This window comes from Mesobacillus sp. (assembly GCF_047739415.1).
In the GTDB taxonomy this organism is placed as follows: Bacteria; Bacillota; Bacilli; order Bacillales; family Cytobacillaceae; genus Mesobacillus.
Genome location: NZ_JBIQOE010000093.1, coordinates 1 through 45,844, shown reverse-complemented (window position 1 = coordinate 45,844; position 45,844 = coordinate 1). Strand labels below are relative to the sequence as shown.

Below are 45,844 nucleotides of genomic sequence, written 5' to 3'. Positions count from 1 at the left end.
GAATTACCCCAACCGACATAATACTGTTCTATTCAATTTCACATTCAACTTCAGTACCGTCCAGAAAAGTCACAATAATTTTTTCTCCTTTAAATACCGTCATCTTTTCAATTAGCTTAAAGTATAACTCTATATCAAACTCTGTTAATGTTGTAGCTTCCTTAAAAAGCTCAATAAACTGTTCTGTTTTATATTTTTTTAGAAGATTGTCGCTACCTTGCTGTCTCCACTTATTTATAAAGTGATCTTTATTTTCTAGTATGGCGTTAAATACATTTATAAAGGCTTGGTATAAAGTTCTATCATCTATATGCTTATTCTCACAGCTCTTTTCACCTTTAATGGTGTATTTTTTGTTGCATCTCCATATTTTTCTTCGAAGGCTTTCGTCTGTAGAGTTCCAAACCTTTCTGCCAAATGGGCTACCGCAATGGCCACATAAAACTCTTCCTGCAAAAGGATTATCAATCGTCGCATAATCGACTTTTACAATCCCGTGTTTCTCTGCAAAGGATCGCCTTCTCTCCATTTCTAGCTGAACCGCTTCCCACATATCTTTCGGGATAATCGCTGGATGGCTTTCTTCAACATAGTACCTTGGTATTTGGCCGGTATTTTGTACTCTCTTTTTCGTCAGATAATCGACCGTATAAGTCTTCTGAAGGAGAGCATCACCTTTATACTTTTCATTACTAAGCATTTTCCTTATGCTGCCTTCATACCATTTGGCTTTGCCATTCCAGTTTGGAACACCCTCACCTTCAAGCTCTCTTGCTATCCTGTTCGGTCCCTTTCCATCTAAATAGTCTTTATAAATCCTTCTAACTATCTTAGCTTGCTTTTGATTAACGATAAGGTTGCCGTCCTCATCTTTGTCATAACCCAGGAATTTTGTATGATTAACTGCTACTTTTCCCTGTTCAAACCGTCGCCTAATTCCCCATGTCGAGTTTTCCGAAATAGATCTACTCTCATCTTGGGCCAGGCTGGAAAGGATACTTAACAAAACCTCACCCTTGGCATCTAATGTGTTAATGTTTTCTTTTTCAAAAATAATGCCAATTCCTAAATCCTTTAACTGCCTTACAAAATTCAAGCAGTCCAATGTGTTTCTCGCGAACCTTGATATGGATTTCGTGATGATCATGTCAATCTTTCGATTCTTACAATCCTCTATCATTTTGTTAAATTGCTCGCGCTTTTTCGTATTGGTTCCTGAAATCCCTTCATCTGCGTAAATTCCTGCCATTTCATAATCAGGGTGGTTTGAAATGTAGGTTGTATAATAATCAACTTGTGCCTCATAACTTGATAACTGTTCTAATTGGTCGGTTGACACTCGGCAGTAGGCTGCCATTTTCTTTTTCTGGGGTTCGAACTGTTCTGAACTGATCTGGATGTTTGTGCTTGCTGGTATAACGGTAATGTTTTTTGCCATTCTTCAAGACCTCCTGTACAAGCGTTTCTTCTTTTATATTGAGCTCTCCAACAACTTCATCCTCAATCTTCGTTCCTGGACAAGCATTTTTTCCATTCTTAATGTAGTTGCTGCATTGCCAGACTACTTTTCTGCAGGGAAGTTTGCTATTCCAAGTCCTGCGCTTCAATGTCGCCCCACACTTTCCACAGAAAAGCTTTCCTGTTAGCGCATATCTATTTTGATATTTGCTTTTATCTCCTGTATTCCCCTTGGCTTCTGCTCGGGCTTTCATTTCTTTTTGCACCCTTTCCCAAGTTTCATTTGGAATAATCGGTGGGTGATTCTTTTCGATATAAAAACTTTCAACTTTTCCATTATTTCTGACAGTGCCTTGCTTTAAATGATCGGGTGTATAATATTTCTGGAGAATGGCATCCCCCTTGTACTTTTCATTTTTTAGTATGTTTAAGATTGTGCTCTCTTGCCAGTTGCCACCTGCAACGGTTGGTATCCCATCTGCATTTAATTCCTTGGCAATCGTAAATGCTCCTTTGCCCTCCAAGTAGTGATCAAATATCCGTTTGATAATTTCTGCTTCATCCTCATTAATAACTAAATTCCCTTGTTCATCTTTGTCGTAGCCGAGAAACCGATTTGTGTTTATCATCAGTTCGCCTCGTTCAAACTTCTTTTTAATTCTCCATTTCACATTTTCACTAATGTTTTTGCTTTCTTCTTGGGCAAAAGATGAGAGGACGGTAAGCATCAACTCGCCGTCCCCTGACAATGTGTTAATATTCTCTTTTTCAAATCGCACTTCAACACTTAGATCCTTCAGTTCCCTGACCTTTTGAAGTACCACTGTTGTGTTTCTTGCAAATCTTGAAATGGATTTTGTGATAATTAAATCAATCCCACCTTGCTTTGCGAGTTCTATCATTTTTTTAAATTCTGGGCGTTTGTCAGTAGTCCCGCTTATACCGCGATCTGCAAACACCCCCACAAATTCATAGTCCGGGTTTGTTCCAATCAATCTTTCATAATAATTAATCTGGTTTTCTAAAGACTCACCTTGCTTTTCATGATCAGTTGATACCCTAGCATAAGCACATACTCTTTTCTTTGTGTCTTTCACAATGGTTGGTTCTATAATTCTAACTCGCAATGAAGGCCCTCCTTTCTATCAATTTGGTACTACCATATATCACTCTAAAGGCCTTAAAAATCAAGTTAATAGAACCATTATTCGAATTTAATAAAGCCATCAAATCCTGCTGCTTTTAGCTTTTTAAGTATCGCCTCTGCATTGTTTTTCTTAGAAAAGGCACCCACCTGTACTCGATAATACTTATTTGCTTTTGACGGTTTTTCTGTTTTAGTAGATGAATTAATTACCGTTAGAGCATCCTTTTCAATCCAACTCATGATTCCAGCAGATTCTTTGCCATTGTTCTTACCAATGGTTTTTCCAAGTAGAACACAAGGCTTCCCACCTTTAATAACTGGTTTGCCATTTGAAACAATCTGGGTCACTTTATGATATGAACCTGTTTTTACCCAAGATGGAATGGTTGCTCCACCAGGGAAATACTTAGCTGTTGATGATTTTACTTCCACTACATCACCAACCTTAATGCTAGATGATGTTTCTGGATCAGCATTTGTTTCATTTAAAGCTGCTTTCACCGCTGTACGAAAAGTATCCATATTCTCACCATGCTTAGGGAACCAATGCATTACATCAGAATGGTTACTCGCAATCCCCTTCTCGTGTCCTTCTGAATGACAAATGATATCTTGTTCAGTGAGATCATAGGTTTTACACAATTGAACACAAAGTTGAACCGCATTTTGCCATGCTTTTCTAAAGTAGCTCTCATTCTTTTTGACATCATAGCCAACCATCGCAGATCCTCTACCATAAGAAAATCCACCCGGTTCACATATCTCAATCCCAATATGCGTGTTGTTTGCCCTGCCGCCAGAGTGCCATCCTCGATGGTTCCAAGGAAGGTACTGCCAAACTTCTTTATCATCAACAAAGGCATGAACTGCAACTTGCCTACTCGTTTCTCCCGCTTGGTATGATTTATTCCAGCGGTTGAACCAATCTGCAGCCATTACACCTGGTGTTGCAGTAGAATGAATCATAATGCCTTGGGGTGAAATTTTTCGCCCCGCTTTATAACAATCATTTTTAGTCATGAACCTAGTATTTAGTTTCATCTTTACCATCTCCCTTTTTCCCCTTCAGCTGGGCCAATATATCTTTGAGTTTTTCAGGAACAGGTAGCCCAATTCTAGAGGCATTTTCGATAATGCTAATCCCCTCATTTGAAAGATAAAAAAAGATGACCGCTGTGCGTATTGCACTACCGTCACCAATAATTTGGCTATCTATGATATGAGCCACACCTACTAGGAAGAAAATCAGCACTTTCTTAAAGATTCCTTTTGCTCCAATTTCACTAGAAAGGTGTTTCTCTATAATTGCGCTCATAATACCTGTGATATAGTCAATGACTACAAAAGCTATAAGTGCATATAACAAGCCATCAAAACCACCAAGCGCCCACCCTAACCATCCACCTGCTGTTACTACTATCACTTGTAAATACATCCATAATTCTTTCACACTATTTCCCCTCCCCATTAAAAAAACTTGGATACATGTAAGTCACCCAAGTCTGCTTATATTAATCATTTATTTGAGACACCCATTCCTTAATAAAGTTATATTTGTGATAAAATGAAAACGACTTTATATGGTTAGGTGTGAATTTTATTGAATTTGATTGAAAAACTGTACACATTTATTATTTTTACAGCGGTGATCATCGGTATCCTTATCGGCCAAGTTGAAGCAATAAGCACTAATGCAGAAAGCTTCATTGTACCGCTGTTAGTAGCTATGCTTTACATTACTTTCTTACAAATACCTTTCGAAGATATAAAAAAGTCTTTCAAAAATGGGAAATTCACATCAACATCTGTATTAATTAATTTTGTGTGGACCCCTATTTTAGCTTGGCTTTTAGCCTTCGTGTTTTTAGGGAACACACCAGCTTTATATATCGGATTCATTATGCTAATGGTTACACCTTGTACGGACTGGTATTTAATCTTTACTGGAATAGCAAAAGGGAACGTAGCATTATCAACCGCCATTTTACCTTTAAACCTAATTTTGCAGGTTATTTTGTTACCTGTTTATCTTCTTATTTTTGGTGGAACAACAGGAGTCATTGAGCTTTCCTTTTTAGTGGAAAGTGTGCTGCTTGTTCTGTTTATACCATTAGCTTTAACTTTTATTACAAAGTTTTTCTTGAAAAATAAAGAACAGTTCAGAGATAATCTTCTAACTCGATTAAGCGTATTACCTATTATTTTTCTCAGTCTAGCGATTGTTGCTATGTTTGCTTCTCAAGGTCAGTTATTACTTGAGAACCTAGACTTAATGTTGAAAATAACAATTCCAATTCTTTTGTTCTTCATTCTAAATTTCATTGTTGGCCAAAAAGTTGGACAGGTGATGAAGTTTTCTACTGCTGATAGCACAAGTTTAAGCTTAACAACGTTGGCTAGAAATTCACCCATTGCTTTAGCCATCGCAATGACTGCATTTCCCGATCAACCTTTAATCGCCTTAACATTAGTGATAGGTCCGCTATTGGAGTTACCTATCTTAGCAATAATTACGCAGATTTTGATATTTAAAACTAAAAGGTAACTTTCGTAGAAAATAAAAAGAACACATCACAATAACAAATGATGTGTTCTCTCTTATGTCAGTTTTTCAGAGTAACCTTACCCAGCACAACAAGATAATTTCGATACGTCTTTATCAAACGTAAGTGCTGCCAATTTCAAACCTTCTGCCATTGTTAAATATGGGGCAAGGCTATCTTTTAAGTCTTCTACAGTCAACCCAAATTTAACAGCTAGTGTTGCTGCATAGATGACATCCCCAGCATTTTCAGAAACGATATGAACGCCGAGTACTTTCAACGTTTTTGCGTCAGCAACAAGCTTAAAAACTCCCGTTGTTTCCCTATTCACAATCGCTCTTGGAACGGCATCTAAAGGCAATACAGATGTTTTAACTTCATAGCCCTTTTCCTTTGCTTGCGCTTCTGTTAAACCGACTGTAGCAATAGAAGGGTTCGTAAAAGTAACACCTGGTACTACAGATAAATCTAGCTTTTTATTTAATCCCCCAATTGCATGATCTGCAACAATTCCACCTTCATATGCTGCAACATAAACAAATTGAGGGCCTAAGGTTACATCTCCTGCTGCATAAATCTTTTCATTACTAGTCTGAGCAAATTCATTTATTAAGACTTCTTTCCGTTTACCTACTTCAACACCGGCGTCTTTCAAATTGAGCGACTCTGTATTTGGTTTTCTACCAGTTGCAACAAGTAACTGTTCAGACTCAATCACTTTTTTCTTTCCAGCGACCGTGACATGGACCTTCTTAATATCTCCTTCTTGTTCCACATGATCAAAAGTTGCTCCTTTTACAAGGTTAATCCCCTGCTCTAATAATGCTTTTTCTACTGCTTCTGAAATCTCGGGGTCGTATTCTTTTAAAAGACGCTCGCTTCTTTGCATCAGCGTCACTTCCGAACCTAAGTTGTGAAACAATTGACCAAGTTCCATTCCAATATATCCAGATCCAATAACCGTTAACCGTTTAGGAACTTTCTTTAATTCAAGTAATGTAGTGCTTGTTAAATAGTCCACCTTTTCAAGACCTGAAATTGGCGGTAACGATGGGGATGCTCCCGTTGCTATTAAAAAGCGTTTTGCTGATAACTTTTGACCATTTACTTCAAGTGTATTTTCATCAACAAACTTCGCTTCACCCTCAATTAAATCAAACCCGTATTCATCGATTAAATCTACATATTTTTGATTCTTCAGCTCACTAACCAATTCATTCTTTTGTTTAATTAAAGGAGCTAATTCCACTTCTCCTGCAGATGTTTGCAGTCCTGTAAATGGGTTAACTTTTGCCACGTGATTGATTTCCCCCGCTCGAAGGAGGGTTTTTGATGGAACACAACCGATATTTACACATGTTCCTCCAACTGTGCCTCGTTCAATCATTCCAACTCTGGCCCCGTATTCGATTGCTTTAATTGCAGCAGAAAAAGCCGCTCCTCCTGAACCAATAATTAGTAAGTCGTAATCTCCTTCGTTCCCTAATCTTACCTCTTCTTGCGATGAAACTTCCTTTATTTCTCCAGGCTGATATTTTGCTTCATCAACTGCCTTTTTAGCTGTTTCAACATCTACGTTGTCCGGAAGCTCAAATACAGCTTCACCTCGGCGGAAATTTGCCTCAATGTTTTTAGCACCAGCATTTTCTAAAGCAACGGAAACATGTTCTTCACACCCTGTACAAGTCATTCCTTCAATGTTTAATTTGAATTTTTTCACGTCTTAGCCTCCTCCTGTTTTATTTTTCCTCGCTTCTTATTTCATAACCCAGATCTGTGATGACTTTTTTCACTTCTTCTAAACTAATTTTAGATGGATCATAAGTAAGTGTTGTTTTTCCTGTTCCTTCAACCTCAATATGTTGAACACCCTCTTTATTAGAAACGGTGGACCTCACCGTAAAAGCACAGGATGCTCAGGTAAAACCATCTATATGAAATGAGACCGTTTCAAGGGATTCTGATTGGGCTTCTTCCAATGTAACATTGCTTTCATTAGTCGTATTTCCACACCCTGAAATGATTAAGACCCATCCAATAATGAATACATAGATAACTGGTTTCATTGTGCCCTAAAACCCCTGACTAAATAATGTATAGAGAAGTAAAACACCAGAAATAACTGTACTTATCCATAACAATTTTTCTGTTTTCTTTGATCGTTTATTTTGTGTCCATACAAGTATGTGAGCGACAGCTAGCATCATTATTGTGATTATAATAAACCACATTCTATAAGGCGCAAAAGCTACCGCAAGTGTTCCAGCTAAACCACTTAGACCAAGTGGTATTAAAATCGCTAAGCCAATTCAACAAAAACTTGCTAAAAAGGCTGTAAACATAGAAGCAACTGCAACAAATCTCCCTTTCATCCTTACGTCTCCTTTTTTGATTGTTCAAATTTTGAATAAGAATAATAAATTAACCCAAGAAATACAACTAACACTGGGATTAATATATAATCTAGGTACCCTGTCATAGCCCCAAGTCCAACAGCACCTAGTAAAATGACCAATATAGGTGTTGCGCAACACAAAAGCACAATGAGCGTTCCAACTATACCCGCGACAAAGGTCTTTTTATGTTTCACTTTCATCACTTTCCCTTTTTCCATCTATCAGCACTTCAATAATGGGACATGCATGTAACTCTTTTTCATCAGGACAGCACTTTTTTAAATTCTTTAACATCTCTTCTATTCGCTTTAAATCTTCAATTTGTCTTTTTACTTCTATCTCTTTTTTTGAAACAAATTCAAACATATCTCGGCAACGAACTTCATCTTTATCTACAATACCTAGTAGTTTATAAATTTCATTTAATGAGAAACCAAGATCTTGCATTCGTTTAATAAACCCTACTCGTTTCACTTCATCTTCTGAATAAATCCGGTAACCAGCATTTGTTCGAGTGGATTCTTGTAATAAATCTTTCCGTTCATAATATCGAATGGTTTCTTTATTTACACCACATTTCTTTGCAAATTCACCTATCTGGTAGCTCATCTCATTCACCTCACTTAAGATTATAAACCGTGTACCATAGTACACAGTCAAGTACCAGTGTGAACTTTTTCTTTTAAATTTAATACTGCGCATAATACACATAGCCACTAGCCTTTACATAGAAGCCATCTCCAGGAACGTAAATGGCACCGCCAAACGTATCATATGTGGATGTCGTAAATCCCGGTTGTTCGACACCTTCCCATGTGAGCCCATCAACCGATACATAAAGCATACTTTCTTTAAAGATAGCGAACTTTCCCCAGTCTGCCATCCAAATGATATTCTGTGGGTTGGGAATATTATTATCAGCAAGATCTCCCACATGAGTTAAATTAGATTCTGTTAACTCAGTAGCGCTATCATTCATAACACAAAGTTTTACATCATAGATTCCATTCACGTAACGGTACTTCATTACAAATAGCTTATCGTTAACAGACCTAATGAACATATAAGAAGTTTCATTTAAATCTTCAGGAATGGTAGTGGTCCATGAACCTGGTGTCGCTGAACTAGCAACCGCAATCGATTTGTCTCCACCCACTATGCCTACAAAGTTCCCCTTGTGAGTAGTCATGTATTTAAAGAAAGGAACCGATGAACCATCAGAGCCAACTAATGTCCAGGCTGTTCGTTCTAATAGTGAATCAAAACTGTAGTACAAAGGAGATTTATAGTACCACCAGCTGACAACTCCTGAACCTCTTTCCATATCATAAGCGCCCGTTGTCATCGCATTTTGGGCATTTTGACAGTAACCACTATTGTTCCAAGTGATGCCATCAAAAGACGAGATGATGTTGGCATAACCGGTTATCTTAGCTATGAATACACCCCCGCTTGAATAAAGGATTTCAGGTTCACCATAATTCCACCAGGTTACATCTGACAACGTCCATTGACCAGTCGTCTTATTATAATAGGACATGTATGGTGTTTTTGCATGATACACAGCTATCTGAGCGTTGCCATTGTCATAGACATTGATTTGCTTTTCACTGTTATATTGCGTGTAACCAAAGCTGCTGTATGTTTTCTTTGTCCAATTCAAGGTGGGGATAGGAAGAACGAGGCCACCCCTGCCACCAAAGGCAGTCCAGATGGCTAATGTATTATTAAAATTTCGATCGTAGCTCATCCTTATCCCACCACCCTATCAATTGCTGTAATTCTTCCACTGCTATCTGTCGTGTAATTATAGCTTGCTGTTTCTCCATCTACGTAGGTGACATCAAATTTTGCAACATCTACCGTCAATGTAGAAACTTCTTTTAGTAACAATTCCGAGAAAATTTCTTCTAGAGTAATACTTGTAATTCGTCCACTGGTGTCAGTGATGTAGCTGTATTGCGCATGATACTGTTGTGTATCGCCCTTTTCTACTTCATAAGTTACGTTAATAAAACTAGTATCTATCGAAAGGCTTTTAACAATAGTATAAGAAACTCCTAAATCATTTACTTGGGTCTGAAGCCCATCAACTGAACTACCGACCTGTGTTATAGAGGTTTCTACTGAATTCATCGAACTTTTAATTTGATAAAATGTATCCGAAATACTTGGTTTGTACCGCCCTACTTCTACTCGAATGTCATAACGATAGAAAGGGTTATATTCCAAAGATATAATTCTCGTTTTCACATCAATTCCAAGTGGTCTAAACACAATGTGTACATTATCTCCAACTGAAAGGCTTAATAGCTTAAAAAAGGAAATGTGATAGGAAGATGCATTTTCCCTTGAATCATGGGAAACCGATACATCTGTAACGTTTTTGGTGTCCATAACCAACTTGTATTCACTATTTCCTCGATGACTTCTAATGTTAATTTTATAACCATCATATTCGATTTCCCCACCCAAGATGGCTATGTACTGCATAAGAGCAGACCTTCTTGTCACCTCTTGGTTGATTTTCATCGTGCAACTTTGTGTAAACTCTACAATGCCAGCTGAAAAAGGAGTTCCTGATAATAGCTGGGTCAAACCAGCAGCCGGATCTCCTGTAAAATCAAACGTATCAATTTTATAAATATCATCATTTAAGATGTACGATACATGCTCACAAGTTACCGAACAAACCGGTAGACTTCCTTGCAGTGACTTTGTTATTTGTACGATTTCAAAATACTGATCATTTATTTTGGCTAACTGTTTCGTCTTTAAAGCGAGGGCAGATTTGGCAAGCACAGTAAACGATAGTGTAAATTCCCCCTCAATTGTTTCTCGCAAATTGGCGGACATCACTTTTCGAATGGTCTGTATTAACGTGTTTCCTGCAAAAACTTCTATCATGACCCCGCAACTCCTAAATTCCTCACCGTTACAGTATTTTGATTCCACTGTAGCTGAGCTATAATCCGAGTTAAAACTGTTCCATCAATGGTAAGTGGAATCGTAACATCTAATAAAGAGCCATTAGCTCCATTAGCTGAGGCATTGATTTGACTGTTTAAATCCATGTCAAAATCGGTTGGAATAGCTCCTTCCATATCTTTTTCCACACCTCTCATGGCATCGGTGAAACCAACACCAATTCCAGCACCCATGTTTTCACCGATTCCAGCAAATACTTTTGAAGGAGAGTGAATGCCAAGAACACCCTTTACATTGCTCACAATTCCACCAACAAAGTTACTCACTTTATCTCTTATCCACCCAATCATTGAAGAAATTCCATTCCAGAGTCCTCGAACAATATTTACTCCTATTTCACCTATCGAATAGACCGCTTTTCCAAGACCAACTAAAAGTGCAGAAACAATCTGTGGTAATTGAGCCACTAATTGTGGAACAGCTCGAATAAGCCCCGCTGCTAATTGAATAATTAACTTAATCCCCATCTCTACAATCTTAGGTAGGTTCCCTGTGATAAAATTAATGATTGTTGAAATTATGGTTGGAAGGGCTTCTATTAAACTAGGTAATGCATTTAATAACCCGATTGCTAAACCTTCAATAATTTTAAAAGCTGCATCTAATACCATATCGAGATTATCTATGAGTGTTTGAACAATTAAAATCACCGCTTGAACAATCGATGGAATGAGGTTCGGTAATGCTTCACCAATTCCTGTTGCAAGTGTTACGATCATGGTTAAAGCAGCTTCAATCACTGCTGGAAGATTGGCAATAATGCCATCTACCAAAGTTAAAACAAGATATAGTGCTCCTTCTGTAATTTGAGGTAGAGCCTCAATCAAACCCTGAAGGAGAGTGGTTACAATCTGCATGGCTGCATCAATTATGGTCGGCAGATTATCAATTATGGCACCAGCAATAGACATCACAATTTGCAGTCCTAAGGTAACCAATTGAGGCAACTGCTCAGCGATAATTTCTGTGATGCCAGCAACTGTCTCCCCAATAACCTCTGAAATTTTATCGAAATCTCCATCAGCTGCATTAATACCATTAGAAAGATTTGAGAATAGATCCGTGATTCCTGACGACACTTCTCCTACTGCTGGTAAAAAAACACCTTGTAAAGAACGTTTCACACCCTCAATACCATCAGTCAGATTATCGTATTTCACTTCAGTTATTTGGGCCAATGCATCACCGCTGGCTAGTGTACTATCCTTCATATTGGCGAGAACAGGTAGAACATTAGCCTCTAAATCTTCAAATTGAGTACCAAACAGCTGCACACCAACCGTATTTTTTAGCAAGGGATCCTTAATTTCCTGAAGTCTTTGAACAACACTGTAAAAAGCATCATTAGCAACTTCGCCACCCTGAGCAAATTTACTGGTCATCTCTTCAGCATTGAGGCCTAAAGCAGTGAAAGCTTCCATGCTCGTTTTGCTTCCATCTTTTGCACGGATATTGAACTCTTTAACGGCATCTCCGACCTTATCGATACTAAACGCTCCACTTTCTGCACCATTTACTAAACTAGCAATGAACTCATCTGCGCTAAGCCCGAGCGCTGAATATTGAACAGAGTATTCATTAAGCGTATCTAATAGATCACCATTTTTATCGGCTCCATTTTGGGCACCTGTCGCAATGATATTATAGGCTTCCTCTGATGAGATACCGAAGTTTTTCATTAGAGCACTTGCTGCCCTGGCTGACTCCTGCATTTCAAAACCAAAGGTATCCCTTAAAGCAAAACCGGACTCAGTGGCTTTTTCTAATTCTTCACCCATGAGTCCAGTAACCTTTTTAACCTCTGAAATACCTCTAGCAACCTCTTCCAAGTTTTCACCAAAATTATGCTTGTACACGTTTTGAGCAATCTCACCTAACTCTTCAAGTTCAGCTCCTGTAGCCCCGGTTGAAGCAGAGATCTGATTAACCGCCATATTATACTCATCACCAAGCTTGATAAGGCTAGCCCCAGTTGCAACAGCAGCTGTTCCAATAGCGGTTACTGCAGCACCTATCGTCACTCCGATTCCCTTTAGCACACCACCTGCTTTTTCAAAGCGGTTAGCTGCGTCTTCTGTTTGCTTTGCAGCATTCTCAACTTCATTAGCAAACTCTCCTACTTCACCTTCTGCAGCATTAGCACTATCACCCATTTCATCAATCGATTGATTAGTTTTATCTAATTCCCTCTCCATTTTGATTAAGTCGGACTTGGCGTTATTAAGTTGAATTTGCCAGTTTTGAGTTCGCTTATCGGTTTCTCCAAAAGAGTCTGCAGCATTTTTTAGTGCTTTTTCTAAGGTACCGATTTTGTCTTTCTGGGCATCAACCTTCTTGTTTAACACATCACTTCTAGCGGTCAGGGCCTCCATCGATTGGTCCTGCTTATCAAACTGTGAGGTTACTAGATTCATTTCACTGCCTAAAACTTTGAAACTGCGGTTGATATCTCTTAGGGAATTCTTAAATTCCTTTTCACCCTCAACACCGATTTTTAGACCAAAATTATCTGCCACGATTCCACCTCCTTCCCTCAAAACATAAAAAGACACCCATTCGCTGAGTGCCTTCTCCTATATTCCTATTGGTATCACATCGTCAATGGATAAGTCTTTCCTTGGTTTTACTATTCCGTTAAACTGCTTATGGCACTCCCATAAATCCATCAAGTATCCAAGTGGCATCAACCAAACTTCATCTTCCCTACGATTTAATAATGCCGTTCCATAATAAATAAGTCGGATAAACAACTCTTCATCACTTACCCGACTTCTCCGTTTTTTGATGGTTCACTCTCGATATGTCGTTTTGTGCCTTTCATCATGCTAGCCATAATCGCATTCTTATACTCTGCTAATTCAAATGGAGTGGTCAATAGTTCGATTTCTTCTTCCGTCAGCAGGTCTTTCTTAGCGTCTTTATTTCGTAAGTTATGGATCAAAATCGATTGATTCGCTAACAAAGTAATCAGCCAAACTACTTCATCTAAAGCTAGCTCAAAGTCCTTAGTATTCATCAGTTTGTTTCCGAGATTCTCAAGACCGCCATACCGCTTAGCAATTTCTTTTGTAGCCTTCGTGGTCAAAATCAACATATAGTCTTGTCCACCTATTTCTATCACAGCACTTCTTTCATCCGCTGCAGGATCAATCTCCAAAGGTTTAGCTTCTACATTTCCAGTTCCCATTCTCCCTCATCCTCTCCAGCTTAAGATACCGTTACCGTAGCCACAGTCGTTGTTACATCACTAGCACCAGTTGAACTCAACACACAGTAATAATAGTAAGAACCAGCAAGAAGATCTGTTGGAATATCAAAGCTTGCAGACGTTTCACCATTGATAACCGTTCCACCAGTAGTGCTATCCACTGTATTTTCATACCACTGATAGGTTACTGGATAGCTTGTATTAGTATCTGCTACAACGGATAGGCTTCCAGAAATACTACCTTCCGTTACATTTGTTATGTCAGCTGGTTGTGTCGTAATCGTGATTGTCGGTGTTACTGGTGTAAAATCCGGTTCATAAACAGTGCTAAACCAGTTGGTAATAGTATCTTGAGCAACGCCATTGTCTCCCTCAGTAACTTCAGATTTCCAAGGATGTTTACTTTCTGCATCCAGTTTATTTCGTCTAAACACTGTCCCTTCTATGGTGGGACTACTAAAGGTAATCGAATCCCCTTTTGTTGCAAGGCTCGTTGTAGGAATACTAAAAATAACTCGGTATAGCCAAAAGTAGCGGTACTTTCCATTCGATTTTTTCGCACGAAAGCCAATTGCAACCGGATTCCCTCCATCCTCACTTCTTGATACAACCACATTGTTGCTATCAATCTTTGAACCTGTTAAATCCTGCGCCACGATTGAGCCAATATCATCAATTCCAAGGCTTAATGTTCCACTCTTAAATTCCTTTACCACTTCAGATGCGCCATCATCGGCATATAGAATTGCTTCAATGAGCTCAACACTTAATTCAGCTGTCATGGCTTTAGCTAATATTTTAGGTGTTCCATAACTTTCAACACCATTTGCATCTTCGGTGATTTGGGCATAATATAATTGATCAAGTCCTATTGTCGCCAACTAAATCCCCTCCATTTCATATTCTTTCATTACGTCAATAGCGTAATGGTGATATTTTGTATCATTCTCAAAACCGATATATTGTCGATCTGTAATGATTATTTCTGCCGCTAGAAGTGTGTTTGTCAGTTGCTTTTTAAGGGCTGAATAATTTTTCTTAGAAAACAAGGACAGTCTTGCTTCCGCAATAACGGAATGAGCTTGATTATCCGCATAAAATTCTAGCCTATCTGACATAGGTGTTATCACTACATACTCATCAGGTGGTTTTCCTGAGAACACTCCTGTTTCAATTGGGATGCCGATGGGCTCTAGTAGGCTATTTAGTTCTTTTAATAAACTCATAGTTTCCCAATCTCCTTATCCAACGCTTTCTCCATTGCTTCAGTACATGCTTTTCTTGTAGCCGACTTTGTTGGTTTCAGCCAAGGTTTAGGCGGTTGACCTGATTTTCCATACTCCAAAACAGCTGCTTTTAAAGCATTTGATACGCCCTTACTATCTTTAGTAGTTGGAACTCCAACACGGAGAGTCCAGTTACCCTTATGATCCAAAGCAGGCTTTGTTGTTTCTAAGGATTGGACCAGTTCTCCTGTAGATTCAGAAGGTTCCTTTGTCCCTTCTCCAATCCTAGCAGTTAGATTGCTTTTTGCTTTCTTAATAACAGGATCTGCACCAGCTTGTAAAACTCTTGGTGCAATATTGTCAAATTGGTTATTGAGTTTAGATAGCTTTTCTAAAAATTCATCCGGCATTTTAAATGTAGCTCTAGCCATCCTATCACCCCTTTGAACCTGTTACTTTTTCAGCTAATACTTCTATATACATCCCTCTTTCCTTCAGGTCCTCAACACTCAATATGTTGTATTGCTCGTTCTGGCAATCAATCTTCATTTCAGTTGTGACCTGGAAGCTTCGAGGTTTTCTAAAACGAAAAAGCGATGTAGCAGATGAAAAACTTGCTCGATTCTTCCATGCTTCGTTCCCATGTCTATCTTCTTTATAAGCACGTAAGGAAGCTATAACAGTATCTTCTTCAGTCGCAAAACCTTCTCCATCTTTCATAATCCTAGTTTCAACAATGTCTATTAGAGTTCTCATTTTCCCAAAACTCATATGACCACATCCCTGTTTAACCGTAGAAGCATATTCACTACATGCCATACTTGCTGGCTGGCCTCTACTTTATCTGCAAAGAAGCCACCTGTGCTACCGTCCCGACTTTCATAAAAGTGAGACGATAGCATAATGACTGCTTGTTCGGTCGTTGGATGCATGGGATTGCCATCATAATAGCCATCCGACTTCTTTTGATAACTTTCTGCATAAGAAATGGCAGCAGTGATGAAGCCAGAAAGCAGAACATCGTCTTCATTGTGATCCAGAATAAGGTTCTGTTTTACCTTTGATAACAATTCCTCCATCACCGTCTACCCCCTTAGACAGATTTCATCAGTCCTGCTGCTTTCAGTTTTGCTATTAGGTTATTAAAGTCAGTAACAAGACCAGCTACATCTGCAGCAGTACTATCTGCTTGAAGTGCAGCTGGACTTAATGGTGTTCCATCAAAAGCTAATTTACCTTCTGGAGTTATATCTAATTCCCCACCGATAACAGTTCGCTCTCCACCTTGTTCAGTATAATTTTTTACATTACTCATGATCTACCACCTACACTTTCTGTTGAAGTACTTTAATCGCTTCAGGAAGAATTAACTTTCCATCCACCCGTTGTGTTGCCTTAAATCCAACTTGACCCGTTGCAGCATATAATTCATTTAATCGTTGGAAAGAACGTCCTTGACGATCCGCGACCCAGTAGTATCCGAAGTCACCGAATGCAATTGACTTAGTCCCCGCTGCAACAGTTGGCACATAAGCTGAGGTTTTCACTGGCCGATTTAAAATAGTATCAGGTTGCCCTGCTTGGACTGAAGGCTGCCATAAGTATTGACCACTTCCGTCTTTTAACTTTCGAAGTAATTTGACTGTTGCATCATTCATGACGAATACAGCCTTTTTACGGTATGGCGATTTCAATGAATAGAATAAGTCCATAATCTCATCTACTGAAACAGCGGTTGCTGAAGTCGCAGTAACCCCAAGTTCCGCTCCACCCGTTGCATTAAAAATGCCAGTCGGTTTTCCGGTACCATCTCCAACAAAGAAAGCTTCTTCTTCTCTGGCACCAATCCGTCTGGCAAATTCTTTTGCAATATACGATTCAAGGTTAAACACACTGTCATTCAATAATTCTTCCGAAACTTTAATCATGGTGGCGAGCTTATAGGCCCCAATTGAAACCTGACCAAAGCTATCATCTGATTCTGGAATCAACCCTTCTTCATCAACCCATGATGCGGTTCCTTTTGAAGCTACAACCGGAATTTTTCGATCTCCTGATGAGGTTGTAATAACTTTGGCTAATGAGCGGAAGATATTTTCCTCTTCTAGGGATTGAATCAATGTTCTTTCAAACTCATCCGGAGCTAGGTAACCACCTTCTGAATCCGTCCCAACATGGAGTGCATTCTTTACATCATAACTACTTTTGTTTCTCATCACTTTCCAGAACGATTCTCTGTATTCATCAGTAGCTCTTCCTGTTTTTTGTCCTTCAACACCCGTTGGCTTGGATGTAATTGGTTGGTTAACCGGCTTGGATAGTTCTAGGTCAATGGCCTGTTGTCTTTCCAATCGGTCGATTTCCTTACCGAGATTAACAACTTCTGCTTCCATCTTCTCATAGGTAGAAGTATCTTCAGCGGAAAGGATCCCGTCTTCTCCTCTTTTAGAATCAAGAAATGCCTTCGTTTGCTCCCATACTTTTGCTCGTTTTTCACGCAGTTCTAATACTTTACTCATTCAAATCTCCTCCTTAAAATTTCAAGAGGTCTAGCCTCTTGTCCAATATGGTGATGTCTGTTCCTGTTTTCTTTTGTGGCAGTTTGTGTAAAAAGGAATTCACCACCGCCATTTTGTTATAAATAATCCCTTCATCCGAAGAGTCTTTCTCGCTTTCGTTTTGGAACATGATCTCATCAGCAAAACCTAGCTCTACAGCTTTTCTAGAATTAAACCAGCTTTCATCATCCATCATGTGCGAGAGCTTGGTCCTTGAAAGACCCGTCTTCAGTTCATAAGCATTGATAATACTTTCTTTTACCTCACTTAACATCTGGATTGCTTTTTTCATTTCTGCTGTATCTCCAAAAACAATGGTCATCGGATTATGGATCATCATCATGGAGACGGGTGACATATGAACTTCCCCACCTGCCATCGCAATAACTGAGGCAGCACTAGCAGCTATTCCATCAATCTTTACAGTTACATCTCCTTTGTAATCCATAAGCATGTTATAAATTTGACTCGCTGCAAACACATCACCGCCGGGAGAATTAATCCAGATAGTAATATTACCACCATCATTGTTTAGCTCTAACTTAAACTGTTTTGGAGTCACTTCATCACCAAACCATGATTCTTCAGCAATGACACCATCAAGATAAAGTGTCCTGCCATCTTCGTTTTTTACCCAATTCCAAAACTTCTTCACGATTTATCCCTCCTTGTACTTTTCTGTCCAAGCTCCCGCTTTTGACATATCGACAAAGTTTCCGTTAACTAAATATTTATCTCCACCTTGTTCTTCTGGAATCATGTTCATCTCTTCTAGCTCTCGGATATCATTCGCTGACATTACTCCGTTTTGTCGCATGATTTGATAAAACTGTGCTCTTGACCCTGCATCTCCTCGGAGCCTTCCATTCAGATTAAACTTGATAAAGTACTCCTTCTTATCTGTTTCACTTAACAGAGCCTTCTTCATGGACTGTTCAATTCTTGTCACCCAAGGCATGATCGTATTATCGATAAAGCTAATTGATTGATGTTCAATATTACTGAAAGTCGCTTTATCCAAATTAGCTACTAGATGAGGTGGAACCCGAAAGATTCTACAAATCTCTTCTGTTTGAAACTTCCTTGTTTCCAAGAACTGAGCTTGTTCAGGTGGAATGCCAATACTTTGAAATTTCATCCCTTCCTCAAGTACTGCAATTCGATGGGCATTGCCACTTCCTTGGTAGACCGCATTCCAGCTTTCTCGAATTTTCGCAGGATCCTTGACCACACCGGGATGTTCTAAAACACCACCGGGGTTTGCTCCATTAGCGAAGAACCTGGCCCCATATTCCTCGGTTGCAAGCGCCATTCCAATCGCATTTTTAGCCATAGCGATCGGTGAATACCCCACCAGACCATCAAAGCCAAGCCCTGGAATGTGAAGCACTTCCTCACTTCGAAGGATGACTGAACCCGTGTCTTTTCGGTATTCATAATAAAGCTCACCGGTTGAGGTTCTATCTACCGTCATCCGGTCAGGAAGCAAAGGGTAAAGAGAAAGCACATTCCCTCTGCCGTCCCGGATAATCTGCACATACGCATTTCCCCATAATAAAAGATGACTCATCAGTGTTTCTCTAAACACGAACGAAGTCATCTCGGCATTTGGCTCATCATGGAGCTTATAATATAAATTGTTTTCTACTGCTTTTTCTTTTCCATTATCAGTGTATCTGTATAGATGAATTGGGAGACTTGCAATCGTTTCTGCTAGAATTCTCACACAAGCATATACTGCGGTGGTCTGCATTGCAGTTCTTTCATTAACAGATTTCCCGCTAGTTGTACTACCAAAGAAAAAGCTATAGGTGCTTCCTAAAAAACTATTTTTTGGACTAGCTCTAGATTGAAATAGTCTTGACATCAGTGGGATTTTCATGATCTTCACCTCCAAAATTGGGCATAAAAAAAGCACCCACTTTTCAGCAGATGCACGAATTGATTATTTTCTTGTTCATAGAAAAAGGAGCAAACATGTAGTCTTGCTCCTCCCTCAAATAATATATAATATTAAGACACTGCTCCTGTCTTCACAGGTTTTACTATACAACATCGCCAGTTTGAATTAGATACTGAAGAGCTTTAGGTAGCACGCTGTTTTTAACCAACTGTGCATTTTCTCTAAAAAACATCGAGCTCATTTGACGAATATTTTCGTCCACATTATCTGCAATTTTAATTGATTGTCTTTCACATGCATCATTTACAACATTGCATTCAACAAAACGATTCTTTTTGTTTCCATGAATTAACATGAAGTCAAATAAAACCTTACCTTGCCCTATACTCACTACGCTATCCAGCTTCGCCAAATCACTAAGGGAGCTACGATAACTTGTCGCAATCAACAAATACTCATATGGGGCATTATTTAGTTGAATCACATCAAAATTAGTCATAATAACCACCTTCTCCCTTAGTTATTTTATGCTGTAATATACGTATATGTGCGTTCAATCAAATCAATGACTTCGTTTACAATCTGATCTGCTTCTATTTTATCCTCTAAAATACGAGTAGTAAATATTATTTGTTCCGAATGAAATAAAGTATGGCGATTTTTCTTCAAGTAATTATAAACTTCCTCAAGTACTTCTTTGCTTTTATGATTAGATAATCTATCGACAGTGTCTTTCTTTAAAGCGTGTGAATCATTTCTTTTTATATATCTATAATGACTACCATATTGCTCTCCATATTTATGCCCAATTACGATATTCTCTATACTAAATATATGCATTAGATACCCTTCTAAAGCGCGTAGTGCTGGAAAAGCGTAACAAGAATAATCTTCCACTTCCATTCCCGCTTTTCTTAGCCCAATTGCAGGCGAAAGAATCTTAAATAACGTGTCATCAATCTTTCCATATGTGTTTGGCATTAACCTTTGAAGTTCGGTTCGAGTATCTTCGACTTTTACATCCACTTCATGAAAAGAATTATTAGCTTCAACAACGTCATTCATACTGATTTGCGGGCAGTATGATAGAAATGACAATGCTTCGGTATAAAGATAAGCCGGTTTCCCTTGCAAAACAACTTTACCTGTTTCATAAATATTTATGTTTAATCGGTCACCTTTGGTGCTCATAAATTTACACTGTTCATATTTTGGATTTTCATGCTGAACGCGGTCTTTTTCAGTATTTTCTAATCCTTCTAAAAAGTCCACAAGTTTATATGCCCAATCATGATTCACCCTAAACGTATGGGATTTTGAAACACCAGTATCTTTATAATCACTCAACTCAATAATCCGCTCTTTAAGTACGGAGGAAAATTCCGTATTTTTACCAGTTGGACTCATCGTTGTTGTCCCATTATTCTTACAATGAAAGTTTAAAGAGCACGCCTTGTTATTTACTGTGAAATTACACTTATTTACGTTGCCCTTCTCTTCTAGACATATGAAATGAAAATCATCATTCCATTCTTTGTTTCCAGCAGTCTTAATAAGTTCTATTAAATCGGAAGAGTCTACATAAATCCCAATATTTTTTGGTTTTTCGGAAATAATATTTACTGAAGTCTCTTTAGTTTCTGCTTGCATAAAAGCTTCTTTAGCTAATTTATCTGCCAAATCGTTAAACTCATCACCAGAGTGGCTTTTAACCTTAACAAATTTAACATTCACATCATTTTTTATACTTTCAAAATATCGTTTGTAAGCAATAGTACCTGTTTTTTTGGCTTGCCACTCACCTGTACACCATTTTGAAATGCCTTCGTAATCATGATAAATTATCAGGCTCTTTGCTTCGTTTTCAACAGCAAAAGCCATAGCTCTTTCAGAACCCTTAATTTCACCCGCAACATTTCTCATGGAAACTAGGTCAGGGTCACTAAACTTTTCAGCAAAATGTGATTGCTCTCCTTGATAAAAAATAACTGCACCGTAAGAAAACTCAGAGCTCTCTTGATTGAAACTACCATCAACATAAGCTACAACCTCAGCTTCTACTTCTTTTGTACTATCTTTTTGGGGATGGGCAGTTTCTTGTGAACCAGTCAAATAGTCTTCAGCCTGTACTTTACTGGTAAAGCTTTTATATTCTGCACCTGGGTACCCGTGTACATTTTGTTTGCATTCATCCCATGTAGTAAAGATCCCAGTTCTTTTGCCTTGTTTTACTGCATAGTATTTTTTAGCCACATGTATCACCTCTCCTGTAAGTACAAATTTCTTAAAAAGTATATTAATGAAAAAATACGAAAAAGTGCCTTACAGAATGGAGATTTAAGAAAATCTATCTTTAAACAAATAAACAACCAGTTTCTAATCAAAAACTAGTTGCCCAGGCACAAATGAAATAGTAATTTCTGTCTATTAATCTGTCTATGAATCTAAACTTCTATTATTATACGTGATTTAAGGGTAGTTTGCAATGAAAACAAATACAATGTATGATTCTGAGCTCATAGTATCAAAATCCCTCGACCATCATAAACACTATCTCTATTTTCATTCCTAATTGCACGATCCAATGCCATAATCAAAGCAACCGCTCCATCAATGCGTTCTGTACTTTTCTCTTTATCAGGTTTAATGTTCCCTGCTGGGTCGGTTTTGATGAAAATGTTATCCATCATCCATCTTAAAACCGGATTACCACCGTGAACGATTCTTTTCTCAAGCGTAATTTTCATCAATTCTTTCGAGGCAGGCGACATATCCTTGTAACCTTGCCCAAACGGAACAACGGTGAAGCCCATGCCTTCAAGGTTCTGAACCATTTGTACAGCACCCCATCTATCAAAAGCAATTTCTTTAATGTTGTACTTTGTTCCTAGTTCTTCGATGAATGCTTCTATGAATCCATAATGAACGACATTACCCTCTGTTGTTTTGATATAGCCTTGCCGTTCCCAAATATCGTATGGAACATGGTCTCTCCGCACCCTTACTTTCAGGTTGTCATCTGGTATCCAGAAGTAGGGTAAAACAATAAACTTTTCATCATCTGTTCTTGGTGGGAAAACCAATACAAAAGCGGTAATATCAGTTGTGCTAGAAAGGTCCAGCCCTGCAAAACATTCTCTTCCTCGAAGACTATCTAAATCAACCAGATCATCACAAGCATCCCACTTCTCCATTTGCATCCAACGAGTCGATTGCTTCACCCATTGGTTCAATCGCAGCTGCCTGAAGATATTTTCTTCTGCTGGATTTTCTTTCGCACTGATAAATGCATTTTTAACTTTCTCTATGTCAATGGTATGGTCCAATGATGGATTGGCCTTGTACCAGTTCTTTTCATCTGTCCAATCATCGTCATCTTTAATTCCGTATATGACCGGATAAAATGTAGGATCAATTTTTCTTCCTTCCAGAATATCTACTGCTTTTTGATGTACTTCATAGCAGATTGAATTTCGATCTGTACCAGCTGTCGTGATTAAAAAGAACAGTGGCTGAAGCCGGGCATCCCCAGAACCTTTTGTCATTACATCAAATAACTCGCGGTTTGGTTGAGCATGTAATTCATCAAAAACAACGGAATGAACATTCAGACCATGTTTTGTATATGCTTCTGCCGAGAGTACTTGATAAAAACTATTTGTAGGTTTATAAACTAATCTTTTCATTGACATGACTGGCTTAAATCTTTTCTTTAAGGCTGGTGATTGTTCTACCATTTCAACCGCAACATCAAATACAATCGATGCTTGTTGCCTATCAGACGCACACCCATAAACCTCGGCTCCCCACTCGTTATCACCACAAGTCATAAGAAGTGCTACTGCAGCTGCAAGTTCACTTTTCCCATTCTTCTTTGGTATTTCAATATAAGCAGTGTTGTATTGACGATAGCCATTTTCCTTTACCGTGCCGAAAAGATCCCGAATTATTTGGTCCTGCCATGGAAGGAGGTCAAAAGGTACCCCACGCCACTGACCTTTCGTATGTTTTAAACAGTTGATAAAGTTAACAGCGTGTAAGGCTTTTTTCTCGTCATACACCTTAACCACCACCTTTAAAAAGCATAAACTCCATTGGATCATTTGCATCCGTGGGTTTATCAGCCGTAATTCGACTTCTTGATGAAGGGGTTAATCCAAACTGCTCACAGAAACGGTTCATGATTTTTAGATAGCTTTGAGCGATGGAAACCTGTGGCACCTGTTGCCAGTACCCTGAAGGAGTTTTTACAATCGTTCCATGCTTGGAGATAAACTCTTCTGCCTCTTTCCACCTTGCAAAAGCTTGGCAATATCCTGCAAATGCAGCCATGTCTACTTCTGTCAGAATACCTAGCTGTTCCAGTTGCTTAACCATTCTACGCCACTCCTTCTTGGCTTCAGGTTCTAACCAAGTTGGGCATCTCGGTGCCTTCTTTTCAGGTTGGGGCTCTTTCAGATTAAGGTCTCTCTTCCCAGGATTACCTTCTAATTGTTTAATGGCTGTAGGTTTTGGTTTCCTTCCACGTTGAGCCACAGGCGCCACCTCCTTTCCAATTTGGCATAAGAAAAGAGCCTACCTTCTGATAGACTCCGATTGTTTCATTTCTTTTAGTTCTTCCAAAATTCCATCTTGAATTCGCCATCAAATGCTAACCATCGAACTTCTCCATCTTCAAGTTGTAAGACTAGCATGCCCGGTAATAAATGTATTTCATTTTCTTGGTATCCCGCTTCTTTCAATTCTCGCTTTTGCTGAAGTAACAGTTCCATTCCCCTCACCGCATCAACGTTTCCTTGTAACATCTGAACCCTATCTCTAATCATAGAAACAACCTCCCTGTGTTTTTGTATGTCTATACATCACTCTGAACACAGGGATTATCAAGTTAATTGTCGCCCTTAATTCCTTTATAATTGAAATTGCCCTTCTTGATTTCCTCATGGTCAGCTTTTACCGCTTCACCATAGTCATTTCGCTTGGATTCCCTATCCTTACAGCTTAAGCAAATGCAATCGGTATTGTACATGGACATGATCCGTCCGCCTTTCAAACTACCGCCACAGCGGTCACAGTGCCTTTGTGTGAAGAATTTATTCATTCGGTTCAATCACCTTTCTAAAGGCTCCGCTTCCTTCAAGATTTTGCAAGAGTGCTTTTCTCGTGGTTTTGTATTCAGGTCCATTCATTCCGAGTCTTATCAGCCAAGTCCTAAAGGCATATTTCGGATTGTCATCCTGAGCTCGTTTGAAAGTTGCTCGCTTTTGCTTTTTGGCATTTTGGTTGATGAATGCGGCGAGGTCTTGAAAGGCTGCAATTTTCTCTGAATTCAAGTTTTGCGCTGCTAGTTTGATAGTGAAGGTTTCATTTTCAAAATTGAAAGCTAAACCTGGGATCCTCTGAACTCCAAGTTCATCAAGTGTCTTCTTAAACTCCTCAAAGGTACTCGATTCTTTTTCACCCAAAGCCTCTGGTAAGGTTTCATCCATCAGCGGCTCGTTTGTTTCAAACGCCATCATGATCAGGTGCTGTTTGCTATAAAGCATGTTTACTAGATTTCTTAATGTGTTTCCGTTGTGACCCTCAAGCGGGATCGTTACCTCAATCCCATCCAAATCAAGAACCGCTGGCTGTTCCTCACCTGTTTCTTCTTCAGGCTCTGGCGGATTTGTTATCTCTTCAAAGGTTTTCACTTCTCCGGCTGAGTTTGTAATCGCGCCCTGCCTGTCAATGGTGTAAATTTCATCCTCGGTTATAATTTCGTAGGCAAAGGTTGGAACGTTTAGATACTTGGGTTTCACTCCTAAAAATTCTCCTAGCTTTTTTACCATTTCTTTTCGATCCATTTTCACTACCTCCTGTGTTTTGGTGTAGTACATATATCACTCTAAACACAAGGAATAGCAAGTCATTCCTGATCAAAATGCGTATATTTATAGTCCAATAGAAAAAGGCCCCTTATGGCCCCACTCTAGTCGTTTTCAATTGCTGTGTATCTTGGATAACTGTAACCTTCGCTGTTTACTAAAACTGTTTCACCAGTTTCTTTATTGATGACTCTAATGCATCGAGCCTCTCTATCCGTATTCACTCCGCCATCTTCTCGTGTGATCCAAGGTTGGTCGTTAAAGAAGTCTCTTGCAAAGTTATGAAAATCCTTATCCTCTAACTCCACTTCTTTTGTTACGATGTATGTTTGACCTCCCTGTCCTTGCTTAATGGCTGATTCCGTAATTTCCTTAAGCTCCGCTAGATTACTAACTTTCCTTCCAAACAATGCTTTGTGACTCATACCAATTCAACCTCCTATGTTTTGTTAATACATATATCACTTAAAACATAGAAAATAGCAAGTTCATCAAGCACTTTCATTCCCTAAAATAGAAACAGCCGCCTTATCAAAGTGGCGACTGCATTTTTCATATACTATTTTTTTAATCCATACCGGAGCTTCAGGAGCATCATTAAGCCTCCCAAATTCTCCGAACATTAATTTTATCCCTTCATTTCTTGCTTGAACTGCTTCAATAAAGTGGTGAAAGTACCCTAAGTGAATATCATGTTGAGAAACTTTTATCCTCGCCCGATACTTTCCTCTTGGTTGATAAAAGCTTACACCGGTTACACCTGAAGTGTTATTTACTTGCAGGGGTTGATTACATTGATTTTGTTGATGAGTACATATCCTTAGATTGCTACGACAATTATTCAGTGGATTTAAATCAATGTGATCCACTTCAAAGCCTTTAGGTGGGTTAAGGAGAAACTGATGAAGTTGTTGCCCTTTACAATCAGTAACATAGATTTGACTTGATGATTGTGATTTTCTATTTGGGTACCACGTTTTAGACTTAATTTTATGATAATCATTCTTATCAAATAAAAACTCGATTCCACCTGTCATCATACCAACCATCGTTTTTCCATCTTCTAATAGACGAAACTTGTTATCCTTTCGGCAACCACAAGATTTTGTCTTTCCACTTAATAGATTACTGGCACATACATCTCTTTCCCTACCACAAGCACATTTGCACCGGAAATATCGGTATCTGTTTTTCCTTGGAAGTTCGTAAAGAATTGTCCACTTGCCAATTACACTACCTGGTTTAGCATCCACAATCACACCTTCCCCCTAAAAAAAAATTATTCTACCCTTCCCTAACAACTTCTTTCACTAGATCGGAATAAGGAATTTTCATTCCATCCCTTTCAACAAATACTCCTTCATCGGAGCCGGTAAACTCTACATATCTACGTAATGCCACGCTGACATATTTCTCATCCAAATCCATACCAAAACAAATTCTGTCAGTCTGCTCGCATGCAATCATGGTAGACCCAGAACCAAGGAAAGTATCCATAACAATTCCGTTCACTTGGGATGAATTCTTAATTGGATATGCTAATAGTCCGAGAGGCTTTTCTGTTGGATGACTCTCATTCTTTTTCGGTTTATCATAATTCCAAACAGTTGTTTCTGACCGACCTGTGTACCATTTATGTTTACCACCCTTTAGCCATCCGAAAAGAACCGGTTCATGGATCCAGTTATAAGGGCTTCTGCCAAGCACCAATGAATTCTTTTTCCAAATACAAACACCACTTAAATGAAATCCTGCATCTACAAATGCCCTTCTAAAGTTTAGGCCTTCAGTATCTGCATGAAATACATAAATAGAAGCTCCAGCATCCATGTTCTCGGCCATACTTTTAAATGAAGCCAAGATAAAATTATAGAACTCCTCACCTTTGAGATTGTCGTTTTGAATAGTTAACCCCGTTCCACCTGTATAAGAGACACCATATGGCAAATCAGTAACAACCAGATTCACCTTCCTACCAGCTGTAAGTTGGGCTACGTCTTCTGAATTTGTAGCATCACCGCACATTATCCTGTGCCTACCGACAGTCCATATATCACCACGTTTTGCAAATGCCGCTTCTTCCAGTGCCTTGGTTAAGTCAAATTTATCGTCTTCTTGGACGTCCTTATCATGAACATCACTAAATAACTGATCAATTTCTGGTGGCTCAAAACCTGTAAATGAAATATCAAAGTCCGCTGACTGTAAATCCTTAATGAGGTCAGCTAGAAGTTCCTTATTCCATTCCCCACTGATTTTATTCAGAGCAATATTGAGTGCCTTTTCCTTTGTCTTATCAATGGCAATGACTACACAGTCGATTTCTGTATAACCTAAAGTCTTTAAAACTGTAATACGCTGATGCCCACCAATAACCGTCATATCTTTGTTAACGATTATTGGTTCTACATAACCGAATTGCATGATACTGTTTTTAATCTTTTCAAATTCACTATCTCCAGGCTTTAGTTTTTTCCTTGGGTTATAGCTAGCCGGAACTAAATCTTCAATGGGCAGTTTTTTAAATTCCATCTACTTCACTCCAAAATCTAGATTTGATATAACAATCATGGCTGCAGAACTTTCGTTTCTTATTCCCGTAGCAACTGAACTCTTTCTCACAATGCGGACAGGTATAGTTGTAAATAGCTGTTTCATTTTTATTTCGTGCCTGAGGATTTTCTTTCCACCACTTCCGGCGACATTCATCCGAACAGAACTTCCGAGTCCTTCCACGACCTTTTTGGTTAATTGGGTTCCCGCAGCAAGTGCAGAGTAGATGATTGTTCATTTGCTCTTTCACATTTAATGCAACAGCTCTGGAATCACCAGCAAGTCCATTCCTTTTACAAAAACCACGGATGCTATCTCTGGATTTCCCCAAGACAGCTGCAATGGCTTTGTATCCCACTCCTTTAAGCCGAAGATCATATATCGTCTGTTTTTCTACATCATTCATCTCTCACACCCCTTTCTGCGTAACCCGTATTGTAAATAGCAACAAAAAAACGCCTTAATCAGCTATTTTTCAAGTGATTACTGGCGTTTAGCTATTATTTCTAATTTAATTAAAAAAGTTGCTTCAACCCTAGTATCCATAAGGCTTGAGCAGTTTTTGTACTACTTCTTAAATAAAACCTCTTCGCAAATTCAAAAATAGTTGTAACCCTTGCGCCTATTGAGGTTTAATATCTTTTCCAACCTTTGAGGGATACCCCCCTTATTTAATTCCGCGAAAATTCGCGTGAAGGGGGCGCGCGGTCGCCATATAAATGGTTGTAGAGATTTTACCTCCCCTAGGGGGGCGTTAGAAATTGTAAACTGGATACTGATCTTCTGTTCTTGTCTTTCTGTCGTGGCATCTCTTACACAATGGTTGCCAGTTGCTTTCATCCCAGAACAGTCTCTGGTCTCCTCGGTGAGGTTCAATGTGATCTACTACCGTTGCTTGAGTCAGCTTTCCTTTCTGTTCACATCGTTTGCAAAGAGGGTGAGCGTTTAAGAATCGTTTGCTCGCTTTCCTCCAGCGGTTATCATAACCACGATCGGTGGCGTTTGCTCTATCATCTACATGAAGCTTTGCATGAAACTCACAGTACTTGTCGTCCGTTAACAAAGGACAACCGTTATGTTTGCAAGGCTTCTTTGGTTTCGTTGGCATTGCTCTCAACTCCGTTTAATCCAATTAAAAAAGCCCCGAAGGCTCGTCCTCCAAGGGCTGTTGTTTATTCTACTTCTACAGTTTATACTCTAGCACATTTACAGGGTGGCTTATAATGGCTTTTCATGGCCTCTTTTAAATTTAACGATTAAAAAGTTATCCACATAGAAGTGTGAATATTTTGTTAATAAGTAGTATTCTTTACAACAAATGCATAGAAAAACCCTTAAAGGTTCCATCCTTCAAGGGCACTTTGTGTACTCTATCTTTTTCATATGCATTCCACCGATTTGTTTTCTAATCGTCCTGTTGCTTCTTTCAACGCTTTCCGATGCAACCGATAAACCCAACGCACATCATAACCCATGATGACAGCTACTTCTTCCCATGTACTACCGCTAAGATATCGTAGTTCAAGTAGTAAACGGTGTGAGGAATTCTCCATTTCGGATACAAAAGTTGCCAACTCACGTTTTAAATCAATCAATTGATCAACGTCATTATTGATTTCTTCTTCGAGACTCATTAACTTAACAAGAGCAGTTTCCATCGGAGATTGCTGTTTTGTACTTTGAACCTTATCATCCTGAAGGACGGATGTTGTTTTTAACGCAAGGTCTCGTAACATGGAAACCTGTTCTAATTTACTGTTTATTCTTTGGTCAAGCTGAAAAGCCTGGGATAAGTATTCTTTAGCATCCATCATCGATTCCTCCCGTCTTTACGATCCATGTAGCAATCCCCTTTTATATCGATTCATTCTCGCTTTTACCGCTTCAATGAGAGCGGCTTGGCTCACATCTTTATCATCCAACGCTTTCATTACTCGTTCATCAATCGTGTCTTTTGCAATGATGTGATGAACCACGACTGTTTGTTTCTGGCCTTGTCGCCACAATCTTGCATTGGCTTGCTGGTAAAGTTCAAGGCTCCAGGTAAGGCCAAACCAGATGATAATGTTCCCACCAGTTTGAAGGTTCAGTCCATGACCAGCTGATGCTGGATGAGCTAGAAGAACTTGAACTTTCCCTTGATTCCAATCCTTAATATCTTGATCTGTTTGAAGGGGCCTCGGCTTTAGTTTCTTTAAATGATGTAAAAGCCTTTCCTTGTCATGCTGATACCCATAAAACACAAGCACTGGCTTTCCGCCTGCTGATTCAATTAATTCATCCAAGGCTTTTAATTTTTCATTATGAATAGGCTTTACTTCTCCAACTTCATCGTAAACAGCGCCATTAGCCACTTGTAATAACTTATTGGCTAGGACTGCAGCGGATCCAGCTAAGACATCGGATTCTTCAATCGATAAAATCAGTTCCTTTTCTAATCGGTCATATTGCTCTTTCACCTTTTTCGGTAATTCCACTGGTATCACATTGTCGATTCTTTCAGGTAACTCAAGATAATCCTTGGACTTCATACTCACACAGATATCAGAAAGTTTTCCATAGATTGCATCTTCCGCACCTTCTTTTAACTTCCAAGTGTAGACGAGCATTTGATTTCGTTTATCAGGAAGAAAGTATTTCTCTCGGTAACCTGTGACTGTTTTACCCAATCGCTCTCCACCATCGAGTAAATAAATCTGTGGCCACAGATCGATTAATCCATTCGGTGCTGGTGTTCCAGTAAGTCCAACCATCCTTTTAATAAACGGCCTCACCTTTTTTAATGATTTGAACCGCTGGGCCTTTGAAGATTTAAAGCTAGATAACTCATCGATAACGACCATGTCAAACGGCCAATCTGAATCAAGTCGTTCTACAAGCCAAGTAACGTTTTCCCTATTGACGATGTAGATGTCAGCCTTTTTATATAAAGCGGCTACCCTTTGCTTTTCGGTGCCAAGCACTTTTGAAATTCGAAGGTCTTTCAAATGGTCCCACTTTTCTATTTCTTCCTCCCAAGTAGTGCTTGCTACTCGAAGCGGGGCAATGACAAGAACCTTTGCCACATCGAAGTAATCATACATAAGTTCCAAAATCGCCGTTAAAGTTGATACTGATTTTCCCATCCCCATTTCAAGAAAAAGAGCTGACTTCTTTTTGTCGATAATCCACTGGGTCGCATATGCTTGATAATGGTAAGGTTGATATTTCATCAAACCATCTCCTCTAGCATTCGATCAATCGCCTCATAGCTATCAATCATATAAACCTTAAAACCAAGTGCATCTAACTGCTTCTTCCTTTTTCGTTGCAAAGCTCGTAGCTTCTTAGCTGGTGCCTTTAATTCCACAAAAGCAACTTTTGAACCGTTAAAGAGTACCAACCTGTCTGGCACACCTGCAAAACCAGGTGATACAAGCTTTAATGCTAGCCCACCATTTTCCTTCACTTTCTTTTTTAGCCTTTGTTCTACACTTGCTTCATTCATCTATCGGTCACCCCAAAATTTATTGTTTACGTCCAAAACCCTGTATCCACAAGGCTTTAACTCCTCTTCGTAAACAAGTAAACGTAAAATTAGTTAAGCTATCATATAAGCGTATTAGAGGGTGTAGGGTATATATAATATTCTCTATACTCTCTATTTCTTCTTATATAGATATATATGTTTATCATGTTTACAAGGTATATAGAGTAAGAAAGACAAGAGGTTTGATGTAAACAATAAAAGTTTATAAAAGTTTACTTGTTTACAAATTTTCTCTTTTAAATCCTCTTTGTGTCCCATAACTATTATCAAATCGAATGGAACTAACTCTTTTCCAACCAGACGTGTGTTGGATTATCATATTAATTTCCTTCGAATCATATCTGGTCATGATAGATACATCTTTTTGGAATAATTCTTCCCACACCATCTGGGCACAGACCTTATTCAATTTCATTTTTGGATTTGAGTCGTCATCGGGATGGTCCATATGCAAGTAGGTTCTTCTCATACCAATATCGAGTTCATACCAATTTGTAGGAACCTCGGTTTCTAAATACGTTCTAATGCTTTCTGCAATCGGATTTTCTTGTGTATGGGCAGCTTGAAGTTCACGAGCTTTTTCTTCGATGTCTTTGCTTAATGCTAAGGTCTCTCCCTTTTCATACAGGACCTTTGCCTCCGCCCATATTTGGTCTACTTCATCATCTGTTAAACCATTCCACATGTTTTTACTCCCGCCGCCATTAACCGTTATAGGTAGGAAGCGACGATTTCCTGTTGGATCATTTAAAAAGTCATAATCATTGGTTGTTCCAAAGAACACGCACTGCCGTTTGAATGTTTCATTATGCCTTCCATATGCGACACGAAAGGTATCCTCTGACTTTGAAATAAAATGCTTTACTGCCTCCACGTCTACCTTCTTCGTTGCCGTAAGTTCCGCCATTTCCAAAATCCATGCACCTTGAAGTTGTTCATAGGCTTCCTTACCCTTTACAGTAATCAGGGAGTCCGAGTGCCATTCTTTGCCTAAAAGCTTAATAATGTAACTCTTCCCAACACCCTGAGGGCCAACAAGAACCACACAGTAGTCAAACTTCGCACCTGGACGATAGATTCTTGTCACTGCTGCAAGCATAATTTTACGAGTAAACGCTCGGACACAGTCATTGTCATCAGCGCCAAGGTAATCGACCATTAAGGTTTCAATCCGATCTCGACCATCCCATTCAAGTCTGTTTAAATAATCTTTAATAGGATGGAAGGCATGATTGATTGCTACCTCACTCCATGCATCAGCAATAACACCCGCTCCTTTAATACCATAAATTGAATATAGATAATTACGTAGGCTGGCATCGTCCATGTCCGACCAATATTCACCACGTTCGACACTTCGCCAAGGTAGATTCCCTTTGATCACAACTCGATGGACAAAGTCGTTCATAGCGATTCGGTCTTTAAAAGCGGGATCATTTTCAAGTATAAGTATGACATTTGGAGCACTAGAGACGATGTTTCCCTTCTGGTCTCGTGTGAGTTCTACCAGCCACTCCATTTCCCCATCTTCAAAATCTTCTGCTGCAAGACTTAACTGTTCTTTACCTAATGTTAGTTTCACCTGTTTATCTTTTAAGGCTTCTTCCACCATAGCTTTATAGGAAGGCAGCCTGTTGATGGGTGTTCCTTCTTTCACTGTTTCATCTAAGTCACCAAATAAGTGAATACGAACTAAATCAAAAGCATTGCATAATCGCCCACCTATCGGGTCAGTTGAGTGATGAGAATAAGCAAAGTCACCATTTTCATAGATGACTAACCCACCAGCAGTGGAACCAGCTGAATACGTATATCGGTTTGGATCCTCGCAAGGAACGTAAACATCACTTAAATATTTATCAATCACATCGGTGACAGTGTAAGTTCGGCAAAAGGCACCGACCACACCTTCTTTGGTTTTGGGATCACCTTGTTTATCAGCCAACTTCTTTCGCTCATGAACAGTTCTTGAACTTTCTGGCCAATAAGAAGAGTCTTTCCAATCTGGGTATCTAGCAAGAACTGCATCAGCATCAATCCAAGGCTCGTCCAACACTTGAAAGACAAACTCACCATCTGATGATGTCGATGGCCAATACATTAATCGATGCACTTGATAGGTTGTATCATCGAAAAAATCAATCCCAAGATCAGCGGCAATTCTTCTTGCAATCGGCACATATTCATCTGCGGTAACTGGCCTTGATAATGGAATAACAAGCCTTAATCTCGGATTTTTCGAGTGATGTTTGTGGGTAGAATACATGGCGCACCCATAGCCAAACATGGTCTCAACAGATGCCCACAGGTCCCCTTTCACAAAATCTGCATCAAGGGACACGATTTGTCGCCAAACCACACTGTCATGCTTCCTTCTGCCACCCTTTAAGGTTCCACCAACAAATCCACCCACATCTTTTATTTCGTCTTGCTTTGATTTGGAAAGCTTTTTATATTCCTCGTAAGTTTCATGGGTTCGAACCGTGCTGCTTAACTTCTGAACAACCTCAGACCAAAGCAAATCTCTGTTTTTCCAAATTAGTTCTTTTCTGTTTCGTCCCGTTGCAATGGTGAGATTACCATCATGTTTTAGTTTGTGATCTTTTCTTTCACTGGGCTCTTTCACATCTACCAATCCTCCTGCGTATCACCTTACGAATGCCTTTTCTGGCTCCTTCCAAATCACCGGAAAGAGCCTGGCCTTTAAGTGTTTTAATGGTCTGCTTTGGTAGTACATCTCTATACTTTTTTAATTGGGATACAAATTTTACAGTTTCCATGTCAGCCAATCTCGACACGCCCCTGCTATGCAGATTTAGTAGAACGTTCAATTAACGGCACTAATCCTTTTTCTCTCTTAAGTAACTCATAAAGAAACAACCGTCCCTTTTGAGTCCAATAGGTGTGCATTACATTTCTTTCAGCATCAATGGCATGGGTTTTTGATTGCGTGTAGCCCATATCCGCATATTTTTGATAAAGCAGCCATGTTTTTCCCATTTTGAATTGAACGCCTACCTCATGAAGAATGGCATTCAGTTTTCTTGCAGATAGACCGTAATCCTTCGCAATAATGCTTATTGGTACAACCGATTTATTCTGAAGAACCAGATCATAATACGACGCTTTCGGCTGCAACTCACCGATAATTTGTTTCTGTTGGGCATTAGCAAGCTTTAGCTTTTTTGCTTCTTCTTTAGCTTCCTTATATTCCGTAAAAAGCTTAATACCAAGATCCGGGTTTTTAAGAATGTCATCAAGTAATGATTCGGAAGCGTACATTCCGTGTTTTCGGATATCTGGTAGCACTTCATCGAACACCCAATGTTCGAATTGCTCCGCTACCGGAAGTTGCGATTTCACAATCAAACGATAAAGATCACCTTCAGGGATGAAATTCTTCTGAATAACCTTTTTTTCGTTCTGCGGATGAGGTAGGTCGTGTTTCGCTACCCACCGGCAATGGCGTTTGATAGCATCTTTCGTATTGGAATAACCAAGCATCTTTGCACAATCCGTTGCAGGAAAATATACCTTACCATCCAACTCCATTACCTGTAACTTTCCAAAAACCTCATTTGAAACTACCTGTAATTTATTCATTATCAATTTCCTCCTGTTCAATTTAATCTTTCTTGTAATAGAAAGTTTCAAAGCTATCCGCACCTAACGGAAGTCCGGGTGCCCATTCAACTGGTTGTCCCATTAATTCTTCAACATGTTCCAAGGAGCCCGTCCCAATTGGTACATCAAGAACCACTTCATCATGGACATGAAAATTTATATGATATCCCGCTTCATCCAATCGAATCATGGAAACAGCAAGACAATCTCTTGCAATCGCCTGAATAATATTCTCCGTCAACTTCCCTCCATATGTCGGGATCCTTCCCCACTGCTTGGAACCTTGCTCCGTTCCTTCATAAGTTAGTTGTTCTTTACCAAACCGCTCATCAATCCCGATTCTAGGCCTGACATAAGCAAGAGAACGCCCAGATGGTAACTTGATAAATAAAATCCCTTTGGTGTAATGGAAAGTCAGTCCATACTGCATCTTCACTACTGCTTTTTCTTTCACAGCTTTAATAGCTGCCGCTTCAACTCCCCACCAAAGCTTCACGATGTTCGGATTCGCCTCACGCCATGCAGAAACTAACTCTGGAAGTTCATCTTCAGTTAGTCCCATTTCTATAGCTCCCATTTGCATCAATGCCCCTTTAGAGCCACCGTAGCCAAGGGCCAACTCAGCAATTTTCCCTTTCTGCCTAAGCGGGCTACCTTTATCGATGGTTTCAATGGGCACTTTGAACATCTGTGCAGCAGAGGCTTCATAAATTTTTCCGTGGGATTGAAACACATCCATTCGCCAACGCTCTCCTGCCAGCCACGCGATTACTCTCGCTTCAATTGCTGAGAAATCAGCAACAATAAAACGGTGGTCTTTCGATGGAATGAACGCAGTTCGTATTAATTGCGATAAAACGTCAGACACACTTTCAAAAAGAAGTTCTAGGGTTTCATAGTTTCCAGATTTCAATAGATCTCTTGCAACCTGTAAATCATTTAAACTGTTTCTTGGAAGGTTATGAATTTGAACAAGTCTACCCGCCCAACGTCCTGTGCGATTCGCTCCGTAGAATTGGAGTAGTCCTCTAATTCTTTGATCAGGACAAATGGAACGTTCCATGGCTTCATACTTTTTCACTGATGTTTTGGACATTGCTTGTCTTAATTCCAACAGCCGCCTGACTTCCGGGTTTTCCACTTCACCCATTAGAGCTTCCACATCTTTCTTGGTAAGACTATTAACTACTAACCCTTGTTTTAACAACCAACCTTTGAGCTGCGCTGGACTATTCGGATTCTCGATTCCTGTTAAACGCACAGCTTCTTCAAAGAGCTCATCCTGAGATGCCTTATCTGCCTGAATCGCATTAGTGACTAAGTTATCATCAATAAGAACACCTTCATCATTGATTTTTTGGTCCAACTCCCAAAGCTTCTGTTCGACATTGGGAATTGGGAATGAATCTAGCTTCTTCCGAATTTGTCTTTCAACCTCAACGTCCTGCTTACAGTAATCCTTAAAAGTAGCCCATTTATCCAAGTCATGTTCTGGCAGATTACGAGTTCTTCCTCCGTTCACTTTGGTAGGTTTACAAGGAACAGAAAAGTAACGAATTAAGGCTTTCCCTTCCTTCATTTTCTGTTCTTGTAATCTGAGACATTTTGCTACTCCATCAAGGTAACCAGGTAAGCTAAGCATTAAAGCATGAACTGATGAGCACCGCCATTGTTCAGGCGGCATCGGTTGATTAAAATACTTGGCTAAACATGTTCTTTCAAAATTTGCATTATAAGCTGTTTTTATGACTGTTGGATCAAACATTGCTTTCACAATATCATTTGGTATCTTTTCATCAGAAGCTAAGTCAATAATCTGAACATCTTCATCATCTACCGCATAGGCAAAGAGGAGAACTTCAAAATCAGCTGATTCACAGTACGCATAGACCCCTGTTTTAATAAGGTCTATGCTACTGTATGTTTCTATATCAACGGCTAATAGTTTCATAGATATCAACCTAAAATATCATCATCTTCACTATCATCAGAAAAGTCAGCTTCAGCACTACTACGTCCGCCAAGCGGCTCTCCATCATCTGTCTTCATAATGTTTTGAAGCCCTGCAGCAATCCCGCGATTTCCATTTACATTGAAGCCATAAAAGGTTAAACTTACTCGTCCATAGCAGCCGGAATAAAACTCACTTTGGTCCATGATTGGATTTAACTCAGCATCGACAATCCCTGGTTTTATCTTGCTGTTGGCATTAATGAAATAGGAATCTGCATAAGCCTCGTCATCTTCACGATCCACATCACCATCACGCAGAGGTGTCTTTAGATTTGAAGGCACCTTACCACCAAACTTGTCCTTATTTTCTTGAGTGGCTTTTTGAATCGCATCTTTTACTTTCTTAATTGTTGCCTTATCTGATTTTGGGATAATGATACTTACTGAATACTTAAGGTCACTTCCATTAACGCTGACTGCTTGATGTACATTTGCATAACTGAACCGTACTGGGTTATCATTTGTTCCAATCGTAATTTTTACCATGATTTATTTTCCTCCTCGTTATTGAAAATCCACTTCTGGTGAAGCTTTTATTTCCGGTCGCTTGTCCTCTTCTGGCACGAGCTTTACTTTCCCCGGCGCTTTTGTAATGAGAGAGCCAAGCAACTCTTGGAATGTCTTTTTACCAAGTTCTTTTTCCAGTGTTGTAATCGTATTAAGTGATTTCTTATAGATCACATCACTGCCGTATCCTGCAGTAGTAAGTGCTTCAACTATTGCATTTTCATCACTATATTTACGGCTGCCTCTGCCTTCGACCAATTTCATTCCTGGCCACTGCTTGTTTTCATCCATTGCCATGTTTAAAGCATATTCTTGTACATCTTTTGCCCAGCTCATCAGCTGATCCATAGATGTTAAAACTTCTACTACTTCGTCATCCTTCAGTAACGGTGGTTTCTGAAAATCCATACAGGCCAGTTTCAGATTTTCTTCCGCTCTCGCTCTACAGGTCGCTTTCACCTTGCAAAAACGGCAATGCTCGCCGGCCATGAAGTCACCTTCACCCTTAAATGCTAATTCCGCCCTTGGCTTGACTACTGTTTCTGCCCATTCCAATAATTCATCGACTTTCATTTCATCCGTGGAGATATTGTCTAATCTGGGTTGCACAACGGTCATCAGTATTTTCTGAGTATCATAGAGTAGACCAAAGTTGTTTAATGCGCCCAAAGCGTACAGTCGCATTTGTGGATTATCAACTGCTGAAACCTTGACACCTTTCCCACCCTTAAGGTCAATAACTTCTAATCTATCACCATAAATCAAAATAATGTCGCCCGTACCGAAAGCAGCTGGAACCCAAGGACTAAAATCTACTTTTTCCTCAATAAGGATGAGTGGATCCTTGCTAGTTGCCTTAGCCTCATTCATTTTTTCAGTTGCAAAATCAACATAAGTTTGTACAGCTTGTTCGATTTCTTCGTTATAAAATTCATTTTGTTTCATCTGCTTCAGCTTTTTGTTCAACTGAGCTTTTGTTATCTGCTTTAATTTGTATGACAAGTAAAGTTCTGACAGCTCATGCATGAATGTACCTTCTTTAGCAAAAACACTTGTTGTTTCTTCATACTGCTCTGACAGCCGAACACTTGGTGGACAAGCTAACCAGCGACTCGCACCGGAGGCACTTAAACTTGCATGGGCTCTTTCTGAATGGTTCATAGAATAGTAGGAACCTCCTTTTAAAGCTTTTCCGCATCTTCTAATAGTTCAGGATACTTATCCACTGGGATATCACTTAGTTTTTTTGCACCAAATCCCGTAATCAGCTCTTTCACTTGTACCTGTTTTCCATCTTGAGAAAGCGCTGCAAGTTTTGCCCTGACATCCTCCAAAGTAGGTAGCTTAGCTTTCGAAGGTTTTGGTGATTTCTTTGATTCCTTGTTTTCTATCGTTTCCTTTTTCTCAACAGGCGCTCCAGATTCAGATTTGTTACTTTCTAATGCAAATACTAATGTTTCAATACTACCTGCTAGATTTCGTAAGTCAGTCACTACATCAATAGCGAGTTTCGTTTTGCTCATTTGCTTTTTCTCCCTTCTTTTCATTTTGTTCATCAAGTTGGCTTAGCCGATTCGCTAGTCTTTTAGAAACAATGCTGATAGCTGTAAGGACGCCAATCATTTCTTCCTGTATGACTTTGTTGCCCTCTTTTGGCTTAACTTGTGTTGCCAATTAAAGGTCACCTCCTTGTGATTAATAATGTCCTTCACTTATTAGCCAACGGGGAGGGTGGTTTGGAAACCAAAATTACAAAAAATATTTTCTTCAATACAGAAACCAACATTAGACAATCACAGCACCACCTTTTCTACACATAAAGAGCACGCTTTTTACAGCTTCTCTCTTTTGGAAAAATGGATACTATAGTTCAATAGTTAACTTTGTGATAAAATGTTAATTTGTAAGGTATATCCAAATGGCCACTTGTCATGTTCCTTACAAGTAAAATAGTACGATATGAAACAACCAAAGTACTTAATCTCAATTTGACCCTTTTTTGACCCGTTTTTTTCTGAACACAGAAAGGAGGTTGCTGATGAAAAGGCTAACTTTTGCAACATATGTAAAAAACCTGCAAACAGGTTTGCAGGCGCCAAATGGGAATAAAGATGTAGTTGAATTGCTGCTATTACCAATTACGAGCAAAGATACAGTAAGGAATCAAAATGGTAGCCATATTGACATAAATGATACATTCGTCAGTAATCTCTTAAAGCAGAAAAAACCGGTTCCGGATGCAATAAAAAGTGCTTCAGCTGATCCTAAAGTCATATCTGAAACACATTCTTATTTTGATAGTGATATTTTGCCTTACTTAAATCCTCACACTAAAGAGGACATGTTAGAGAATCTAACAAGGATTATTAAAAATAGTGATGTCTCAGTAAAAAAACAGGATGAACTACTATCTAAATATTCTTCAGGAGATACCGCGGAGTTTCTAGCCGACTCTTTTCTATACGCCTTGAATTTACCAAATACTGTGATAGATGCACCGGTAGATGAGAATGACTTCTATCTTCTCTCAGAAGCGCATCACACATGTCCTCAATGCGGCAATCAGTTAGTTAAGACTAAAAATGATATTTCCTTAAAAGAATATGAGATCGTCAACATTTACCCAACCAATTTAACTAAGAAAGAAGCCGCTATTTTTGAAAATGTAAGAAAACCTAGTTCAAATTTGAAAAGTAATGCAAATAAAATACCACTGTGTCTAACCTGTGCTAATGAATACACTGCGCACCGAACTCCTGAGGAATGTCAAAATCTTATTTATAAAAAAGATTCCTTGGTCCGCAATTATAAAGCAATGGAAATCACTGAAGGTATTTATTTAGAAGAGCAAATTGAAAAAGTTCTTCGACAAATATCCAGTGCTGATTTGTCTTCTGCTTTCGAGCAATTAAGTTATAATGCTCTCAAGGTTAGAAGCAAAATAACAACGGATAATGTGCCATTAATTCTTAAGACTGAAGCGTATGTTCTTGGTTATCATAACTTTATTGAAACGACTTTTGCAGAGCTACAAAGAGAAGGCATTCTCGATTTCGAGGAAATTGCAATGACCGTTAGGTTATGCTACAAGAAATTAGCCAAACAAGGTCTATCACAGGAGGAAGTCTGCAATCATCTTACAGATTGGTTCAAACAAACTGCAAATACAACATTTATTTCAGCTTGTGAGGTAATTGTTGCATTCTTCATCCAAAATTGCGAGGTGTTCGATGAAATTACCCAATAAAGTAATCGCTTATCAAGAAAGTATTATTGCGAAATTCCCTTTAGTACTTTCTATCCTAAAGCAGGGTGATTTATCTATAGGGGATTTATACATGAAGATCAAATCTGAAGTAAGCGATGTAGGCGAATACTTAGAGATTTTAGATAGTTTATATGCATTAAGGAAAATTGACTTCATTGAAGAAACGGAGGCGCTACATTATGTTGATTGAAGTCAGATGCGATGAGTTTAAAAGTCATGGAGAAATTAGACCTCCGATTAAATTACATAAAGGATTGAACACTGTCATTGGTAGTAAGACTGGGTCCAATTCTATTGGTAAATCAACCTTTTTAATGATTCTTGATTTCATATTTGGTGGGGACGATTATATAAAAAAATCTACAGACGTGTTAAAAAACGTTGGAACTCATAAGATTTATTTTACTTTTGAGTTTTCTGGTATTATGTACTACTTCTATCGTTCAACTGATAATCACCAGGAAGTAGTACAGTGTAATGATAACTACATGCCTGTGGAATCCATGCCTATTGGGGCTTATCATGACTTCCTCTTCAATCACTATGGAATAGATTTGCCACTTACATCATTCAGGGGCGTCATTAGCAGATATTTCCGTGTGTACGGAAGAGATAATCTTTCAGAGAAAAAACCTTTGAATATTGTTCCTAATGAAAAGACTGAAGATGCCATTCGAGAACTCATGAAGCTTTTTAATCTATATTCTACCCTTGCAGATTTGTTAAAAGTATATAAGAACAGTAAAAATGAACATTCCACATTTAAGAAAGCACAATCATTTGATTTTATACCACGTATAACAAAAAGGAAGTATATACAAAATGAAAAGCGGATTCATGAATTAGAAAAAGAATTAGCATCTATGGCGGACGAGAATAATAATGCTCTTTTGGGGATTGATTCTCAAGAAGCCGATGAAATTTCTAGTATCAAAGGACATATAACCATATTAAAAAGACAACGTTCTCGTCTAATGTCTCAACTAAATGCTATGCGGGCTGACTTACGCCCTGAAATAAAGCAATATGGTGCAGACTTTTCAAAATTAGCAAATTTCTTTCCAGATACGAATTTAAGAAAACTAGAAGAAATTCAACAATTTCATAAAAATATATCCGGAATATTACAATCAGAATTCGAAGAGAATCAAGCAAAGTTACAATCAATGATTGATTTAACAACCAATGATATTAATTCGTTAGAAAAACAAATTATTGAGTTGGGAGATACTGCAAAGCTATCAAAAGTTGTTCTTGATAAATATTCAGCAATTGATAATGAGCTTAAGACTTTAATTGCTGAAAATAACTCTTATGATAAACTGAACACGTTGAAGACCACGGAAAAAAGTTACAAAGAAAACTTGGATAATTTACAACAAGAGTTATTAATTGAACTGCAAAATGAGATAAACATCCAAATGGAAAAGATAAATGATAAGATATATGACGGAGAGAAAAAAGCCCCTATCCTCAATATTCCGAATGCTAGTAACTATACGTTTATGACCCCAGATGACTCTGGAACAGGAACTAATTATAAGGGTATGATTGTGTTTGATTTATCCGTATTAAGATTAACACCACTACCCGCAGTTGCTCATGATTCATTTATTCTGAAGCAGATAGGTGATACTCCCTTCGAAAACATCTTAAAAATATATTCTTCTTATGAAAAGCAAATTTTTATCACTATTGACAAAGAAGATTCCTATTCGGAAAAGGCACAGGAAATGATGGAGAGTACTTCTGTTCTTCATTTATCAGAAGGTGGTAATGAATTATTTGGCTGGGCATGGAATGAAAAAAACGCAAAAAGACCAGGTTTTTAAACGTAGACCTAGTCTTTTTCCACTTATTAATACTATAGCAATAGTCGAGGCTTTATAATCTTCTTACTGCTCAGTATTTGGTAATGTAGTCTTCTCGAATCCACGATAGTGGTTTAATTACTTCACTAATTTCCTTATCAATGTTACAATATCATCCTTTTTCATCTGCTTTTCAAAGGATACGTTAAGTCCATCTTCCTTTAAAGTTTCAAAGAACTCTTTTGCTGATTTTATTCTCATTTTTTCTTCGTCTCTTAATCCACTATCTTTTTTTACGTCTTTTGTCTCGACAATGAAATTAATAATATGCTCACCACTTGGTTTCTTCAATACATACATAAAATCAGGACTAGTGGTTCCACCATAGTATAAAGGAACTCTTATACTACTCCTCGGTATTTTTCCAAAAACAACAACTTCATCAATATTACTGTTCTCAATTGTCTCACGTTCTTTTGGCGAATCATAAATAAAGCTATCATATAGAAATTTCGATGGTACTGATAGACTATCTGAACGCATTATTCCTACAGAGCCTTGTGGTATGACTTCTTTTACATTGCCATCGATATCAGTTAAAGTGGTTTCTGTAGTACTTACCTCAAGCTTTTTATAGCTGAATTTTTTAATAAAACTTGATTCCAGCCATTCTTGAAATTTTGCAATGAAATTTTGTAAGGTAGTCTTATTGAATAACTTTGTATTAATCGTACTCTTTGAGTTGTATTCCACGATTTTTCTGTGCAAGATCTTCATAGGAATGCCTGTTGCAGACTGTATTCGTCTTAGAAATTCACCATATGGCATTGTTGAATTTATTACATGGTATCCTGCTGTTGACTCTTTCATTTCAACTAGTCCATCTTCACCCTTTGTTGTCCGCTTTTCTTTTGCATGTATTAACTGCTCTTCAAAAATATTGCTCTCAAGAATCGCAGTTACCGCACTTCCCAATTCTTCATCGTCTATTTCATCTAGCATTAGATAATATTTTTGGTTAATTTTATCCCAGAGTTCTTTGATTTCAGAAAATCGCTCTTCTCGGATTTTTATCTCTCCAAGTTTTTTCTTGCTAGTGTCAATAACTTTGCCTTGTTGTAAGCCTGTGTTAAACTCTGGGTATTTATCCATCATTTCAAGACGCATATCTTCTATTATATTTTGATCCTTATCAACGTACCCCCCAATAAGTAGCTCTGCGAATAATACATTCTCATCCACGCCACGGTCTTTTGCCACTTTTGAGAGGACATCTCTGATTGAGGTAATCGTTTTTACATCAGCATTGATTTCATTAACCAGATTGTCTGCGAACTTTTTCTCTGAAAAATCGATGATATAGTTTAGGTAGAATTGCTCCCCGGAAATTCGATTCCCCAATTCATCAACCGGCAATCTGAGACCTCTGCCTACCTCCTGTAATTTACTTATTTCACTACCACTTGAACGGAGCTTAGCAATTGTAAATACATTAGGATTATCCCAGCCTTCTCTAAGTGTCCATTTCGAGAAAATAAACCTCATCGTATTCCATTGATTATCTTCACCCTTAAATGAAATCAATGATTCTTTGTCACGAAGAATTTTATCCACTTCTTCTTGAATATCTTCATCCGATTTTGAGTTGTCCTCTGAAAAATAACCACCGTTCGTTTTTTTAATATCCTTCAGTGAAGCTTCTAGATAATCTTTATAATCAAGTATTCTACGTGACATTTTATCTAGTTGGTTAATTTTACTTATTTCTTCTTTGAGCTTTTCTGTTAATAGTTTTTCAAAAGCTAGCCTGAGTTTTCCATCATTATTAGAACCTCTATATGAATAGATACTATCAATAAAGAATAGACTCAAGGTTTTTATTTTGTTTCCTCGAAGGAAGTTTTCTTTTTCTCTAATAAAATGAGCCTCTATAGCCTGTTTCATCATTAATTCTTGATAGGTCGTTCCATATATTGAAGAATAGATAATATCTCCAACGGTAATAACATGCCCATTGGAAAGAGTTAAGCCATTACTTACATCGCATTCATCACTTTTCCCAATACTTTCTACGCTAATTCCTGAGAATGATTCATCAATAATGCTCAAACTGTCTCCTGGTACCAAATCAAATGTTTTCTTAGTCTTTTCATTTCTAAATACACACGATTTTGGTCTATGAGAAACTTTCATTAATTTTATGTTGACATCATCAACGTCAGCATCTTCTAATGTTTGAACAGCAACACCCTTAACTAGCTGTTCATTAAACGCTTCGCATGCCCCAAGATTATAAACTAGATTATTATAATCCTTCTCTTCACTTTTTTCAGCATAAGGGAAAGTTGCCCCAAACCGAATAACACACTGAGGTTTAATTTTATCCGTAATACATTGATACGCTTTATTCTCTCTTTTGAATCTATGTGGTTCGTCTATGATAACAATTGGTCGTGTTTCTTCAATGGCTTTATAAGGCTGCGTAAATTCACCAAGAAGCGTTTGATCATAATCATCCTTTTCCATTGTAGCCTTAGACAATAGCATTTTATCAGTAGTAAGCAACACATGAATTCTGTTTTTCTCTAATCTAGTCCCTCTTGCATACTCAGCTATTGCGCTAGGGAACATTTTTCTCCCAGATGATTTATTTTTCTGTGCATTTAACACTTGAAGTTTTAATGACACATTCGGATAAATGTCTGCAAAATGCATCTTCGAGTAATTAGCTTCTATAAAATTCTTTGTCCCTTCTTTTATCGGTGTTGATGGAACAAGAAGAATAAATTTGTTAAATCCATACTGTTTATTTAATTCATACATAAGCCTTGTATATACATACGTCTTTCCGGTACCAGTTTCTAATTTTGCGTCAATTCCAAGAATCCCATCATCTACAGTCCTTTGCATACTTTTAGGAATTGGATTAAAATCCTCAATATCACCATTCCAAATGTCTGTAATGTTGGTGGAAATAGTCTCATCCTTCAAGTCTATAATTGGATTTTGATGAATTGCATTAACTCTAGAAATTTGAACATCTTTTAATACTTTACATATTGCATTGATAGCATTAGTTTGATGAGGTAAATGTTTTAATTGTATTTGCATATTAATACCTCTCAATCACTGTAATATTCTTGTTTTGTCTTAAGTTTGCTATGTTTTTCTTCAGCTCATGTGACTGATTAAATGGTAAGGAATACGGATAAACAACTACTCTTGAAATAAGTAATTCATTATTC

Annotated in this window: 51 protein-coding genes and 1 pseudogene; 4 read left to right on the top strand and 48 right to left on the bottom strand. The window is 38.5% G+C overall.

Annotated elements, in window-relative coordinates:
- Window positions 1-28 precede the first annotated feature (28 nt).
- The 4 genes from ACH0QE_RS07905 to ACH0QE_RS07890 all read right to left on the bottom strand — a co-directional run bounded on the left by ACH0QE_RS07905 (window position 29) and on the right by ACH0QE_RS07890 (window position 4,055).
- Window positions 29-1,339 (bottom strand): recombinase family protein, encoded by a 1,311-nt coding sequence (locus ACH0QE_RS07905; protein WP_415800148.1) that lies wholly within the window; start codon window positions 1,337-1,339, stop codon window positions 29-31.
- Window positions 1,302-2,585: a recombinase family protein gene (locus tag ACH0QE_RS07900; RefSeq protein WP_415800147.1), complete on the bottom strand. Its 1,284-nt coding sequence runs from the start codon at window positions 2,583-2,585 to the stop codon at window positions 1,302-1,304. Before ACH0QE_RS07900 ends, ACH0QE_RS07905 begins: the two co-directional genes overlap by 38 nt.
- Before the next feature lie 77 nt (window positions 2,586-2,662).
- Window positions 2,663-3,646, bottom strand: coding sequence for an N-acetylmuramoyl-L-alanine amidase (locus tag ACH0QE_RS07895; protein ID WP_415800146.1), 984 nt, complete (start codon window positions 3,644-3,646; stop codon window positions 2,663-2,665).
- Window positions 3,630-4,055, bottom strand: a complete 426-nt coding sequence (locus ACH0QE_RS07890) for a phage holin family protein (protein ID WP_415800145.1) — start codon at window positions 4,053-4,055, stop codon at window positions 3,630-3,632. The genes ACH0QE_RS07895 and ACH0QE_RS07890 overlap by 17 nt, the downstream gene beginning before the upstream one ends.
- Window positions 4,056-4,205: 150 nt before the next feature.
- Here ACH0QE_RS07890 and ACH0QE_RS07885 point away from each other — a divergent pair, with 150 nt between their 5' ends.
- On the top strand, window positions 4,206-5,150 hold the full coding sequence (locus ACH0QE_RS07885) for an arsenic resistance protein (protein ID WP_415800144.1): 945 nt from the start codon (window positions 4,206-4,208) through the stop codon (window positions 5,148-5,150).
- Window positions 5,151-5,227: 77 nt separating this feature from the next.
- Here the strand turns inward: ACH0QE_RS07885 and merA are convergent, their stop codons facing one another.
- From merA to ACH0QE_RS07675, 42 genes and pseudogenes are all read right to left on the bottom strand, one after another.
- Window positions 5,228-6,868, bottom strand: coding sequence for a mercury(II) reductase (gene merA, locus ACH0QE_RS07880; RefSeq protein WP_415800143.1), 1,641 nt, complete (start codon window positions 6,866-6,868; stop codon window positions 5,228-5,230).
- A 19-nt stretch (window positions 6,869-6,887) separates the two neighbouring features.
- Window positions 6,888-7,052 (bottom strand): annotated as a pseudogene (locus tag ACH0QE_RS07875) (heavy-metal-associated domain-containing protein); the annotation flags it as partial.
- A gap of 12 nt (window positions 7,053-7,064) precedes the next feature.
- Entirely contained in the window at window positions 7,065-7,214 is a 150-nt protein-coding gene (locus ACH0QE_RS07870; RefSeq protein ID WP_415800141.1) for a hypothetical protein, read from the bottom strand.
- A 6-nt stretch (window positions 7,215-7,220) separates the two neighbouring features.
- Window positions 7,221-7,520, bottom strand: a complete 300-nt coding sequence (locus ACH0QE_RS07865) for a putative mercuric transport protein (RefSeq protein WP_415800140.1) — start codon at window positions 7,518-7,520, stop codon at window positions 7,221-7,223.
- Window positions 7,521-7,522: 2 nt separating this feature from the next.
- Window positions 7,523-7,744 carry a mercury resistance system transport protein MerF gene (merF, locus tag ACH0QE_RS07860; RefSeq protein ID WP_415800152.1) on the bottom strand — a complete coding sequence of 74 codons (222 nt, stop codon included), beginning with the start codon at window positions 7,742-7,744 and terminating at the stop codon, window positions 7,523-7,525.
- The gene (gene merR, locus ACH0QE_RS07855) at window positions 7,728-8,153 is read right to left on the bottom strand and encodes an Hg(II)-responsive transcriptional regulator (protein ID WP_415800139.1); all 426 of its coding nucleotides are present in this window, start codon (window positions 8,151-8,153) and stop codon (window positions 7,728-7,730) included. The genes merF and merR overlap by 17 nt, the downstream gene beginning before the upstream one ends.
- A 79-nt stretch (window positions 8,154-8,232) precedes the next feature.
- Window positions 8,233-9,294 carry a hypothetical protein gene (locus tag ACH0QE_RS07850; protein ID WP_415800138.1) on the bottom strand — a complete coding sequence of 354 codons (1,062 nt, stop codon included), beginning with the start codon at window positions 9,292-9,294 and terminating at the stop codon, window positions 8,233-8,235.
- 2 nt (window positions 9,295-9,296) lie between these two features.
- A complete protein-coding gene (locus ACH0QE_RS07845; protein WP_415800137.1) occupies window positions 9,297-10,451 on the bottom strand; it encodes a hypothetical protein in 1,155 nt (384 codons plus the stop codon).
- Window positions 10,448-13,048 (bottom strand): phage tail tape measure protein, encoded by a 2,601-nt coding sequence (locus ACH0QE_RS07840; RefSeq protein ID WP_415800135.1) that lies wholly within the window; start codon window positions 13,046-13,048, stop codon window positions 10,448-10,450. Before ACH0QE_RS07840 ends, ACH0QE_RS07845 begins: the two co-directional genes overlap by 4 nt.
- 245 nt (window positions 13,049-13,293) lie before the next feature.
- The gene (locus ACH0QE_RS07835; protein ID WP_415800134.1) at window positions 13,294-13,719 is read right to left on the bottom strand and encodes a hypothetical protein; all 426 of its coding nucleotides are present in this window, start codon (window positions 13,717-13,719) and stop codon (window positions 13,294-13,296) included.
- A 20-nt stretch (window positions 13,720-13,739) separates the two neighbouring features.
- Window positions 13,740-14,621 (bottom strand): major tail protein, encoded by an 882-nt coding sequence (locus ACH0QE_RS07830; RefSeq protein WP_425325077.1) that lies wholly within the window; start codon window positions 14,619-14,621, stop codon window positions 13,740-13,742.
- Window positions 14,622-14,966, bottom strand: a complete 345-nt coding sequence (locus tag ACH0QE_RS07825; RefSeq protein WP_415800133.1) for a hypothetical protein — start codon at window positions 14,964-14,966, stop codon at window positions 14,622-14,624.
- A complete protein-coding gene (locus ACH0QE_RS07820; protein WP_415800132.1) occupies window positions 14,963-15,397 on the bottom strand; it encodes an HK97-gp10 family putative phage morphogenesis protein in 435 nt (144 codons plus the stop codon). Before ACH0QE_RS07820 ends, ACH0QE_RS07825 begins: the two co-directional genes overlap by 4 nt.
- A gap of 4 nt (window positions 15,398-15,401) precedes the next feature.
- Complete coding sequence (locus ACH0QE_RS07815) at window positions 15,402-15,737, bottom strand: phage head closure protein (protein WP_415800131.1); 336 nt, start codon at window positions 15,735-15,737, stop codon at window positions 15,402-15,404.
- Window positions 15,734-16,045 (bottom strand): head-tail connector protein, encoded by a 312-nt coding sequence (locus tag ACH0QE_RS07810; RefSeq protein ID WP_415800130.1) that lies wholly within the window; start codon window positions 16,043-16,045, stop codon window positions 15,734-15,736. Before ACH0QE_RS07810 ends, ACH0QE_RS07815 begins: the two co-directional genes overlap by 4 nt.
- Window positions 16,046-16,059: 14 nt before the next feature.
- A complete protein-coding gene (locus tag ACH0QE_RS07805; protein WP_415800129.1) occupies window positions 16,060-16,281 on the bottom strand; it encodes a head fiber protein in 222 nt (73 codons plus the stop codon).
- A 10-nt stretch (window positions 16,282-16,291) separates the two neighbouring features.
- The gene (locus ACH0QE_RS07800; protein ID WP_415800128.1) at window positions 16,292-17,485 is read right to left on the bottom strand and encodes a phage major capsid protein; all 1,194 of its coding nucleotides are present in this window, start codon (window positions 17,483-17,485) and stop codon (window positions 16,292-16,294) included.
- 13 nt (window positions 17,486-17,498) lie between these two features.
- Window positions 17,499-18,179, bottom strand: a complete 681-nt coding sequence (locus ACH0QE_RS07795; RefSeq protein WP_415800127.1) for a head maturation protease, ClpP-related — start codon at window positions 18,177-18,179, stop codon at window positions 17,499-17,501.
- Window positions 18,180-18,182: 3 nt separating this feature from the next.
- Window positions 18,183-19,400: a phage portal protein gene (locus ACH0QE_RS07790; protein ID WP_415800151.1), complete on the bottom strand. Its 1,218-nt coding sequence runs from the start codon at window positions 19,398-19,400 to the stop codon at window positions 18,183-18,185.
- 169 nt (window positions 19,401-19,569) lie between these two features.
- The gene (locus ACH0QE_RS07785; protein ID WP_415800126.1) at window positions 19,570-19,926 is read right to left on the bottom strand and encodes a type II toxin-antitoxin system RnlB family antitoxin; all 357 of its coding nucleotides are present in this window, start codon (window positions 19,924-19,926) and stop codon (window positions 19,570-19,572) included.
- Between the two features lie 26 nt (window positions 19,927-19,952).
- Window positions 19,953-21,680: a viroplasmin family protein gene (locus ACH0QE_RS07780; protein WP_415800125.1), complete on the bottom strand. Its 1,728-nt coding sequence runs from the start codon at window positions 21,678-21,680 to the stop codon at window positions 19,953-19,955.
- A 263-nt stretch (window positions 21,681-21,943) separates the two neighbouring features.
- Window positions 21,944-23,530 carry a terminase large subunit gene (locus ACH0QE_RS07775; RefSeq protein ID WP_415800150.1) on the bottom strand — a complete coding sequence of 529 codons (1,587 nt, stop codon included), beginning with the start codon at window positions 23,528-23,530 and terminating at the stop codon, window positions 21,944-21,946.
- Window positions 23,490-23,963, bottom strand: coding sequence for a phage terminase small subunit P27 family (locus ACH0QE_RS07770; protein WP_415800124.1), 474 nt, complete (start codon window positions 23,961-23,963; stop codon window positions 23,490-23,492). Before ACH0QE_RS07770 ends, ACH0QE_RS07775 begins: the two co-directional genes overlap by 41 nt.
- A gap of 74 nt (window positions 23,964-24,037) precedes the next feature.
- Window positions 24,038-24,253: a hypothetical protein gene (locus ACH0QE_RS07765; RefSeq protein WP_031536909.1), complete on the bottom strand. Its 216-nt coding sequence runs from the start codon at window positions 24,251-24,253 to the stop codon at window positions 24,038-24,040.
- A gap of 62 nt (window positions 24,254-24,315) precedes the next feature.
- A complete protein-coding gene (locus tag ACH0QE_RS07760; RefSeq protein WP_415800123.1) occupies window positions 24,316-24,528 on the bottom strand; it encodes a hypothetical protein in 213 nt (70 codons plus the stop codon).
- A complete protein-coding gene (locus ACH0QE_RS07755; RefSeq protein ID WP_031536911.1) occupies window positions 24,521-25,273 on the bottom strand; it encodes a hypothetical protein in 753 nt (250 codons plus the stop codon). Before ACH0QE_RS07755 ends, ACH0QE_RS07760 begins: the two co-directional genes overlap by 8 nt.
- Window positions 25,274-25,398: 125 nt before the next feature.
- The gene (locus tag ACH0QE_RS07750) at window positions 25,399-25,719 is read right to left on the bottom strand and encodes a DUF6329 domain-containing protein (RefSeq protein ID WP_415800122.1); all 321 of its coding nucleotides are present in this window, start codon (window positions 25,717-25,719) and stop codon (window positions 25,399-25,401) included.
- Window positions 25,720-25,785: 66 nt separating this feature from the next.
- Complete coding sequence (locus tag ACH0QE_RS07745) at window positions 25,786-26,553, bottom strand: HNH endonuclease (protein ID WP_415800121.1); 768 nt, start codon at window positions 26,551-26,553, stop codon at window positions 25,786-25,788.
- 25 nt (window positions 26,554-26,578) lie between these two features.
- The gene (locus ACH0QE_RS07740; RefSeq protein WP_415800120.1) at window positions 26,579-27,826 is read right to left on the bottom strand and encodes a site-specific DNA-methyltransferase; all 1,248 of its coding nucleotides are present in this window, start codon (window positions 27,824-27,826) and stop codon (window positions 26,579-26,581) included.
- Window positions 27,816-28,253: a helix-turn-helix domain-containing protein gene (locus ACH0QE_RS07735; RefSeq protein WP_415800119.1), complete on the bottom strand. Its 438-nt coding sequence runs from the start codon at window positions 28,251-28,253 to the stop codon at window positions 27,816-27,818. The genes ACH0QE_RS07740 and ACH0QE_RS07735 overlap by 11 nt, the downstream gene beginning before the upstream one ends.
- Window positions 28,254-28,601: 348 nt before the next feature.
- Entirely contained in the window at window positions 28,602-28,955 is a 354-nt protein-coding gene (locus ACH0QE_RS07730) for an HNH endonuclease (protein WP_415800118.1), read from the bottom strand.
- Window positions 28,956-29,226: 271 nt separating this feature from the next.
- Window positions 29,227-29,661, bottom strand: a complete 435-nt coding sequence (locus ACH0QE_RS07725) for a DUF1492 domain-containing protein (protein ID WP_415800117.1) — start codon at window positions 29,659-29,661, stop codon at window positions 29,227-29,229.
- Window positions 29,662-29,676: 15 nt separating this feature from the next.
- The gene (locus ACH0QE_RS07720) at window positions 29,677-31,059 is read right to left on the bottom strand and encodes an SNF2-related protein (RefSeq protein WP_415800116.1); all 1,383 of its coding nucleotides are present in this window, start codon (window positions 31,057-31,059) and stop codon (window positions 29,677-29,679) included.
- Complete coding sequence (locus ACH0QE_RS07715) at window positions 31,059-31,334, bottom strand: VRR-NUC domain-containing protein (protein ID WP_415800115.1); 276 nt, start codon at window positions 31,332-31,334, stop codon at window positions 31,059-31,061. Before ACH0QE_RS07715 ends, ACH0QE_RS07720 begins: the two co-directional genes overlap by 1 nt.
- Before the next feature lie 262 nt (window positions 31,335-31,596).
- Complete coding sequence (locus ACH0QE_RS07710; protein ID WP_415800114.1) at window positions 31,597-34,002, bottom strand: VapE domain-containing protein; 2,406 nt, start codon at window positions 34,000-34,002, stop codon at window positions 31,597-31,599.
- Complete coding sequence (locus ACH0QE_RS07705; RefSeq protein ID WP_415800153.1) at window positions 33,986-34,165, bottom strand: hypothetical protein; 180 nt, start codon at window positions 34,163-34,165, stop codon at window positions 33,986-33,988. Before ACH0QE_RS07705 ends, ACH0QE_RS07710 begins: the two co-directional genes overlap by 17 nt.
- Before the next feature lie 16 nt (window positions 34,166-34,181).
- Window positions 34,182-34,979, bottom strand: coding sequence for a phage antirepressor (locus ACH0QE_RS07700; RefSeq protein WP_415800113.1), 798 nt, complete (start codon window positions 34,977-34,979; stop codon window positions 34,182-34,184).
- Between the two features lie 22 nt (window positions 34,980-35,001).
- Complete coding sequence (locus ACH0QE_RS07695; RefSeq protein WP_415800112.1) at window positions 35,002-36,951, bottom strand: DNA polymerase; 1,950 nt, start codon at window positions 36,949-36,951, stop codon at window positions 35,002-35,004.
- 5 nt (window positions 36,952-36,956) lie between these two features.
- A complete protein-coding gene (locus ACH0QE_RS07690) occupies window positions 36,957-37,499 on the bottom strand; it encodes a DUF2815 family protein (RefSeq protein WP_415800111.1) in 543 nt (180 codons plus the stop codon).
- 18 nt (window positions 37,500-37,517) lie between these two features.
- Window positions 37,518-38,681 carry a DUF2800 domain-containing protein gene (locus ACH0QE_RS07685; protein WP_415800110.1) on the bottom strand — a complete coding sequence of 388 codons (1,164 nt, stop codon included), beginning with the start codon at window positions 38,679-38,681 and terminating at the stop codon, window positions 37,518-37,520.
- Window positions 38,682-38,701: 20 nt separating this feature from the next.
- Entirely contained in the window at window positions 38,702-39,043 is a 342-nt protein-coding gene (locus ACH0QE_RS07680; protein ID WP_415800109.1) for an rRNA biogenesis protein rrp5, read from the bottom strand.
- The gene (locus tag ACH0QE_RS07675; RefSeq protein WP_415800108.1) at window positions 39,018-39,194 is read right to left on the bottom strand and encodes a hypothetical protein; all 177 of its coding nucleotides are present in this window, start codon (window positions 39,192-39,194) and stop codon (window positions 39,018-39,020) included. Before ACH0QE_RS07675 ends, ACH0QE_RS07680 begins: the two co-directional genes overlap by 26 nt.
- A gap of 364 nt (window positions 39,195-39,558) precedes the next feature.
- On the opposite strand from ACH0QE_RS07675, the gene ACH0QE_RS07670 reads away from it, so the two are divergent.
- From ACH0QE_RS07670 to ACH0QE_RS07660, 3 genes are read left to right on the top strand one after another with little or no spacing between them, the layout of a single operon-like run.
- Window positions 39,559-40,767 (top strand): ABC-three component system protein, encoded by a 1,209-nt coding sequence (locus ACH0QE_RS07670; protein ID WP_415800107.1) that lies wholly within the window; start codon window positions 39,559-39,561, stop codon window positions 40,765-40,767.
- Window positions 40,751-40,978 (top strand): ABC-three component system middle component 7, encoded by a 228-nt coding sequence (locus tag ACH0QE_RS07665; RefSeq protein ID WP_415800106.1) that lies wholly within the window; start codon window positions 40,751-40,753, stop codon window positions 40,976-40,978. The genes ACH0QE_RS07670 and ACH0QE_RS07665 overlap by 17 nt, the downstream gene beginning before the upstream one ends.
- On the top strand, window positions 40,968-42,620 hold the full coding sequence (locus ACH0QE_RS07660; protein WP_415800105.1) for a DUF2326 domain-containing protein: 1,653 nt from the start codon (window positions 40,968-40,970) through the stop codon (window positions 42,618-42,620). Before ACH0QE_RS07665 ends, ACH0QE_RS07660 begins: the two co-directional genes overlap by 11 nt.
- A 117-nt stretch (window positions 42,621-42,737) precedes the next feature.
- Here ACH0QE_RS07660 and ACH0QE_RS07655 read toward each other — a convergent pair whose 3' ends face one another.
- Together ACH0QE_RS07655 and ACH0QE_RS07650 are read right to left on the bottom strand one after the other, a co-directional pair.
- Entirely contained in the window at window positions 42,738-45,710 is a 2,973-nt protein-coding gene (locus ACH0QE_RS07655) for a type III restriction-modification system endonuclease (protein ID WP_415800104.1), read from the bottom strand.
- A gap of 1 nt (window position 45,711) precedes the next feature.
- Complete coding sequence (locus tag ACH0QE_RS07650; RefSeq protein WP_415800149.1) at window positions 45,712-45,828, bottom strand: hypothetical protein; 117 nt, start codon at window positions 45,826-45,828, stop codon at window positions 45,712-45,714.
- Window positions 45,829-45,844 lie beyond the last annotated feature (16 nt).

Coding starts and splice junctions, on each gene's coding strand:
- ACH0QE_RS07895 (WP_415800146.1), bottom strand. CDS start 3,646: ATGAAACTAAATACTAGGTTCATGACTAAAAATGATTGTTATAAAGCG.
- ACH0QE_RS07870 (WP_415800141.1), bottom strand. CDS start 7,214: ATGAAACCAGTTATCTATGTATTCATTATTGGATGGGTCTTAATCATT.
- merF (WP_415800152.1), bottom strand. CDS start 7,744: ATGAAAGTGAAACATAAAAAGACCTTTGTCGCGGGTATAGTTGGAACG.
- merR (WP_415800139.1), bottom strand. CDS start 8,153: ATGAGCTACCAGATAGGTGAATTTGCAAAGAAATGTGGTGTAAATAAA.
- ACH0QE_RS07850 (WP_415800138.1), bottom strand. CDS start 9,294: ATGAGCTACGATCGAAATTTTAATAATACATTAGCCATCTGGACTGCC.
- ACH0QE_RS07845 (WP_415800137.1), bottom strand. CDS start 10,451: ATGATAGAAGTTTTTGCAGGAAACACGTTAATACAGACCATTCGAAAA.
- ACH0QE_RS07835 (WP_415800134.1), bottom strand. CDS start 13,719: ATGGGAACTGGAAATGTAGAAGCTAAACCTTTGGAGATTGATCCTGCA.
- ACH0QE_RS07825 (WP_415800133.1), bottom strand. CDS start 14,966: ATGAGTTTATTAAAAGAACTAAATAGCCTACTAGAGCCCATCGGCATC.
- ACH0QE_RS07820 (WP_415800132.1), bottom strand. CDS start 15,397: ATGGCTAGAGCTACATTTAAAATGCCGGATGAATTTTTAGAAAAGCTA.
- ACH0QE_RS07815 (WP_415800131.1), bottom strand. CDS start 15,737: ATGAGTTTTGGGAAAATGAGAACTCTAATAGACATTGTTGAAACTAGG.
- ACH0QE_RS07810 (WP_415800130.1), bottom strand. CDS start 16,045: ATGGAGGAATTGTTATCAAAGGTAAAACAGAACCTTATTCTGGATCAC.
- ACH0QE_RS07805 (WP_415800129.1), bottom strand. CDS start 16,281: ATGAGTAATGTAAAAAATTATACTGAACAAGGTGGAGAGCGAACTGTT.
- ACH0QE_RS07800 (WP_415800128.1), bottom strand. CDS start 17,485: ATGAGTAAAGTATTAGAACTGCGTGAAAAACGAGCAAAAGTATGGGAG.
- ACH0QE_RS07785 (WP_415800126.1), bottom strand. CDS start 19,926: ATGACTAATTTTGATGTGATTCAACTAAATAATGCCCCATATGAGTAT.
- ACH0QE_RS07775 (WP_415800150.1), bottom strand. CDS start 23,530: ATGATCCAATGGAGTTTATGCTTTTTAAAGGTGGTGGTTAAGGTGTAT.
- ACH0QE_RS07765 (WP_031536909.1), bottom strand. CDS start 24,253: ATGATTAGAGATAGGGTTCAGATGTTACAAGGAAACGTTGATGCGGTG.
- ACH0QE_RS07760 (WP_415800123.1), bottom strand. CDS start 24,528: ATGAATAAATTCTTCACACAAAGGCACTGTGACCGCTGTGGCGGTAGT.
- ACH0QE_RS07755 (WP_031536911.1), bottom strand. CDS start 25,273: ATGGATCGAAAAGAAATGGTAAAAAAGCTAGGAGAATTTTTAGGAGTG.
- ACH0QE_RS07750 (WP_415800122.1), bottom strand. CDS start 25,719: ATGAGTCACAAAGCATTGTTTGGAAGGAAAGTTAGTAATCTAGCGGAG.
- ACH0QE_RS07740 (WP_415800120.1), bottom strand. CDS start 27,826: ATGGAATTTAAAAAACTGCCCATTGAAGATTTAGTTCCGGCTAGCTAT.
- ACH0QE_RS07735 (WP_415800119.1), bottom strand. CDS start 28,253: ATGAATGATGTAGAAAAACAGACGATATATGATCTTCGGCTTAAAGGA.
- ACH0QE_RS07730 (WP_415800118.1), bottom strand. CDS start 28,955: ATGCCAACGAAACCAAAGAAGCCTTGCAAACATAACGGTTGTCCTTTG.
- ACH0QE_RS07725 (WP_415800117.1), bottom strand. CDS start 29,661: ATGATGGATGCTAAAGAATACTTATCCCAGGCTTTTCAGCTTGACCAA.
- ACH0QE_RS07720 (WP_415800116.1), bottom strand. CDS start 31,059: ATGAAATATCAACCTTACCATTATCAAGCATATGCGACCCAGTGGATT.
- ACH0QE_RS07715 (WP_415800115.1), bottom strand. CDS start 31,334: ATGAATGAAGCAAGTGTAGAACAAAGGCTAAAAAAGAAAGTGAAGGAA.
- ACH0QE_RS07700 (WP_415800113.1), bottom strand. CDS start 34,979: ATGAATAAATTACAGGTAGTTTCAAATGAGGTTTTTGGAAAGTTACAG.
- ACH0QE_RS07695 (WP_415800112.1), bottom strand. CDS start 36,951: ATGAAACTATTAGCCGTTGATATAGAAACATACAGTAGCATAGACCTT.
- ACH0QE_RS07690 (WP_415800111.1), bottom strand. CDS start 37,499: ATGGTAAAAATTACGATTGGAACAAATGATAACCCAGTACGGTTCAGT.
- ACH0QE_RS07685 (WP_415800110.1), bottom strand. CDS start 38,681: ATGAACCATTCAGAAAGAGCCCATGCAAGTTTAAGTGCCTCCGGTGCG.
- ACH0QE_RS07680 (WP_415800109.1), bottom strand. CDS start 39,043: ATGAGCAAAACGAAACTCGCTATTGATGTAGTGACTGACTTACGAAAT.
- ACH0QE_RS07670 (WP_415800107.1), top strand. CDS start 39,559: ATGAAAAGGCTAACTTTTGCAACATATGTAAAAAACCTGCAAACAGGT.
- ACH0QE_RS07665 (WP_415800106.1), top strand. CDS start 40,751: ATGAAATTACCCAATAAAGTAATCGCTTATCAAGAAAGTATTATTGCG.
- ACH0QE_RS07660 (WP_415800105.1), top strand. CDS start 40,968: ATGTTGATTGAAGTCAGATGCGATGAGTTTAAAAGTCATGGAGAAATT.
- ACH0QE_RS07655 (WP_415800104.1), bottom strand. CDS start 45,710: ATGCAAATACAATTAAAACATTTACCTCATCAAACTAATGCTATCAAT.